Raw genomic sequence first — 56100 nt, forward strand, 5'->3', positions numbered from 1 at the left:
TCCTGCTGGCGCAGAACCGCTTCCACGAGTTCCTGCTCGCGAAGAACGACGACCGGCAGCGTCTCCTGCGCACGCTCTTCGCGACCGAGCGCTTCGATCTGCTCCGCCGCCGCCTGCTCGAGCAGCGCGACGCGAGCGCCGTCGGGCTCGAGGAGGAGCGCGCGGCCGTGACGGCGCTCGCGGACGAGGCCGTCCGGCTCCTCGATGACGGAGCCGAGCCGCCTCTGCCGGACGCCGCCTGGTTCGCCGGGCTGCCGGCGCGGCTCGCCGCTCCGCTCGAGGCGGCTCGGGCCGGCTCCGCCGCGGCCGACGCGGCGCACGAGGCCGCGGGCACCGCTCTCGACGAGGCCCGGCGCATCGCCCGGGGCCAGGAGCGGCGCCGGCGCGCCCTCATCGAGGCGGAGGAGCTCGTGGTCGCCGAGGCGCACGTCGAGCAGCAGCGGGCCGCGATCGAGCGCGCGCGCCGGGCCGACGGCGTGCTGCCGCTGCTCCGCTCCGCCCGGGCAGCCGCCGAGAAGGAGCGGGCCGCCCGGCAGCAGCGCGACCTCGCCGCCGACGCCTACGGGGACGCGTCCGGGGGCCCGGCCGCCGAGACGGCCGAACGGCTCGCCGCTGTCCTCGGCGCCCTCGCCGAGGCGCTGGCCGAGGAGCGCCGGCTCCCCGACGCGGAGCGCGTCGCCGAGCGGTCCGCACGCGCCGAGCAGGCGGCGGCGACCGAGCTCGCCGGGATCGAGGCGGAGCTGCGCGAGCTGCCCGCCCGCGTCGACGCGCTCGCCGCCGAGGAGGAGTCCCTGGCCGGGGAGGCCGCCGCCGTCCCCGCGCGCGTCGACGAGCTCGCCGCGCTCGAGCGGAGGATCGCCGCGGCCCTCGAGCGCGATCTCACTGCGGCGGGTCTGCAGCGGCTCCGCACGGCCTACGCCGACGCGGCGCGCGTCCACGGCGAGCGCGCCGCCGAGCAGGCCGCCCTGATCGCGCGCCGGTTCGCCGGGTTCGCCGGGGAGCTCGCCGAGCGGCTGGAGCCGGGCGAGCCCTGCCCCGTCTGCGGCTCGTGCGAGCACCCCCGCCCGGCCGAGCACGACGGCCCGACGACGGTCGGCACCGACGACCTCGACCGGGCCCGCATCGCGGTGGAGCGCGCTGCCGCCGCCCTCGACGGCGCCCGCGAGCGCGAGGGAGCCGCGGCTCGGGCTCTCGCGGCGCTAGAGGAGCGCGTGGGCGAGGACGCGGATCCGGAGTCGCTCCGCCCGGCGCACGAGGAGCGGCTCGCCTCGGCGCGCCGCGCCGCCGCCCGCATGGAGGAGCTGCGGCGCGAGCGCATCCGGCTGCGCACCCGGATCGACGCTCTCACGACCGGGCGGGACGCCGCTCGTGAGGAGCACCGCGCCCGCGCCGACGAGTCCGCCCTCGCCGCTGAAGCGCTGCGGCTGCTGCGGGAGCGCGTCGAGGCCTTCCGCGACGGCGCGACGAGCGTCGCCTCGCGCGTCGAGCAGCTGAACGCCCAGCGCCGTCGTGCCGTCGCCCTGGTCGAGGCCGAGGAGGCGGCCGTCTCGCGGTCCGAGGCCGCCGCCGCCGCCCGGGAGGAGCTCGCCGAGGTCCTCGCCGAGCGCGGCTTCACGACCGCCGAGGAGGCCGAGTCGGCCGCGCTGGCCAGCGGGGACCGGGCGCGGGCCGAGGCCGTCGTCGCCGAGCACGAGCGACGGCGGAGCGCGACGGAGGCGGTGCTCGCCGACCCGGAGCTCCGCGGACTGCCGGGCACGGCCGTCGACCTCGCCGCCGCCGAGGGGCGCTCGCGCGAGGCCTCCGCCCGTCGCGACGAGGCGCGAGCCGGCCTCTCCGTGCTCGAGCACCGCTCGGAGCGCCTGGCCGAGCTCACCGCGACGGCCGCGGGCCGCCTCGCGGTGCTGGGTGAGCGCCTCCACCGCCACGAGGAGCTGCGCGCGCTGGCCGAGACCGTCTCCGGCCGGGGGCAGAACACGCGCCGGATGGACCTCGAGGCCTTCGCCCTCGCCGGACGCCTGGAGGAGATCGTGACCGCGGCGAACCTCCGCCTCGACGCGATGACCAGCGGCCGCTACGCACTCGCCCACGACGACTCGCTCGCCTACCGCGGTGCCGCCTCCGGCCTCGGGATCGACGTGCTCGACGCCTTCACCGGCGTCCGCCGGCAGCCCGCCTCGCTCTCCGGCGGCGAGACGTTCCTCGCCTCGCTCGCCCTCGCCCTCGGCCTCGCCGACGTGGTGACGGCGCAGTCCGGCGGCATCTCGCTCGAGACCATGTTCATCGACGAGGGCTTCGGCTCGCTCGACGCCGAGACGCTCGAGACGGCGCTCAGCACGCTCGACGAGCTGCGGTCGGGCGGTCGGACGATCGGCCTGATCAGCCACGTCGACGCGATGCGCGAGCGGCTGCCGATCGGCCTCCGCGTCGCGGTGGGGCCGCGCGGCGACTCGACGATCCTCACCGGCTGAGCGGCCGCTCCCGGGCGAAGGGGCGACGACGGCCCGCTCCCTCCTCTCGCACTGCAGCAGCGAGCGCGCCCGCGCCCGCTGCTAGGGTCGTGCGCAGTGACACGGGGTGCCCGCCAGGGCTGAGAGAAGACCCGTTGAACCTGATCTAGTTCGTACTAGCGAAGGGATGTCGCGAATGAGCATTCGCACGCCTGTCCACCCGACCCTCCCCGCCGACACGGCGCCCGACCCGGCGTCCGTGGGTCGCGATCTCGCCGAGCTCCGCGCCGCCGGGCCCCTGGTGCAGTGCATCACGAACGCGGTCGTCACCGGCTTCACCGCCAACAGCCTTCTGGCCCTCGGCGCCAGCCCGGCGATGTGCGACCTGCCCGGCGAGGCGGGCGTCTTCGCGGGCCTCGCCTCCGCGGTGCTCGTCAACCTCGGCACGCCCGGAGCGGAGCAGCGCGAGGGTGCTCGCGAGGCGGTCGCCGCGGCCGGACGCGCCGGCACCCCGTGGGTCCTCGATCCGGTCGCCGTCGGCCCGCTGCCCGTCCGCACCGCTCTGGCGGTGGACCTGCTCGAGGCGCGGCCGGCGATCATCCGCGGCAACGCCTCCGAGATCCTCGCCCTCGCGGGAGCCGGTGCGGGCGGCCGCGGTGTGGACGCCGTCGACACCGCCGAGCAGGCGCTCGACTCCGCCCGCGTCCTCGCCCGCCGTACCGGCGGCGTGGTCGCCGTCTCGGGAGCGGTCGACCTCGTCACCGACGGCGAGCGGATCGTCCGGGTCACGGGGGGCCACCCGCTGCTGACCCGCGTGACCGGCGGCGGCTGCGCGCTCGGCGCCGTGATGGCGGCGTTCCTCGGCGCGGGCGCCCGCCCGCTCGACGCGGCCGTCAGCGCTTCCGCGGTCTGGGGCCTCGCCGCCGAGCGGGCCGCCGCTGCGAGCAGCGGTCCCGGGTCCTTCGCCGTCGGCCTCCTCGACGCCCTCGCTGCCCTCCAGCCGGCCGACGCCGAGGCCGGGGCGCGGATCGCATGAGCCTCGACCTCTCGCTCTACCTCGTCACGGACACCGCCCAGTGCGGCCCGCGCGGCGTGCCCGCGGTGGTCGCCGCCGCCGTCCGGGGCGGAGTCACGACCGTGCAGATCCGCGATCACGACGCCCCCGCCGCCGAGCTCGTCGCCCTGACCCGGGCCGTCGCCGCCGTCCTCGACGAGCGCACGACCCTGCTGGTCGACGACCGCGTCGACGTCGCCCTCGCCGCCCGCCTCGCGGGCGCCCGCGTCCACGGCGTCCACCTCGGGCAGTCCGACCTCCCCGTCACCGCCGCCCGCTCGCTGCTCGGACCCGACGCGGTGATCGGGCTCACCGCGAACACCCCCGAGCACCTCGCCGCCGTCCGCGCCCTGCCCGCGGGGACGGTCGACTACCTCGGCGTCGGCGTCATCCGGCCCACCGCGACCAAGCCCGACCACCCCGCTCCCCTCGGTGTCGACGGGTTCGCCGCCCTCGCCGCGGCCGCGGCGCTGCCCTGCGTCGCCATCGGCGGAGTCGGAGCCGCGGACGCGGGGCCACTCCGCCTCGCCGGTGCGGCCGGGCTCGCGGTCGTGTCGGCGCTCTGCACGGCCGCCGACCCCGCGGCGGCCGCCCGCCTGATCCGAGCGGAGTGGGACCGATGACCGCCGGCGCCCGCGTCCCCCGTGTCCTCAGCATCGCCGGCACCGATCCGACCGGCGGTGCCGGCGTCCAGGCCGACCTCAAGTCGATCGGCGCGCTCGGCGGCTACGGCATGGCGGTCGTCACCGCGCTCGTCGCGCAGAACACGCACGGGGTCCGCTCCGTGCACCTGCCGCCCGCCGCGTTCCTCCGCGAGCAGCTCGACGCGGTGAGCGACGACGTCACGATCGACGCGGTGAAGATCGGGATGCTCGCCACGGCCGAGTACGCCGGAGTCGTCGCCGAGTGGCTCGATGAGGTCCGCCCGCCCGTCGTGGTCGTGGATCCGGTGATGGTCGCGACCAGCGGTCACCGGCTGCTCGCTCCCGAGGCGGAGGACGCCGTGCGCGACCTGCTCCGCCGCGCCGACCTGGTGACGCCGAACCTCCCCGAGCTGGGCGTGCTGGCCGGAGAGCCGACCGCCTCCGACTGGCCGGCCGCGCTCGCGCAGGGGGCGATGCTCGCCCGCGCCCTCGACGCCGCCGTGCTGGTGAAGGGCGGCCACCTCGACGGCCCCGCCACCCCGGACGCGATCGTCACCCCCGACGGCCTCGTGCGCGAGGTCCCCGGCGAGCGCGTCGCCACCTCGAACACGCACGGCACCGGGTGCTCGCTCTCGTCCGCGATGGCGACGCTCCTGGCCGGGCGCGACACCTCCTCCGACGCCCTGGTCGAGGCGCTGACGGAGGCCAAGGAGTGGCTGACCGGCGCCCTGCGCGCCGCCGACGCTCTCGAGGTCGGCACCGGCAACGGCCCGATCGACCACTTCCACCGGCAACGTCCTCCGGCGTTCTGCGCGGACGTCTGGGAGAGGACCCGGACCCTCCGCGACGAGATCGACGCGCTCCCGTTCGTGCGGGCCCTCGGCGACGGCTCCCTCGGGCGGGAGGACTTCGAGTGGTACCTCGAGCAGGACGCTCTCTACCTCACCGAGTACGCCCGCGTCCTGGCCGTGGCGGCGCAACGCGCGCCGACCACCGCCGAGCAGGTCTTCTGGGCCGAGGGCTCGGCGTCCGCCCTCGCGGCGGAGGCGCAGCTGCACCGCGACCGGCTCGGGACCAGGGACGCGACTCCCGCGCCCGTGACCCGCTGCTACACCGACCACCTGCTCGCGGTCGCCTCGCACGGCGGCTACGGCGAGATCGTCGCCGCCCTGCTGCCCTGCTTCTGGCTCTACGCCGACGTCGGGTCGCGCCTCGCCGCCTCCGGGCACCCCGAGCACCCCTACGCGGACTGGCTGCTCACGTACGGCGACCCGGTCTTCGCGACGGCCACCGAGCGGGCGATCGAGTTCACGGAGCAGGCCGCCCGCGACGCCTCACCGAGGGAGCGCGCCGCGATGAGGGACGCTTTCCTGCGGTCGAGTTCGTTCGAGAAGGACTTCTTCGCCGCACCGCTCGCCCGGACCGGCTGAGCGCTCAGCCGGCCCGGCCGGGTGCGCTCAGCCGATCGCCTGGCGCAGGACGTGCATGAGGGCGTCCAGCTGCACCGTGTCGGCCGAGGCCGTCTCGGCGTCCGCGCCGTCGAGCGCCCGGGCGGCGAGACCGGCCTTGGCGTCGATGAGCTCCGCGATCTTCGCGTCGATCGTGTGCGCCGCGATGATCCTCCACGCCGTCACCGGCTCCTCCTGGCCGATGCGGTGCACGCGGTCGATCGCCTGCGTCTGCTCGGCCGAGGTCCACGACAGCTCGGCGAGCACCACGTTGGACGACGCCTGCAGGTTCACGCCGACTCCCGCCGCGGTGAGCGAGCAGACGGCGACAGAGACGTCCGGGTCCTCGTTGAAGGCGTCGATCTGCGTCTGGCGGAACGCCGCGGTCTGGTCGCCGCGGATGGAGACGGACGTCAGCTCGCGCTTCTCGAAGGTGTCCTCCGCCTGGTCCATCACGTCGATGTGCTTCGCGAAGAAGACGACCTTGCCCACCGAGCGGGCCAGCTGCGAGGCGTAGTCGGCGGCCAGCGCCGCCTTGGCCTGGCCGATCCGGCGCACCATGGTGAAGACGTTCTCGCCGGTCTTGGCCGACTTCGACTCCTCGAGCTCGCTCTGCGCCACGATGCGGATGAACCGCTCGCGCTCGTCGTCGTCGAGCTCGTGCGTGATCGAGGAGGTGACCGCCCTGAAGCGCTGCAGCATGCGGGCGCCGAGCTCGCGCTCGGCCTTCTGGATGGAGCGGCCGAGGTCGTCGTCCAGCTCGACGGGCAGATCGACGATCCGCTTCGACGGCAGGTCGGCGGCGACGTCGATCTTCTTGCGCCGGACGATGCCGAGGTCGATCACGGCCTCGCGCGCCTCCGGGTAGAAGCCCGTGTCGGCGGGGGTGAGGCCCGTCTCCTCGAGGCGCCCCATCAGCTCCGGTCCCGGCTTGGTCTCGTCGATCCAGCCGAGGAAGCGCCAGATGGCACGGAAGTCGTCGACGTCGTTGATCAGCGGGGTGCCGGTCAGCGCGATCATCAGCGGATCGTGCCCCGGGGTGGTCTCGCGGATCCTCGACGCCAGCGCGAGCACGCTCTGCGAGCGCTGCGAGCGGAGGTTCTTGATGAAGTGCGCCTCGTCGACGACCATGCCGCGGAAGCCCAGGCTCCCGAGCCAGCCGATGTGCCGGTCGAGGATGTCGTAGTTGACGATGACCACGTCGGCGAACGCGTCGAGCGTGCCGCCGTCTCCGTGGATGACCGTGGCGCGCCGCTGCGGCGTCCAGTGCTCCACCTCGCGCGCCCAGTTCATCTTGACCACGTTCGGCACCACCGCGAGCAGCGGGTACGCCCCGACCACCGAGGCGGCGAGGAGGCTCTGCGCGGTCTTGCCCAGACCCGGCTCGTCGGCGAGCAGGAAGCTGCGGTGCCCCTCGCGGGCGCTCTCGATGAAGCGCGCCTGGTGCGGCATCAGCTCGCGGCCGCGCGGCGAGACCCGGTCGAGCTTCGGCGGCTCCGGGAGCTCCATGCTCGCGGCCCGTCCGCCCGCTCCGTACTCGAACGCCTTGAAGAGCGGCCCGAGCAGCTCCCAGTCGTCGAGCCGGCGGCGCGGCGCCGGGGCCGAGGCCTCGGCGATCGAGAAGTCCGGCGGGAGGAAGGGGTTCGCCAGCTGCCGGGCGCGCACCGACTGCGGCACGACCTGGTTGACCGGCACCTCGGGCTTGGGCTCCGGCTCGGTCACGATGAGCAGCTCGTCGGGGCTGAGCTCCGCGCCCGCCTCGAGCAGCCAGTCGCGGCGGAGCTTCTGCGCGGCCGCCGTGACGCCGGCCTCCGATTCGAGCAGCGCGATCAGGCTGGTGTCGCGGGCGGCCGTCTTGGCCAGGATCGTGGCGATGCCGTCGAGGCGCTTCATCTCCTCGGCGCGCTGCGCGTCGCTGAGCGAGGGATCGACCTTGACCCGCTTGCGCTCCTCGCGCATCAGGAGGGCGATCACCAGGAACTTCGTCCGGTTGGTCGGTCCGACCTTGCCGGTCTGGGCCTTCGCCTCCACCTCGCGGACGCGGCGGGCGAGGATCGGGATGATCCCCGCGTTGTCCACGCCGCGCGAGCGCGATCGGGGTCGGCTCCCGGCGGCGTTCGACGCTCGTCGCGTCTGACCGGACTGACGCTGGCCGCTGCGAGCCATGCTCCTCCTCGATGTGTGACGGGGGGCGGAGGAGGGGTTCCCGCGCGCTGCCGTCGCCGTGCATCCGCCGGATCGCCTCCGGGGAGGCGTCGGGCGTCGGTGCATCCGGTGGCCGTCGGGAGCTCCGAGCAACGGGTCTGGGACCCGGTCGCAGCATCCCCGGCGTGCGGGTGCGCCGCCAGTCTACTCCTCGGGGCGGTCCGGTCGGCGCTCCGCCGCGCGGACGGTCGCGCTCGTCGTCATTCCGGAGTCGGGACGCGGATGACGAGGCCCGCTGCCACGAAGACGCCGACCGCGGCGAGGCTCAGCGAGGACCAGATCGCGTCCGGGAAGGCGAACGGCAGCACCGGGTTCCACAGCACGAGCACCGGGACGAGCCCGATCAGCCAGAGGAGTGCGCGCGCCTGGATCGCGAACCAGCCGATGACCGCCGCGAGGATCGCGACCGGGTAGCGGATGAAGTCGTAGGCGTCGGAGCCGACGAGGGCGAGCCCGGCCAGCAGCACGATCGCGCCGAGGATCCCGGGCGCGAGCGCCATGCGGGCGCGGTCGCGCGAGGGGTAGCGGGCGGCGGTCGCGCGGGACGGCTTGCGGGTGCTCACCCCTCGATCGTAGGCGCGCATACCCCGCCCGGGTACCGCCTGCGGCGCGTAGGCTGGAGGAGTGATCGAGGACCTCAAGAAGCGCTCGCTGCACCGTGCCCGGATCCTGGGCGGCCAGATGCGCGGCCTCGAGCGGATGATCGAGAACGAGGACTACTGCGTCGACATCGTCACGCAGTCCCTCGCGATCCAGAAGTCGCTCGGCTCGCTCAACAAGCTCATCGTCGAGAACCACCTCCGCACGCACATCACCGCGATGTTCGAGGAGGGCGGAGACGCCCGCGAGGCGGCGATCGCCGAGCTCGTGAAGATCTTCGAGCTCTCCAACAACCGCTCGTGACCGCCGGCCTCGTCGCCACGGCGCGGGTGCGCCCGCTGCTGCTCGACGGGGGCCTGGGCACGGAGCTGGAGGCGCAGGGCGCCGCGGTGGACTCCTCGCTCTGGAGCGCCCGGGTCCTGCTGGAGGAGCCCGGCCGGGTCGTCGCCGCGCACCGCGCCTTCGCCGAGGCGGGCGCCCGGGTCGCGGTGACCGCGAGCTACCAGGTGTCCGCGAGCGGATTCGCAGCCGCGGGGCTGGCCCCGGGCCTCGTCGAGCGCGCCCTCCGGGAGAGCGTCGACCTGGCCCGGCGCGCGCAGAGCGGCTGGGTCGCCGCCTCCGTCGGCCCTTTCGGTGCGAGCCTCGGCGACGGCTCCGAGTACCGCGGCGACGACGGCCTCACCGTCGGCGAGCTCGCCGCCTGGCACCGCCCGCGCCTGGAGACCCTGGCCGCGGCCGGGCCCGACCTGCTCGCCGTCGAGACCATCCCGTCGGTGCGGGAGGTGCGGGCCGTCGTGAAGGCCCTCGCGGGCTCCTCGGTCCCCGCCTGGATCTGCGTGAGCGGCCGTTCGGGCCGCACCGCGTCCGGCGAGCCCCTGGCCGAGGCGCTCGCCGTCGCCGCCGCCTCCGAGGAGGTGGTCGGCGTGGGAGTGAACTGCTGCCCGCCCGGCGACGTCGCCGAGGCGGTCCGCATCGCCCGCTCCGTCACCGGCAAGCTGGTCGTCGTGTACCCGAACAGCGGCGAGGAGTGGGACGCCGTCGAGCGTCGCTGGGCAGGCGACTCGGCCTTCGACCCCGCGCTGGTCGCCTCCTGGCGCGCGGCGGGAGCGGATCTGATCGGCGGCTGCTGCCGCGTGGGACCTGCGGCGATCGCTGCCCTCGGACGAAGCCTGGAGGAGGAGTCGTGACCACCCTGAGAGCCGTGCGCGGCGACCTCACCCGCGAGCACGTCGACGCGATCGTGAACGCGGCGAACTCGTCGCTCCTCGGCGGCGGCGGCGTCGACGGCGCGATCCACCGCGCGGGCGGACCGGAGATCCTCGCCGAGTGCCGCCGGCTCCGCGGGACCGAGCTGCCGGACGGCCTGCCCGCCGGCTCCGCGGTCGCCACGACCGCCGGCCGCCTCCCCGCCCGCTGGGTCGTGCACACCGTCGGTCCCGTCCACTCGCGGTCGGAGGACCGCAGCGCCGTCCTCGCCTCGGCCTACCGCGAGTCGGTGCGCACCGCCGTCGGTCTCGGTGCGCGGACGCTCGCCTTCCCGGCCGTCTCGGCGGGCGTCTACGGCTGGCCGATGGACGACGCGGCGCGCATCGCGGTGGAGACGGTCCGCGAGGCGACCGCGGACGGCGCACTCGACGAGGTCCGGTTCGTCCTCTTCTCCGCGGACGCCCTCGCGGCCTTCGAGGCCGCCCTGGCCGCGGAATGACGGAAGGGGAGCCGACCCTGCGGTCGACTCCCCCTCCACGGTGCTGCGCTAGGCCGTCTTCGGCCGCGCGAACTCGTCGTAGGGCAGCGTGATCGGGCGGGTCCGCGGAGGCATCCGCACGACCGCCTCGAGCGCCGGGCCCAGTGCCTCGCGCCACGCGCGGTAGCCGTCCTCGTTGAGGTGCAGGCCGTCCGGCGAGTACTGCTCGAGCAGCCCGCCGTCCTCGCCCGCGAGCACCGGCCACAGGTCGAGGTAGCCCGCGTGCGCCGTGGGCGCGAACTGCCACAGGTGGCGGTTGATCTCGCGGATCTGCGGCGCGAACTCGTGTCCGCGCGGCACGACCGAGGTCACCAGGATGCGCACGTCCGGGAGGTCGCGCCGGAACGTCGCGACGATCGTCTCGATGTTGCGCACGACGTGCTCCGTCGTGCGGTGCCAGGCGAGGTCGTTGGTGCCGATCAGCAGCACCACCGTGTCCGGCTCCTGCGCGACCAGCTCGGCGAGCCGCGCGACGACGTCCGCCGTGGTGGCCCCTCCGACTCCCTCGTCGACGACCGTCGACTCCGTCAGCCACTCGCCCCAGGCTCCCGCCTGGATGATGCTGTCCCCGATGAAGAGGACCTTCCCCAGCTGGAGTCCGCGCCCCGCGTCCGTACTCGACCGTTCGCTCATCGTGCTCCTCTCGTCGGCGTCCCGGGCGGCCTCGCCGCCGCCGGACCCCTCCATTGTCACCGCTGCACCCGGCGCCCGCCAGGGGAGCGCTCGTCGCCGGAGTCCGGCAGGTCGGCCGCGGTGGCCGTGATGCGGTTGGCCATGCCGTTGAAGATGATGCCGTGGAAGGGCAGGATCGCGAACCAGTAGAGCCTGCCCGCGAGGCCCTGCGGGAAGAACACCGCGCGCTGCGTGTAGACCGAGCCGCCGTCTCCGGAGGGCTCGGCGCGCATCTCGAGCCAGGCCCCGCCGGGCACCTTCATCTCGGCGCGCAGGCGCAGGAGCTTCGGCCGCTCGATCTCCTCGACGCGCCAGAAGTCGAGGGCGTCGCCGGCGTGCAGGCGCGCGGAGTCGCGGCGCCCGCGCTGCAGGCCCACTCCCCCGACGAGGCGGTCCATCCAGCCGCGGATCACCCACGCGAGCGGGAAGGAGTACCAGCCGTTGGTGCCGCCGATGCCCTCGATGACGCGCCAGAGCTTGGCCGGGTCGGCCTGGGTGCGGCGCTCCTTGAGGTCCACGTAGACCGTGTGGCCGGCCCACTCCGGGTCGCTCGGCAGCGGATCGCTGGGAGCGCCGACGACCTCCGCGTTCTGCCAGCTCGTCTCGATCTCGCCCGCCTGCATCTTTCCCAGCGCGAGCCGGACGGCGCGGCGGTAGGAGGTCAGCCCGCCCTCGGGGTCGGGGATGAGCGCGCGGATGTCCTGCTCGTGCACGACGCAGTCGTACTGCAGTGAGGCGATGATGGGCACCGCAAGCGAGCGCGGGATCGGCGTGACCAGGTTGACCCACTGAGAAGCCAGCCACGGGGTGAACACCGGCAGGGACGCGATCGGCCGCTGCGGGAGCCCGGCCTCGACCGCGTAGCCGTTCATCATCTGGCCGTAGCGGAGCACGTCGGGCCCGCCGATGTCGAAGGTGCGGTTGAGCGTGGCGTCCTCGAGCGACGCGGAGCCGATCAGGTAGTGCAGCACGTCGCGCACGGCGATCGGCTGGATGAAGTTGCGCACCCACTGCGGCGCGGGCATGTACGGCAGCACGTCGGTGAGGTGGCGCACCATCTCGAACGAGGTCGACCCGGAGCCGATGATCACGCCCGCCTGCAGGGCGATCGTCGGCACTCCCGACTCCATCAGGATCCGGCCCACCTCAGCGCGCGAGCGGAGGTGCTTCGAGAGCTCCTGGCCCTCGGGGTGCAGGCCGCCGAGGTAGACGATGCGGCCGACGCCGGCCGACCTCGCGGCCGTGGCGACGTTCTGCGCGGCGCGGCTCTCGACCTCCTCGAAGTGGGCGTGGTCGTTGCCCGAGCCCATCGAGTGGACGAGGTAGTAGAGGACGTCGACGCCCTCGACCGCGGCCTCCAGCGACTCCGGATCGCCGAGATCGCCCTGGGCGACCTCGACCTCCTCCGCCCACGGCACGTCGACCAGCTTGCGCGGGTCGCGCACCAGGACGCGCACCCGGAAGCCCGCCTCGAGGAGGCGCGGCGTCAGCCTGCCGCCGATGTAGCCGGTCGCGCCGGTGACGAGCGCGAGGGGACGCGCCGAGTCGGAGGGGGTTTCGCTCATGCGGCCACGGTACGCCGATGGCCTCGGGACCTCTCCCGCTGGTGCGGGCCCGCGGCCCCTGCTAGGCGGCGCCCGGCATCCCGCTCAGTCGATGCCGAGGACCTCGCGGACCTGCACCACGTCGTGGTTCATCTGGCGGATGAGGGGCTCGACGCCCTCGTAGGCGACCTGGCCGCGGATCCGGCCGACGAACGCCACGTCGACCACGCGGTCGTAGAGGTCGAGGGTGTCGAGCGTCTGATCGAGCACGTACGCCTCGACCTGCTTGGGCGGCACTCCGACGAAGGTCGGGTTGCTGCCGACCGAGATCGCGGCGGGATGCGTGACGCCGTCGGTGGTGAGCCGGCCCGCGTAGACGCCGTCGGCCGGGATCAGGCCCTGCGACTCCGGCGAGAGGTTCGCGGTCGGGAAGCCCAGCTCGCGGCCGCGCTTCGCTCCGTGCACGACCACGCCGCGGACCACGGGTTCGTGCCCGAGCAGGCGCGTAGCGTGCTCCACGTCGCCCTCGGCCAGCAGCTCGCGGATCCAGGTGGAGGAGACGCGGCGGCCGTCCTCGGGCCGCACGTCGTCGATCAGCTCCACCTCGAACCCGTGCTGCCCGCCGAGCACGCGCAGCAGGTCGACGTCGCCCGCTCCCCGGGCGCCGAAGCGGAAGTCGGAGCCGACGAGGACCACGCGGGCCTCGAGCGCCTCCACCAGCACCTGCTCGACGAACTGCTCTGGCGAGAGCGCCCGGAACGCCTCGTCGAAGGTGAGCAGCAGCGTCGCGTCCACGCCGGTCCCGGCGAGGAGCTCGAGCTTCTGCTCGTTGCCGACCAGGACGGGCGGGCACTTCTCCGGCGCGATCACGCTGAGCGGATTGCGGTCGAAGGTGACGACGACGGCGGCGAGCCCCTGCTCGCGGGCCCGCTCGTGCAGCCGGCCGATGACGGCCCGGTGCCCGGAGTGGACGCCGTCGAACTTGCCGATCGTGACGGCGGAGGGTCCGATCCCGGCCAGGTCGCCGGGGCGGGTCTCGACGCGCATCAGGCGGCCGCCCGGGCCGTGCGCCGCCCCTGCACGCGGAGCCACCAGAGGCCGAGCACGGGCAGGACGAGCGGGATCAGCAGGTAGCCGGCGCCGAAGGCCGCCCACACCGTCGACTGGCGCCCGAACGGGTCGGCGCTCGCGAGCCCGAGGAGCTGCGGAGCGAGGAGGCTGAGCGCGCCGACCACGAGCACGCCCACCAGCTCGAAGGTGATCGTCACCCACGCGACGCGCTGCCAGGCGCGGCCCGGGACGATCAGGGCGACCGTCGCGACGATGTACACGACGGCCGAGAGCGCCGAGAGCGAGAACGCCAGCGGCGCCTCGTCGAACCGGTCGATGATCTGGAAGACGGAGCGCCCCGTCGCGGCGAGCGCGAGGATCCCGTAGACCACGACCAGGAGGCTGCCGATCCCGCGCGAGCGGGCGGAACGGGTCGGCTCTCCGCTCCCGGGGGCCGAGGGGACTGAGGGGTCGTGAGCGGCCCGTCCGGACGCATCGCTGGCTGGTTTCGACATCGCACGTCCATGCTAGGCGCTCGCCGGGCCGGGCCCGGTGGCGGGCCCGATCAGGCGCTCTGGAAGAACCAGATCTGGTGCATCCGGTAGACCATGACCGCGATCGAGAGGCAGGCGACGCCCAGGATCACGGTGCTCCAGCGGCTCCGCTCGATGAGCGCCCAGAACCCGGCCGCGAGCGGCAGGAGCAGCGCCGAGATCAGGTAGATGTAGTACTCCGGCAGGCTCCCCGACGGGCGGTTGCCGACCAGCGGCGACACGATCGCGACCGCCAGCTGGACGATCAGCAGCAGCTCGACGATCGCCGTCGCGCCGACCGAGACGTCCGAGGGACGGCGGGCGAGCAGCCCGAGCACGAGGCAGAGCAGGCCGGCCGCGACGGCGATCCCCACCTGGAGGATCGTGAACCACTCGATCACGAGGCGGCCGTCCGCAGGTCCTCGGTCGGGAAGTTGACGACGCTCTTGAGCTGGGTGCCGCGCCGCTCGGCGAGGCCGATCAGCCGCTCCCCCGGGCCGACCGCGGCGAGGAGGCCCTTCGCGCCCGCCACCGCCTCCGGGGCCGGGATGCGCTTGCCGTTCGCGAGATCGCCCGCCTCCTGGGCGTCGAGGTGCAGCAGGGGGAACAGCTCGCCCGCCACCAGCGTCGGCGGCAGGAGCGCGGCGGGGACGTCGAGCTCGTCGATCTCGCCCGCCTGCGCCACGGAGAAGGGGCCGACCGCGGTGCGCCGCAGCGCGGTCAGGTGGCCGCCGACTCCGAGGGACGCGCCCAGGTCGCGGGCGAGCGCGCGGATGTAGGTGCCGGAGGAGCAGGTGACGCGCACGTCCAGGTCGAGGAACCCCTCGCCCGGGCGGCTCGCCAGGACGGCGAACTCCGAGACCGTCACGGGGCGGGAGGCGAGCACGACCTCCTCGCCGTCGCGGGCGCGGGCGTAGGCGCGGCGGCCGTCCACCTTGATCGCGCTGACCGTGCTCGGGACCTGCTCGATCGCTCCGGTGAGGGCCGCGATCGCGTCGGACACCGACTCCGGGGCTAGGGCCGCGACGAGGGCGGGCTCCGCCGAGGCGAGCACCTCGCCCTCCTGGTCGTCGGTGGTGGTGGAGGAGCCCAGCCGGATCGTCGCCTCGTACTGCTTGTCGAGGCCGACGAGGTAGGTGAGCAGGCGCGTCGAGGGGCCGAGACCGAGGATCATCAGCCCGGTCGCCATCGGATCGAGCGTCCCCGCGTGGCCGACCTTGCGGGTCCCCGCGCGGCGGCGGGTCCGCGAGACGAGGTCGTGGCTGGTGATGCCGCCGGGCTTGTCCAGCAGGAGGATCCCGTTCGGAGCCGGGGCGGGGGTCTCGAGCACGGGTGCGAGGATACACGGACGGATCGGGAGTACCCCCGGGGTGGAGCCGGAGCCCTCGCCCGCCCGTCCTAGGCTGTCCGGATGAGGATCGCAGTACTCGGAGCAGGCGCCGTCGGCGGCACCATCGCCGCCCTTCTCGACCGCGCCGGGCACGACGTCGAGGTCACCGCCCGAGGCGACCACCTCACCGCGATCCGCCGGTCGGGGATCCGGCTCGACGGGGCGTGGGGCGAGCACACCGCCTGGGTCCGCTGCGGCGAGGCCCTCGACCTGGTACCCGATCTCGCCTTCGTCTGCACGAAGGCGCAGGACGCCGAGGACGCGCTGCGCACCAACCGCCGCACGGTCGACGGCACTCTCGTCGTCGTCGTTCAGAACGGACTGGACGGACTCACCGCGGCGGCCCGGCAGGTGCGCGACGCCCGGCTCGTAGGTGCTCTCGCCCTCTTCGCCGCGAGCCACCTCGAACCCGGCCGGGTCACCGTCACGGCTCCTGCCACGACCACGCTCGGCGTCCCCGGCCGCCCGGCCGACGACGACGTGCGCCGGGCCGCCGCCGTGCTCGGCGAGGCGGTCCCCACCGCCGTCACCGACGACTTCACCGGAGCGCAGTGGACGAAGCTGCTGATCAACGAGGTCAATGCCCTGCCCGCGATCACCGGGCTCTCGGTCCAGGAGACGATCGACGATCCGGGGCTGCGTCGCGTCCTCGCCCGGTCGATGCGCGAGGCCGCCCGGACGGGCCTCGCGTCGGGCGTCCGCTTCGGCTCGCTGCAGGGACTCTCGAACGCCTCCGTCCGCGCCCTCGCCGCCGCTCCCCTGCCCCTGGTCGAGCTGCTCCCCCGCCGGATGGCCGTGCGGATGGGCGAGGTGCCGAACCCCGGGTCGACGCTGCAGAGCGTCCGCCGCGGAGTGCCGAGCGAGATCGACCACCTGGCCGGGGCCGTGGTCCGCACCGCTCACCGCGGCGGGCGCGAGGCACCGGTCAACCAGCTGCTGGTCGACCTGGTGCACGAGGTCGAGCGGGCGGGCGCCTTCGTGCCGCCGCCTGAGGTCGTGCGCCGCGCCGCCCTGGTCTGAGCCCGCGGCCCTGTCGGACGGACACCCGCCCGGCGGTGACGGCCTCCGTGCCGCGGCTCAGCAGGAGTCGGCGAAGAGGCGCCGGGGCTGCTCCGGATCGCGGATGTCGACGAGGATCCCCGCCAGCCGGCGCGGGTCCGTCGTCGCCCGGTACGCCGCGTCCACCGGCGGCTCCTGCGTGTCGAGGCGGATGCTGGTGCTCCACGCGCCGCGCAGCTCCGGCCGGAGGGCGAACTCGCCGTCGACGAGCAGCACCGCGTCGCGGCCGGCGGTCCGCCAGCGCGCCTGCCGCGCCTCGTCGCGCACCGCGTCGAAGCCCGCGAGCACGAACCCGGTGCTGCCGCCGAGGGTGAACGGATCGAGCAGCACGCGGCGCAGGAGCTCGTAGTCGTACCCGGCCGCGTAGGAGCGCTGCTCCTCGGGCACGGCGGGGTCGTCACGATCGGCGCGGGGACGTCGGAAGTCGGCGAGGTGCGCGACGATCGCGTCCTTGCCGGCCCGGCGGAGCGCCTCCGCGAGGTCGAGCGCGAACGCCGCGCTCACCGCGGGGTCGTCGCCGTCGATCCCGACCTTGACCCGTCCGCGCCCGTAGTTGTGCAGCACCTCCGCCGCGAGAGAGTCGAGCACATCGGCCTTCTGCGGAGCCCACCTGGTCATCCGCCCACGATACGCGCCGCCGCCTAGTGTGGGCTGATGCCCTCCGACCCTCTCGCCGACGCGATCACCGCCTGGTTCCGCACGAGCGCCCGCGACCTGCCGTGGCGCCGCGAGAACTTCCCCGCCTGGGGCACGCTCGTCAGCGAGTTCATGCTGCAGCAGACCCCGGTGGTCCGCGTTGTCCCGCGTCTGGCGGAGTGGCTGGAGCGCTGGCCGACACCCTCCGCGCTCGCCGCCGTCCCGCCCGGCGAGGCGGTGCGCGCCTGGCAGTCCCTGGGCTACCCGCGGCGGGCCCTGCGCCTGCACGCCTGCGCCGTGGCGATCGCCGAGGAGCACGGCGACGTGGTCCCCGACGACGTCGAGACCCTCCTCGCGCTGCCCGGCATCGGCGACTACACCGCCCGCGCCATCGCCGTGTTCGCCTACGGGAGGCGGCACCCCGTGGTCGACACCAACGTCCGCCGGGTCCTCGCGCGCGCGGTCGACGGAGCGGCGGAGCCCGGCCCGCCCCGCGCGAGGGCCGACCTCGCCGCGATGTCGGCGCTGCTGCCCGAGTCGCTCTCCGAGGCGGCGGCCTTCAACGCGGGCGCGATGGAGCTGGGGGCGATCGTCTGCACCGCCCGCGCTCCGCGCTGCGACGAGTGCCCGATCCGCGACCTCTGCCGCTGGCGGGCGGAGGGGTACCCCGAGCACACCGGGCCCGTGAAGGCGAAGCAGAAGCGGTTCGAGGGCTCGGACCGCCAGGTCCGCGGCCTCATCCTCGCCGAGCTGCGCGCCGCGCACGGCCCGGTCACCGCGGCCGAGGTGGAGTCTCTCTGGCCGGACGCCGACCAGCGCGGTCGCGCCCTGGCCGGGCTCCTCGCCGACGGCCTGGCGACGGGCGGCCCGGAGGACGGCTACCTCCTCCCCGGCTCCTGAGGGCCCGTCGACCGCCGTCCGCGTCGGAGGAGGCGGGTAGGGTCGGCGCCGTGACCGGTCGCCGCCTCCGCCTCCCCCGCCCCGACGCCGCCGTCGAGCGCGCCCTCGACGTCGACCTCGCTCAGGACGTCCAGCGCGCCCTCGCCGCGGTCCGCGTCGAGAACGACCTGCCCGGCCCGTTCCCGCCGGCCGCGCTGGCCGAGGCCGAGCACGCGGAGGCCGGAGCGGACGACGAGGACCGCGTCGACCGGACGGACCTCCCCTTCGTGACGATCGACCCGCCCGGCTCGCTCGACCTGGACCAGGCCCTCCACCTGGAGCGCACGTCGGAGGGCGTCGTCCTCCGCTACGCCATCGCGGACGTGCCCGCGGTCGTCCGCACCGGCGGAGCGCTCGACGCCGAGACGCGCCGCCGCGGCCAGACCTACTACCTCCCGGACGGCCGCGTCCCACTGCACCCCGCGGTCCTCTCCGAGGGGACCGCGTCGCTCCTGCCGGACGAGACGCGCCGAGCGCTGGTCTGGACGCTGACCCTCGACGAGCGGGCGGAGCCGCGCTCGGTGCACCTCGAGCGGGCGCTCGTGCGCAGCGTGGCCCGGCTCGACTACGAGGGCGTGCAGCGCAGCGTCGACGCGGGCGATCCGCACCCCTCCCTCGCCCTCCTCCCCTGGTTCGGACGCGAGCGCCTGGCGCGCGAGGCCGAGCGTGGAGGAGCGAGCCTGACGCTGCCCGAGGAGGAGATCGTCGCCGCCGACGGCGGCTACCGGGTCGAGCGCCGCGCTCCCCTGGCCGTCGAGGGCTGGAACGCCCAGGTCTCGCTGCTGACCGGTATGGCGGCGGCGACGATGATGCTCGACGCGGGGGTGGGCATCCTCCGGACCATGCCCGAGGCCGACCCCGCCACCGTCGCGGCCTTCCGCTCCCGAGCCGCGGCGCTCGGCGTTCCGTGGCCCGAGGAGGAGGCCTACGGCGCCTACCTGCGCCGCCTCGACACCGCCGACCCCGCCCAGCTCGCCATCATGTACGCCGCGGCGAGCCTGTTCCGCGGCGCCGGCTACACCGCCTTCGACGGCGCCCCGCCGGAGCATCCCGAGCAGGCGGCCCTCGCCGCGCCGTACGCGCACGTCACCGCGCCGCTGCGGCGCCTGGTCGACCGGTTCGGCCTAACCGTCTGCCTCGCGGTGTCCCGCGGCGGAACGATCCCGTCGCAGCTGCGCGAGGCGCTGCCCCTGCTCCCGCCGCTCCTCGCCGCGAGCGACCGCCGGGCCGGAGCCGCCTCCCGTGCGGCGACCGCGATCGTCGAGGCCGCCGTCCTCCGCGGCCGCGAAGGAGCCTCCTTCAGCGGGATCGTCGTCTCCTCGGCGCGCTCCCGCTCCTCGGTCCAGCTGCTCGACCCGGAGATCACCGTCGACGTCCCGGCCCCGCTCACGCCGGGAGCCCGTGTCGTCGTCGTCCTGGAATCGGTCGACGTCGCCACGGGCTCCGCGGTGTTCGGGCTCGGCGCCTAGTCCTCGTCGTCCTCGCGGGGCTTCACATAGGGGTCGGCCTCGCCGGCGTAGTCCGCCTGAGCGGCGAGCGACTGCACCTGCGAGTCCTGGCTGCGCGCGGCGGCGAGCAGATCCTCGATGTGCTTCGCGTTCTCGGGCACCGCGTCGAGGATGAACTCGAGCGACGGCGTGAGCCGGGACGTGATGTTCCTGCCCACCTCGGTGCGGAGCATTCCGGTGGCGGCCTTAAGGGCCGCGGCCGAATCGGCGCGCTCCTCATCGGTGCCGTAGACCGTGTAGAACACCGAGGCGTGCTGCAGGTCGCCGGTCACCTGGACATCGGTGATGGTGACGAAGCCGAGGCGCGGGTCGCGGAGACCGCGCTCGAGCCGCTTCGCGACGATCACCTGGATACGTTCGGCGAGCTTCCTCGCCCGGGCCGGATCTGCCATGGCTGGTCCTCACATCTCTCTCGGCGAACCGTTCAGCTCGCCATTCAACCACTCTCCGCCCGGACGACCGGTCGCGTCCGAGGGGGCCTTGCTTCTGGGGCGTGATGACCCTCGACCGCGCGTCTGCGACCGCGCGGGTGGAGTGCCTCCTCGCGGCTCCCTGATCCTCGGGGACCGGGATGGGAAGGCTCAGGTGCTGGGACGGGAGCCGGACGTCGCCCGCAGGCGCGCTGCTCGCGATCTGCTCGTTCAGCGGGCGCACCCACCGAGACGGGAGCGCCTGATCTTCGACGGCCTCCCACGCCCGGAGGTGCGGAAGCGCCCTCTGGAGGGTTCGCACCTCCGGGACACGGGCGGCCCCCGATTCCTCCCGCAGGGCGCGAGAGGACGAGAGTCCCCTCCCGATCACGCACGAACAGCGCCGTGAGACGCCGGAAGGCCCGGGCGGACCCGGGCCTTCCAGTGGAGCGGATCAGCCTCGCGGCTTCTCCTTCATCTCGATCGTCTCGATCTCGTCGCCGATCTGGATGTCGTTGTACTTTCCGAGTCCGATACCGGCCTCGTAGTCCGTACGGACCTCCGTGACGTCGTCCTTGAAGCGACGCAGCGACTCGATGGCCAGGTTGTCCCCGACCACGACGCCGTCACGGATGACGCGCGCCTTCGAGTTGCGGGTGATCGTGCCGGAGCGGACGATGACACCCGCGATGTTGCCGAACTTGGAGGAGCGGAACACCTCGCGGATCTCGGCGACACCGGACTGGACCTCCTCGAACTCGGGCTTGAGCATGCCCGTGAGCGAGTTCTCGACCTCTTCGATCGCGTTGTAGATGACCGAGTAGAAGCGGATGTCCACTCCTTCTCGAGCAGCGCGCTCGCGGGCCTTCGGGTCGGGGCGGACGTTGAAGCCCACGATGATCGCGTTGTCGATCGTCGCGAGGTTGACGTCCGACTCCGTGATCGCACCGACGCCGCGGTGGATGATGCGCAGCTGCACCGAGTCGTCGACCTCGATCTTGACGAGCGACTCCTCCAGCGCCTCGACGGCACCGGACACGTCGCCCTTGATGATGAGGTTGAGCGACTCGACCTTGCCCTCCTCGAGAGCACGGGTGAAGTCCTCGAGCGAGATGCGCTTGCGGGCCTTGGCCAGCAGGGCGTTGCGCTGAGCGGCTTCGCGCTTCTCGGCGATCTGACGGGCCGTGCGGTCCTCCTCGGTGACGAGGAAGGTGTCGCCGGCGCGGGGCACGGACGAGAGTCCCTGCACCTGCACCGGACGCGACGGCACGGCTTCGAGGACGGCGTTGCCGTTCTCGTCCGCCATCGCACGGACGCGGCCGTAGGCCGTTCCGGCGACGATCGCGTCTCCGACGCGCAGCGTTCCCGACTGGATGAGCACGGTCGCGACCGCACCGCGTCCCTTGTCGAGCTTCGCCTCGATCGCGACTCCGCGCGCCTCCTTGTTGGGGTTGGCGCGCAGGTCGAGACCGGCGTCCGCGGTGAGCAGCACGGCGTCCAGGAGGTCCTGGATGCCGGTGCCCGCGCGAGCCGACACGTCGACGAACATGACGTCTCCGCCGTACTCCTCGGCGACGAGCCCGAACTCGGTGAGCTGCTGGCGCACCTTGGCCGGGTTGGCGTCGGGCTTGTCCACCTTGTTCACCGCGACCACGATCGGCACGTTGGCCGCCTGGGCGTGGTTCAGCGCCTCGATGGTCTGCGGCATGATGCCGTCGTCCGCCGCGACCACGAGGATCGCGATGTCCGTGACCTGGGCACCGCGGGCTCGCATGGCGGTGAACGCCTCGTGACCCGGGGTGTCGATGAACGTGATCGGGCGCTCGATGCCCTCGTGCTCCGCGACGACCTGGTACGCACCGATGTGCTGCGTGATGCCGCCCGCCTCGCCGGCGACGACGTTGGCGTTGCGGATCGCGTCGAGCAGGCGCGTCTTTCCGTGGTCGACGTGACCCATGACGGTGACGACGGGGGGACGGATCTCGAGGTCCTCGTCCGTCTCGTCGTCGAGCTCCTGCTCGAGGTCGAGACCGAAGCCCTCGAGGAGCTCCTTGTCCTCGTCCTCGGGCGAGACGACCTGGATCTTGAAGCCGAGCTCGGAGCCGAGCACCTCGAAGGTGGCCTCGTCGAGCGACTCGGTCGCCGTCGCCATCTCGCCGAGGGCGAAGAGGACGGTGACCAGGTTGCCGGGGGGCACCGGCACGCCGGTCATGGCCTCGATTTTGTCGGCGAAGTCCGAGATCGACGCGCCGCGGCGCAGACGGATGACCGTCCTGCCGTCGCCGCGGGGGACGCTGACGCCGCCGAGCGACGGGGCCTCCCTGAGCTCGAACTCCTGACGCTTCGTGCGCTTGGACTTCCGGGCCTTGCTCTTGCCGCCGCCGCGACCGAAGGCTCCAGCGGTTCCACCGCCGGGGCCGCGACCGCGACCGCCGCCGCCACCGGGACGCGGGGCGAAGCCGCCACCGGCACCGGGAGCGCCGCCGGGGCGCTGGAAGCCGCCGCCGGCCGGACGACCGGCACCGCCGGGACGTCCTGCTCCGCCGCCGGGTCCGCCGGGACGCTGGCCGAAGCCGGCGGGGCGCTGGCCCATGCCGGGTCCGCCGGGTCGGGGCGCGCCGGGGCGGGGAGCAGCGGGGCGGGGGATGTTGCCCGGGGTCGGACGCGATCCCATGCCCTGCGAGCTGGCGAAGGGGTTGTTGCCGGGGCGCGGGGCGGCGGGACGCTGTCCCATGCCCTGGTTGCTGGCGAACGGGTTGTTGCCCGGGCGCGGGGTGCCGCCGGGGCGGTTGGAGCCGCCCGAGGCGCCGCCGGGGCGTGGGGTGTTCGCGGCGGGAGCCGGACGCGGGGTGACGGGCTTGGGTCCGCCGGGGTCGCGCCGGACGCCGGCTTCTCGGCGGCGGCCGGAGCCGCGGGGGCCTCGGTCGGAGCCGGAGCGGCGGCCTCGGCGGGCGCGTCCTTGGCTGCCTGAGCGCGCTGAGCGGCCGCGGCCTCCTGGGCGGCCTGAGCCTGGGCCTGGCGCTCAGCGACCGACATCGGCGGTGCCGGCGCCGGAGCGGGCGGCTTGGCCGGTCCGGGCGTGGGCGCGGACGGACGCGCGCCGGAGGGGCGCGGGGCCCCGGGACGGGCGCCGGCGGCGGGGGCGGCCGGGGTCGCCGACGCTCCCGCGGAGGAACCGCCCTGGCCCTGGAGGGCCTGGCGGAGCTTGCGCGCCACCGGGGGTTCGATGCTCGAGGACGGGCCCTTGACGAACTCGCCGAGCTCCTTCAACTTCGCAAGTGCGACCTTGCTATCGACACCCAGTTCGGATGCGATCTCGTGTACGCGTGGTTTTGCCACTTCTCTCCTGTCTTGGGCCTGCACCCAAGACGGGGGCAGGCGTCACGAACGGACGGGTCTCATTTCGAGCCGCTCATCAGTCTTCGCTCATGATCAGTTCACGGGCCGTTCTGCCTGTTCTCTATGGTGTGATCGTGCGCTGCTCCGGCCCCTCCGGTCGAGGGGCCGAGCCGGTCGGATCGTGCGATGTACTGCTCCAGCTCGCTCGCGTCCACGCTCTCGCGTGTCCGGAACGCTCTTCCGAACGCGCGGCGCTTGACCGCGAGCTCGTAGCAGTCGGCTGTGTCGTGGAGCCACGCTCCCCGACCAGGACGGACGGCACGCGGGTCTACCGCGAGGACGTTCGAGTGGAGGACCAGCCTCAGAAGAGAGGCCCGGGGGGCGCGCAGACGGCAGCCGACGCACGTTCTGACGGCTTCCACTCTACTCCCTCCCCTCCGGGACCGCTCCCCCGCACGGCCGATGCTCGGGGATCACTCCCCGTCCATCACCGAATCGGGCTGGATGTCGATCTTCGCGCCGGTCAGCTTGGCGGCGAGGCGGGCGTTCTGGCCCTCCTTGCCGATGGCGAGCGAGAGCTGGTAGTCGGGGACGAGCGCCCGGACGGCCTTGAGGCTCTGGTCGATCACGAACGCGCTGGTCACCTTGGCGGGCGAGAGCGCGCTGGCGACGAAGGTCGGCAGGTCGGAGGAGTAGTCGACGATGTCGATCTTCTCGTTGTTGAGCTCGGCGGTCACCGCGCGCACGCGCTGGCCGAGCTCGCCGATGCAGGCGCCCTTGGCGTTCACGCCGGGCTCGGTCGCGCGCACCGCGATCTTGGTGCGGTGGCCGGCCTCGCGGGCGAGGGAGACGATCTCCACCACGCCGGACGCGATCTCGGGGACCTCGAGGGCGAACAGCTTGCGCACCAGCGACGGGTGGGTGCGGGACACCTGGACCGACGGGCCCTTGGGTCCGCGGCCGACGCTCGTGACGTAGACGCGGATGCGGCGTCCGTGGCTGTAGTCCTCGCCGGGCACCTGCTCCTCGGGCGAGAGGATCGCCTCGATGGAGCCGAGGTCGACGTGGATCATCCGCGGGTTGGGGCCCTGCTGGATGACGCCGGCGACGATGTCGCCCTCGCGGCCCTTGAACTCGCCGAGCACGTGCTCGTCGGCGATGTCGCGCAGGCGCTGGTTGATGACCTGCTTCGCGGCGAAGGCGGCGATGCGGCCGAAGTCGCGCGGGGAGTCCTCGGCCTCGCCCACGACGGCGCCCTCCTCGTCGAGCTCGGGCACGAAGACCGAGACGTGACCGGTCTTGCGGTCGAGGTGCACTCGCGCGTCGACGGCGGTGGCCTTGTCGGCGTCGTCGGCCTGGCCGATGTGCTTGAGGTAGGCGGTCAGGATCGCCTGCTCGATGATCTGCACGAGTTCCTCGAAGGGGATCTCGCGCTCGCGCTCCATGAGTCGCAGAACGCTCAGGTCGATGTCCACGGGCGGGCCTTTCTCTCTATTCACTTGGATGCCGCGGTGGTGACCGCGGTCGTTCGCCTGCCGGGCTCTCACCCGGATCAGCCCTCAAGGGTACCCGACGCGGCCCGGGGTTCCACCCGCGGATCCTGCCGACGCACGGAGGGCCCCGCCTGCCACGGGAAGCGGTGGCGGGGCCCTCGGCGTGTCGGGTCTAGGCGCCCAGCCGGGCGAGCGCCTCGGCGACCGGGAGCTGCTCGCGCTCGCCGGACCGGCGGTCCCACAGCTCGACGATCCCGTCGGCCGCTCCTCGGCCCGCGATGACGATCACGGGCACCCCGATCAGCTCGGCGTCGCCGAACTTGACGCCGGGCGAGACCTTCGGGCGGTCGTCGATCAGCACGTCGCGGCCGGCGGCCTCGAGGGAGGCGCCGACCGACTCGGCGAGCTCGAGAGCCGCCGCGTCCTTGCCGGTCGCGATCACGTGCACGTCGAACGGCGCGACGTTCGCGGGCCAGAGCAGTCCTCGGTCGTCGTGGGTGGCCTCGGCGATGATGGCGAGGATGCGGGTCACGCCGATGCCGTAGGAGCCCATCGTGACGGTGACGAGCTTCCCGTTCTCGTCGAGCACCTTCAGCCCGAGGACGTCGGCGTACTTGCGGCCGAGCTGGAAGACGTGGCCGATCTCCATGCCGCGGGCGGTCTCGATCGGGCCCGAGCCGTCGGGCGCCTCGTCGCCGGTGCGGACGTCCGCGACCTCGACGGTGGCGTCGCCGTGGAAGTCGCGGCCGGCGACCAGGTCGAGGACGTGCTGCCCGGAGACGTTGGCCCCGGTGATCCAGGCGGTGCCGTCGACCACGCGCGGGTCGAGCAGGTAGCGGACGCCGGTCGCCGACTCCTCGCCCAGGACGGCTCCCTCGGCCGACCAGGGTCCGATGTAGCCCTTGACCAGTCCGGGGTGCTTCGCGAAGTCCTCCGCGGTGGCGGCCTCGACCTCGGCCGGGACGAACGCCACTTCGGCGCGCTTGAGGTCGACGTCGCGGTCGCCGGGCAGGCCGATGATCACGAGCTCGCGGGTGCCGTCGAGCGCGGTGAGCGCGAGGACGACGTTCTTCAGGGTGTCGGCGGCGGTCCAGGCGCGGCCGTCGGGGCGCGGCTGCGTCGCGTTCGCCAGGTCGACCAGGGTCTGGATGGTCGGGGTGTCGGGCGAGTCGAAGACGCGCGCCTCGGGCAGGCCCTCGACGGGCAGCGCCGCGGGGACGGGCGTGCGGTACGCCTCGACGTTCGCCGCGTACCCTCCCGCCGACCGGACGAAGGTGTCCTCGCCGACGGGGGTGGGGTGCAGGAACTCCTCGCTCCGGGAGCCGCCCATCGCTCCGGCGTCGGCCTGCACGATCACGTACTCCAGGCCCAGGCGGGCGAAGATCCGCTCGTAGGCGTCGCGCTGGCGCTGGTAGCTCGCGTCGAGGCCGGCGTCGGTGTAGTCGAAGGAGTACGCGTCCTTCATCGTGAACTCGCGGCCGCGCAGGAGACCCGCGCGGGGCCGCGCCTCGTCCCGGTACTTGTCCTGGATCTGGTAGATCGACAGGGGCAGGTCCTTGTAGGAGGAGTAGAGGTCCTTCACGAGCAGCGTGAAGAACTCCTCGTGCGTGGGAGCCAGCATGTAGTCGGCGTCCTTGCGGTCCTTCAGGCGGAACACGCCGTCGCCGTACTCGGTCCAGCGGCCCGAGAGCTCGTAGGGCTCGCGGGGCAGGAGCGCGGGGAAGTGCACCTCCTGGGCGCCGGCGGCCTCCATCTCCTCGTGGATGATCCGCTCGATGCGGCGCTTGACGCGCAGTCCCAGCGGCAGCCAGGCGAAGACGCCGGGCGCCTGACGGCGGATGTAGCCCGCGCGGACGAGGAGGCGGTGGCCCGCGACCTCGGCGTCGGCGGGATCCTCCCGGAGCGTGCGGACGAACAGATGCGAGAGACGGGTGACCACGAGGGACGATCCTATCCGCTGCGCTCCCCCGGCTCGCGAGGGCGCCGGGAGCCTCAGTCGGGGATCCGCGAGAAGACGACCGCTCCGCCCGTGCCGTCCAGCAGCACGTCGTCGGGGGTGCCGCCGATCGTCATCGGGCCGGAGAGGAGCGCCCGGAGCCGGATGGCCTCGGGGCTCGGCGTGTCGGAGCAGGTGTCGGAGCCGGTCACCTCGTCGCCGGGGATCAGCACGCCGTCGTCGATCCGGTAGGCGGCGCTGACCACGAGGCAGCCGGTGCCGACGACCAGGGTCGGCGCACCCCCGACGCTCTCGGAGCGGAGGCGGACGCGGGCGTCCTCGACCCAGGCCGTGTACGGGGTCTCCCCTTCGGCTGCGGTCAGCACCCAGCGGTCACAGCCGAAGGGGTCCTGCGGGCTGCGGCTGTCGATGCACTCGCCGGCCTCGGAGGACGGGCCGCTGCGGAGCGCGGCGACACCGGAGGCGAGGAGCGCGGCGGCGACGACCACGAGCGCGAGGCGCAGTGCGGGGCGGACCACGTCGATCCGCCCCGCGCCGTCAGTTCGCGCCGACGGTGACGACCGGGGCTCCGGTCGAGGTGTCGTCGGCCGGCATCTCGGCGGCCAGGCGGTTGGCCTCCTCGATGAGGGTCTGGACGATCTCGGCCTCGGGGACGGTCTTGATGACCTCGCCCTTGACGAAGATCTGGCCCTTGCCGTTGCCGGAGGCGACGCCCAGGTCGGCCTCGCGGGCCTCGCCGGGTCCGTTGACGACGCAGCCCATGACGGCGACGCGCAGCGGGACGCTCATGCCCTCGAGGCCGGCGGTGACGTCGTTGGCGAGCGTGTAGACGTCGACCTGCGCGCGGCCGCAGCTGGGGCAGGAGACGATCTCGAGCTTGCGCTCGCGGAGGTTCAGCGACTGGAGGATCTGCAGGCCGACCTTGACCTCCTGCGCGGGCGGGGCCGAGAGGGACACGCGGATGGTGTCGCCGATGCCCTCGCCGAGGAGGATGCCGAAGGCGGTGGCGGACTTGATCGTCCCCTGGAACTCGGGGCCGGCCTCGGTGACGCCGAGGTGGAGGGGCCAGTCGCCGCGCTCGGCGAGCTGGCGGTAGGCCTTCACCATGACGACGGGGTCGTTGTGCTTGACCGAGATCTTGAAGTCGTGGAAGTCGTGCTCCTCGAAGAGGCTGGCCTCCCAGACGGCGCTCTCGACGAGGGCCTCGGGGGTGGGCTTGCCGTACTTCTGCAGGATGCTCGGCTCGAGGGAGCCGGCGTTGACGCCGATGCGGATCGAGACGCCGGCGGCCTTCGCGGCGGCGGCGATCTTGCCGACCTGGTCGTCGAACTTGCGGATGTTGCCCGGGTTCACGCGGACCGCGGCGCAGCCGGCGTCGATCGCGGCGTAGACGTAGTTGGGCTGGAAATGGATGTCGGCGATGACCGGGATCTGGCTCTTCTTGGCGATGATCGGCAGCGCCTCCGCGTCGTCGCGGCTCGGCACCGCGACGCGGACGATGTCGCAGCCGGACGCGGTGAGCTCGGCGATCTGCTGGAGGGTCGCGTTGATGTTCGTCGTCGGTGTGGTGCACATCGACTGGACGCTGACCTGCGCGTCACCGCCCACGAGCACCTTGCCCACCTTGATCTGGCGGGACTTGCGGCGGGGGGCGAGGGTCATGGGGACCTTGGGAAGACCCAGATTCACTGCTGGCACGCGCCCCATCGTACGCGCGCCGCGGGACCCCTCGTCCGCTCGCCGCACCTTCCCAGCCGCCGCGCCTCCTGCGCGCCTCGGAACCCGTCCACCGCACCTGCTCTCAGCCCGAGACCTCACGACGATCCGCGGTCGCCGCGCCCCCGAGCCGAACCGCCGATCCCGTCCGAGCGATTCACCGCAGACGCTGCCAGCCCGCTCCCTTCACAGAGCGGACCGCGCCACGCCGGTCAGCGACCGCCCTGCCACCCCCGAGGCGAACGGGTGAATCGCGTCCCAGCGATTCGCCCCAGCCGTCCGCACCCCGCTCCACCCACGCCCCCACCCCGAGAAGCCGACCGCGCCACGCCGGGCGAGGCCCGGCGTGGAATCCAACTCAGAACAGCGTGATCGGCTTGACGATGTCGGCGTAGATGAGGAGGGCGCTCATGCCGCCGAGGACGAGGACGACGACGTAGGTGAGCGGGAGCAGCCGGGCGATGTCGACGGGGCCGGGGTCGCGGCGTCCGAAGAGCCTGGCGATCCGGCGGCGCAGGCCCTCCCAGAGGGCGCCGGCGATGTGGCCGCCGTCCATGGGGAGCAGCGGCACCAGGTTGAAGACGAGGAGGGCGACGTTGAGCGAGGCGAGGACGCCGACCATCGTCTGCACCTTCGACACGACGGGGAGCTGGTCGGAGGCGGCGATCTCGCCCGCGATCCGGCCGACTCCGACGACGCTGATCGGGCCGTTGGCATCGCGCGCCTCCGAGCCGAACGCCGCCCGGGCGACGTCGATGAGGCGCTGCGGCAGGTTGAGGATCACATGGGCGACGCTGGTGATGTTCGACCAGACCGTCTCGGGCACCGCGGTGACCGGCTGCTGCGCGAGGGCCGATGTGGGCGAGATGCCGATGAAGCCGACCGTCTGCGTCTCGATCGCACCGGACGCGTCGGTGACGGGGGCGCCGTTCGCGTCGGTCACCGCGACCTCGTTCTCGGCGGGGGTGATCGTGAGGGTCAGCGGCGCGCCGTCGCGCTGGACGGACACGCTGAGCGGGACGCCCGCGGAGCGCTGGATGATCGGGGTCAGGTCGTTCCAGGTGCTCACCGGAGTGCCGTCGATCGCCGTGATCGTGTCGCCCGGCAGCAGGCCGGCCGCGGCTCCGGGTGCCAGCGGGTCGTCGGCGGTGCAGGTCGCGGTCGCGCGCTGCGACTCCGGGACCACGCACTGCGAGACCGCGGCGAGGGTGCTGGTGCTCTGCGGGATCCCGATGCCGCAGAGGAGGACGGTGAAGAGGACCGTGGCGATCACGAGGTTCATGAAGGGGCCGCCGGCCATGACGATCACGCGCTTCCACACGGGGAGCCGGTAGAACGCGCGATGGTCCTCGCCGTCGCCGATCGTCTCGGCGCTGGCGGCACGGGCCTCGTCGATCATCGTGGCGTAGGCGCCGCGCCGGGGCTCCTCGAGCTGGGCCTCGGAGGACGCCAGGCCGTTGAAGAAGCCTGTGCTCGACTCCGTGGGCCGGTCCCCCGGGTGCTTCGGCGGGTACATGCCGATCATGGCGATGTAGCCGCCGAGCGGGATCGCCTTGACGCCGTACTCCGTCTCGCCGCGTCGCCGGGAGAAGAGGGTCGGCCCGAACCCGATCATGTACTGCGTGACCTTGACCCCGAACAGCTTGGCGGGGAGGAGGTGCCCGACCTCGTGCAGGGCGATGGAGAGGGCGACGCCGACGGCGATGATGACGACGCCGAGGACGAAGAGCAGCACGGATTCCACCGACACACTGTAGGCCGGGCCCGCCCGTCCACGCTGGGGTGCGCCTGCACGGATCCGATGAACTCCGCGAGCGAGCGGATCAGCGGCGCGACGTCCGCCGACACGGATCCGCGGAGACGGAGCCCGTCCGGATGACCCCTGGTCAGACTCCGGCGATCCGCTCGTCCGCCGTGCGGCGCGCCCACTCCTCCGCCGCGGCCAGCGACTCGCGGGTGAGCGCGCCGTCGACGCTGTGCGCGTCGACCACCGCCTCCACCGTCTCGAGGATGTCGAGGTAGCCGATCCGCCCGGCGTGGAACGCCTGCACGGCCTGCTCGTTCGCCGCGTTGAACACGGCCGGGTAGGAGGCGCCCGCCTCCCCGACGCGCTTCGCGAGCCGGACCGAGGGGAACGCCTCCTCGTCCAGCGGCTCGAACGTCCAGGAGTGGGAGCGGGTCCAGTCGAGCGGGACGCCGACCCCGGCGACGCGGTGCGGCCAGTCGAGGCCGAGCGAGATGGGGAGCCGCATGTCCGGCGGCGAGGCCTGGGCGATCGTCGAGCCGTCGACGTACTCGACCATCGAGTGGATCACCGACTGCGGGTGCACGGTGACGTCGATCCGGTCGTAGGGGACGTCGAAGAGCAGGTGCGCCTCGATCACCTCGAGCCCCTTGTTGACCAGGGTGGAGGAGTTGGTCGTGACGACCAGGCCCATGTCCCAGGTCGGGTGTGCGAGCGCCTGCGCCGGGGTGACGTCGCGGAGGGAGGCGCGGTCGCGTCCCCGGAACGGCCCGCCGGACGCGGTCAGCACGAGGCGGCGGACCTCGCGGTGCTCGCCCGCGAGGAGGGCCTGGGCGATCGCGGAGTGCTCGGAGTCGACCGGCACGATCTGGCCGGGACCGGCGAGCGAGGTGACGAGCTCGCCGCCGACGATCAGCGACTCCTTGTTGGCGAGGGCGAGCGTCCTGCCCTCCTCGAGCGCCGCGAGCGTCGGGCCGAGCCCCACCGAGCCGGTGATCCCGTTCAGCACGACGTCCGCGTCGACCGAGCGGATCAGCTGCTCGGCCTCCTCCGCGCCGAACGCCGTGTGCTCGACGCCGAACGCGGACGCCTGCTCGGCGACCGCCGCCCGGTTCGAGCCGGCGGCGAGGCCGACGACCTCGAACCGCTCGCGGTTCGCGCCGATGACGTCGAGAGCCTGCGTGCCGATGGACCCGGTCGAGCCGAGGATGATGACCCTGCGCATCCGCCCATCCTGGCACGGAGCACCCAGCGCCTCCCGGTCAGCTGATGGCGAGGATGTCGACCACGAAGACGAGGGTGTCGGTCCCGCTGATCCCCGCGTTCTGGTTGCCCTGGTCGCCGTAGCCCTTCGACGGCGGGATGGTGACGAGCACCTGCGAGCCGACGGTCTGGCCGACGACGGCCTCCTTGAAGCCCTCGATCACGTCGCCGGTGCCGAAGGCGGCGGGAGCGGGCTTCCCCCAGCTCTGGTCGAACACCTCGCCGGTGCCCCAGACCACGCCCTGGTACTGCACGATCAGCTGGTCGCCGTCGGCCACGGTCGCGCCGCTCCCCTTCTCGAGGACGGCGAGCTGCAGGTCGGCGGGCGGGTCGGTCGAGGGGATGGTGACGGTGGGCGCCCCGTCCTCGGCGAGCGCCACCGTCGGCAGGCCGTCGACCGGGGGCTGCGGCTCGCCGTCGGCGGCGGTCGGCACGATCTGCTCGACGTCGATCACCATGACGATCGAGTCGGTCGCGGCGATGCCGAACTGGCTCTGCCCGGCGTCGCCGAACGCGTCGGCCGGGGGAACGACGGCGACGACGCGCGAGCCGACGGTCGCGCAGTTGACGGCCTTCACGAGGCCGGCGAGGTACTGGTCGGTGTCGACCTCGAAGGCCGCGCGGCCACCGGACGCGTAGCTGCTCGCCGAGAACTCGGCACCGCTCGTCCCGTTGTAGAGCGTGTAGTCGACCAGCACGGTGTCGCCCTCGGCGACCTCCTCGCCGGTGCCCTCGATCGCGACGGAGCGCTCGGTGGCGTCCACGCTGACCGGGCTGGGGAACACGGTGACCGGCTTGGTGGCGAAGTCGCCGCTGGTCTGCACCGCGGCGGTCGCCTCGCCCTCGGTCGCGCAGCCGAGCGGGGTGGCGGAGGCGGACGGCGCTGCATCCGGCTCCCCGGGGGTGCAGGCCGCCAGGCTCAGGGAGGCGCCGAGGACGGCGAGGATCGCGAGGGTTCTGCGCACAGGGGCACCTTTCGTGACCGGCGGCGGCCGGTGGACGTTCGGGGATCGCCTCCATCCTGCACGGCGCGCCTCGCAACGCGCTGGGTGCGGGTCCTCGAACGGTCCCAGGCCTACCATCGGGGCATGCGTGAATTCTCGGTCCCCCAGTCCCGAGAGCTCGTCACCGAGCTCCCCGGCCCGCGCTCCGTCGCCCTCCAGGAGCGCCGCGTCGCCAGCGTCTCCCGCGGCGCCGGGACGCTCGCGAACATCTACATGGACCACGCGTCGGGCGCGGTCCTGGTCGACGTCGACGGCAACCGCCTGATCGACCTCGGCTGCGGCATCGGAGTGACCACCATCGGCCACGCGCACCCCGCGGTCGCCGCGGCGGCCGCCGCGCAGGCCGAGAAGCTGACGCACACCCTCTTCACCGTCACTCCGTACGAGAACTACGTCCGGGTCGCCGAGAAGCTCGCCGAGATCACCCCCGGGGACTTCGAGAAGCACTCGATCCTGGTCAACTCCGGCGCGGAGGCGGTCGAGAACGCCGTCAAGATCGCGCGGAAGTTCACCGGCCGCCGCGCCATCGCGACGCTCGACCACGCCTTCCACGGCCGCACCAACCTCACGATGGCGATGACCTACCGCCCCTGGCCGGAGCGCGCGGGCATGGGCCCCTTCCCGGGAGAGATCTACAGCCTCCCGATCAGCTACCCGTTCCGCGACCCCGAGGGCATGACGGGCGAGGAGGCGGCCGAGCGCACCATCGACTACATCACCACCCACATCGGCGCGCAGGAGCTGGCCGCGCTCTTCGTCGAGCCGATCCAGGGCGACGGCGGCATCATCATCCCGGCGCCGGGCTACTTCCGCCGCCTGTCCGAGTTCTGCACCGAGAACGGCATCGTCTTCGTCGCGGACGAGATCCAGGCCGGCATCGCCCGCACCGGCACCTGGTACTCCATCGAGCACCACGGCGTGGTCCCGGACCTCATCACGACGGCCAAGGGCATCGCCGGCGGCTTCCCGCTCGCCGCCGTCACCGGCCGCGCCGAGATCATGGACGCCGTGCAGCCCGGCGGCATCGGCGGCACGTTCGGCGGCAACCCCGTCTCCACCGCCGCGGCGCTCGCGACGTTCGAGGCGATCGAGTCCGAGGGCCTGCTGGAGGAGGCGCAGCGGGTCGAGCGCCTGCTGCAGGCGCGGATCGGCGACTGGGCCGAGCGCTTCGCGGTCGTGGGCGAGGTCCGCGGCAAGGGCGCGATGTGGGGCGTCGAGCTCGTCCACCCGGGCACGAAGAAGCAGTACCCGGAGGCGCTCACGGCGATCCTGAAGCACGCCACCACGAACGGCGTGATCGTCCTCGACGCGGGCAGCTGGGACAGCGTGCTGCGGATCATGCCGAGCGTGGTCATCAGCGAGGAGCTCATCGACGACGCCGCGACGGTCATCGAGGAGGCGCTCGCCCAGTTCGGCTGATCCGCCGCATGACCGGAGCGGCATGGACGCCCCGGTAGCTTCGTCGGAATGCGGATCGACGACGACCACGAGAGGCCGACTCCCCCGGGGATCGGCCTCTCCGCGCGTCTGGCGCGCCTGTCCATCGGCGGCGTCGGCCGGCTGGTCTACCGGCCGATCGTGGAGGGGCGCGACAACGTCCCGGCCGAGGGACGCGTGATCCTGGCGGCCAACCACCTCTCGTTCATCGACTCCCCGGTGCTGACGCTGCTCGCCCCGCGGCCGGTGCAGTTCCTGGCCAAGTCGGACTACTTCACGGGGACCGGCGTGCGGGGCGCCCTCTCGCGCGCGTTCTTCACGAGCGTCGGAGCCGTCGCGGTCGAGCGCGGCGCCGGCCAGGCCGCTCAGGAGGCGCTGGACCTCGGCCGGGCGATCCTCGAGCGGGACGAGGCGTTCGCCGTCTACCCCGAGGGCACCCGCTCCCGCGACGGGCGCCTCTACAAGGGCCGCACCGGAGTGGCATGGCTCGCCCTCACCACGGGCGCGCCGGTGGTCCCCGTCGGCATGATCGGCACGCAGGAGCTCCAGCCGGTGGGCACGAGGGTGCCGCGCCTGCACCGGATCACGGTCCGCTTCGGGGCTCCGCTGGACCTCTCGCGGCACGGCTCCGCCGACTCCGGCCGCGCCCGACGCCACGCCACCGACGAGGTGATGGCGGCCGTCCACGCGCTCTCCGGGCAGGAGCTCGCCGGTGCGTACAACGAGTCGCCGCCGACGACCACGGTCGAGCGCATCCGCCGGGCGCTCCCGCACGAGCGCCGCTGAGCCTCAGCGCGCGGACGCCTCCGGCTCGTGGGCGACGGGGAAGTTCACGGAGTTGGCGATGAAGCAGAGCCGGGAGGCCTCGGCGTGCAGCGTCTGGGCGATCGCCACCATCGACTCCTCGGCGACAGTGACGCGGGGCCGGAGGGTCACCGAGGTGAAGCGGCCGCTCTCCCCCTCCTGCAGCATCGAGCCCACCGCGTCGTCCGTGTAGCCGGTGACGACGACTCCGTTCTTGACCGCCACGTGCAGGTAGGAGAGGAGGTGGCACTGCGCGAGCGCCGCGAGGAGCAGCTGCTCCGGGTTCCAGCGGTCGGCGTCGCCCCGGAAGGGCGTGTCGGCCGAGGCGAGGATGGGCGCCGGGCCCTCCGCCGTGACGGTCAGCTGGCGCCCGTACTCGCGGTAGCCGCTCGTGCCGGTGCCCCGGTCGCCCTCCCAGACGACGGACACCGCGTACTCGTGCTCGGACTTCATCGGGCTCCTCCTCGACGGCGGTGGATCAGGCCGGTCGCGCCGGTCTGGACCTCTGGACGCGGAACCCCCGCGGGTAGACTCCGAGGACCATGACAGACACGCTCGCCCCCCAGGTTCCCACGTCCGCAGTCCCCCAGGAGCGGCGCGTCGCGACCGAGATCCCCGGGCCGCGATCCCGGGCCCTGCACGAGCGCCGCCTCGCCGTCGTGCCCACCGGCGTCGGCACCGCGCTCCCCGTCTACATCGACCGCGCGCACGGCGCGATCCTGGTCGACGTCGACGGCAACAGCTTCATCGACCTCGGCGCCGGCATCGGCGTGACGACGATCGGGCACACCGACGACTCCGTCGTCGCGGCCGCCGCGGAGCAGCTCGCGCGCCTCACGCACACCCTCTTCACCGTCACTCCGTACGAGCCCTACATCCGCGTCGCGGAGCTGCTGGCCCAGCACACCCCCGGCGACTTCGCCAAGAAGACCGTCCTGGTCAACTCCGGTGCCGAGGCGGTCGAGAACGCCGTCAAGATCGCGCGCAAGCACACCGGCCGCCCCGGCGTCGCGGTGCTCGACCACGCGTACCACGGACGCACGAACCTCACGATGGCCATGAACTTCAAGGCGCTGCCCTACGGCCTGGGCTTCGGACCCTTCGCCAGCGACGTCCACCGTGCGCCGAGCTCGTACCCGTACCACGACGGCCTGTCGGGAGCCGAGGCCGCCCAGCGCGCGATCTCGTACCTCGAGAAGACCGTCGGCGCGTCCGCCCTGGCCTGCCTCGTCGCCGAGCCCATCCAGGGCGAGGGCGGCTTCATGGTCCCCGCCGACGGCTTCCTCCCGGCACTGCAGGAGTGGTGCACGGCCAACGGCATCGTCTTCGTCGCCGACGAGATCCAGTCGGGCATGGCCCGTACCGGCGCCTGGTTCGCCAGCGAGCACCTCGGCCTCGTCCCCGACCTCGTCCTCTCGGCCAAGGGCATCGCCGGCGGACTGCCGCTCGCGGGCGTGACGGGCCGCGCCGAGATCATGGACTCGGCGCAGGCCGGCGGACTGGGCGGCACCTTCGGCGGGAACCCCGTCGCCGCCGCCGCCGCCGTCGCGGTCTTCGAGCGCATCGAGCGCGAGGGCCTCCTCGCCGAGGCCGACCGGATCGGCGCACGCCTGGGCGCGGCGCTGCGAGGCCTGCAGGAGCGCTACGACATCATCGGCGACGTCCGCGGCATCGGCGCGATGATGGCGATGGAGCTCGTGCAGCCCGGCACCGCCGGCACCACGAAGGAGCCGAACGCCGTCGCGGTCCAGGCGATCATCGACTACGCCGCCCAGCACGGGGTCCTCGTGCTGAGCGCCGGCACCTACGGCAACGTGGTCCGCTTCCTGCCGAGCCTCGCCCTCACCGACGAGCTGCTCGACGACGCCGTGTCGGTCATCGCCGACGCGTTCGCCACCCTCTAGGCGCGATCCTCCGAAGGCCACCGCGGGCGCCGATGCGCTCCCCGGTGGCCTTCGGCGTCTCCGGGAGCGCGGGACCGGTCGGCGCATCGGGCAGGATGGGGGGATGCCAGCAGGAACCTTCACCGTCGCCGAGTCCGTCGAGCTGGCCGTCGTCGAGCGATCCGGGTTCGTCGAGTCGCGCCACGCCGGCTCCGCCGTCCTCCTCGACTCCGAGGGCCGCGTCGCCCGCAGCCTCGGCACCCCGACGGCTCCCGTCTTCCCCCGCTCCTGCCTCAAGCCGTTCCAGGCCCTCGCGGTGATGACCGCCGGAGTCGAGCTGAACGGCGCGGAGGCGGTCATCGCCACCGCGAGCCACGCCGGCATCCCCCAGCACGTGGCGCTGGTGCAGAACCTGCTCTTCCGCGCCGGCCTGGACCACACCGCCCTGCAGTGCCCGGCCGACTGGCCCGGCGACTCCGGGACCCGCGCTCAGCTGCTGCGGGCGGGCGCGACTCCGGACCCGCTCTACATGAACTGCTCGGGCAAGCACGCGGCGATGCTGCTGGCCTGCGTGCAGAACGGCTGGAGCACCGAGGACTACCTCGAGCGGACGCACCCGCTGCAGCAGCACATCGTCGACACGATCGAGCGCCTCACCGGCGAGCGCGTCGTGGCCTCGGGGATCGACGGCTGCGGAGCTCCCGTGCACGCCCTTCCTCTGACCGCGCTGGCGAAGGGCGTCTCGCGGATCGTGTCCTCCTCCCCCGCCTCGCCGTTCGGCCTCTACCGCCAGGCCGGCGTCCTCACGGCCGCGATCCTCGAGAACGCGTGGGCGATCGACGGCCCGGGCCGGGACAACACCGTCGTGATCGAGCGCCTGGGCCTGGTCGCCAAGCTCGGCGCCGAGGGCGTGCTCGTGATGGCCTCGCCCGACGGCACCACCGTCGCCCTGAAGATCCTCGACGGGAGCCTCCGCGCCGCGACCGTGGTCGCGCTGAAGCTCCTGGTCGAGGCGGACGCGGTGGACCGGACCGCGGCGAACGACGTGCTGGTGCGGCTGAACCCGGTCGTGTCGGGCGGCGGGCGCCCGGTCGGCGCGATCCGCGCCTCCTACGTCTGACCGCACGTCCCGGCACGCCCTGAGCTACTGCTCGCGCGCGAGGCGCTTCGCCCGGGCGGCCGCGGAGACCTGCGTGATCACCACCACGAGGATCGCGAGGACGAACACCGCCGATGCGATGACGTTCGCCTCCGCCGGGATGCCGCGCGCCGCCGCGATGTAGATGTACTTCGGGAACGTGGTGACCGATCCGGAGTTGAAGTTCGTGATGATGAAGTCGTCGAAGCTCAGCGCGAACGAGAGCAGCGCCGCGGCGAGGATGCCGGGCAGCAGCAGCGGGAAGGTGATCCGCCAGAAGACCTGGTTCGGCGACGCGTAGAGGTCGCGTCCCGCCTCCTCCAGCTTCGGGTCCAGGCTCGCCACCCGCGCCTTCACGGTGACCACGACGAAGCTGATGCAGAACATCGTGTGCGCCAGCACGATCGTGACCAGCCCCTTCTCGGCGCCCACGCTGAGGAACTGCGCGGCGAGGCCGGCTCCGAGCACCACCTCCGGAGTCGCCATGGGGAGGAACAGCAGCAGGCTGATCGCCGACCGGAACCGGAAGCGGAACCGCACGAGCGCGATGGCGATCATGGTGCCGAGCGCAGTGGCCAGCACGGTGGCGATCACACCGACCAGCAGGCTGTTCCCGAAGGCGGTCATCACCTCTTCACTGGTCCAGGCCGACACCCACTTGTCGAGGGTGAAACCGCGCCAGGCGAGGTTGCTCTTCCCCGAGTCGTTGAAGGAGAAGACGAAGGTGTACCCGATAGGGATGAGCAGGAAGAGCAGCGCCAGCGCCGTGTAGACGCCGAGCCCGAGGCCCCGGAAGCGGCGGCGGCCCCGGATCGGGGCGGGGGGCGGCGCGCCGAGCGCCTCCTGGGCGCTCGCGAGCGGACGGTCGGCCGTCGCGGTCACAGGAGGTCCTCCGTTCCACTGCGCTTCACGTAGAAGCCGACGATGACCAGGATCACGGCCATCAGCACGATCGAGAGCGCGGCGGCCGCCGGGTAGTTCTCGAGCGTGAGGAAGTTCGCCTCGATCGCGTTGCCCACCATCGAGGTCTGCGACGAGCCGAGGAAGTCCCGGCTCGCGTTGATGTAGTCGCCAGCCGCGGGGATGAACGTCAGCAGCGTGCCCGAGACGATGCCCGGCATCGACAGGGGGACGGTCACGCTCCAGAACACGGAGGCGGGGTGCGCGTAGAGATCCGACCCTGCCTCCAGGAAGCGCACGTCGAGGCGCTCGAGCGTCGTGTACAGCGGCAGCGTCATGAACGGGATGAAGTTGTAGGTGATGCCGAAGATCACGGCGATCGGCGTCCCCGTGAGGTGGCCGTCGCTCGGCAGGACCGCCACGGCCTTGAGCGCCTGCACGAGCGGGCTCTCGTCCGCGAGGATCTGCTTCCACGCCAGCGTCCGGAGCAGGAAGCTGATGAAGAAGGGCGCGATCACCAGCGTGAGGAGCAGGTTCTGCAGCAGCGGCCAGGGCCGCGCCTTCACTCCGATGAAGTAGGCCAGCGGGTAGCTGATCACCAGCGCGAGCACCGTCGCGATCAGCGCGTAGCCGAAGGAGCGGAGCACGTGCGGCCAGTAGTCGCCCATCACCACGAGGTAGTTCTGCCAGGCGAACCCGGGGGCGTACTCGCCGATGTCCCCGTCCGGCACCTCGGCCTGGAAGGACGTGAGCACGAGCGAGATCAGCGGCGCCAGGAAGAACAGCAGCATGTAGGCGATGCCCGGCAGCAGCAGGACGAGCGCGATCGTCGACCGCCGGCGGACCGGAGCGTCCTGAGGATCCGCCTGCCCCGTGGCGAAGGCGGCGAAGGCCATGCCTACGCTCCCCCGCTGCGACCGGCCAGGAGCCCCCGGCGCTGCACGGCGATGGCGCTGGTGGAGTCGTCCGCCTCGAAGCGCGGGACCGAGCCCGGTTCGTCCGCGAGTCCGAAGCCGTGCTCGGTGCTGAAGCCGACCCACACCTCCGCTCCCTCGCCGACGACCGGCCCGAAGACCATGTTCTGCGCGAAGACGACCACCGGGCCCAGGCCCGGCATCCGGATCGTGTACTGGGTGCTGACCCCGCTGAAGGAGACGTCGACCACGCGGCCGGGCCCGAGCACGTTCCGGCCGGAGTCCGCCGGCGGCTCCTGCGTCAGCAGCAGGAGCTTCTCGGGGCGGACGCCGACGGTGATCTCCCCGCTCGTGCGGGCGCAGCGGGCGACGGGCACGACGATCCGGTGCCCGCCCGCGTCGACGGTGAGTGCGCGGTCGGTGCTGCCGACCACCTCACCCGTGAAGAGGTTGGACTGGCCGAGGAAGTTCGCGACGAACGCGGTGCGCGGGAGCTCGTAGAGCTCCTCCGGCGCGCCCATCTGCTCGATCCTGCCCTTGTTCATCACCGCGACGGTGTCGGCCATCGTCATGGCCTCCTCCTGGTCGTGCGTGACGTGGAGGAAGGTGAGGCCAACCTCCTCCTGGATCGACTTGAGCTCCAGCTGCATCTGCCGGCGGAGCTTGAGGTCGAGGGCGCCGAGCGGCTCGTCGAGCAGGAGCAGGGCGGGCCGGTTGACGAGGGCGCGTGCGAGGGCGACCCGCTGCTGCTGACCACCGGAGAGCTGCGCGGGGCGGCGCTGGGCGAGGTGGTCGAGCTCGACCAGGCGGAGCGCCTCGTGCGCCTTGCCGACGGGGTCGGCGATCCTCCGCCGCTTCAGGCCGAAGGCGACGTTCTCGAGGATCGACATGTGCGGGAACAGCGCGTACGACTGGAACACGGTGTTGACGGGCCGCTGGTACGTCTTCGTCTCGGTGACGTCCCGCCCGCCGATGAGGATCCGGCCGGCGGAGGGCTCCTCGAGCCCGGCGACCAGGCGCAGCGTCGTCGTCTTGCCGCAGCCCGAGGGGCCCAGCAGGGCGAAGAAGGAGCCCGCCGGGATGGTGAGGTCCAGGGAGTCGATGGCCGTGAAGCCCGGGTACTGCTTGCTGATCCCGACCAGCTGGAGGTCGGCGCCGCTCTCGGCGAAGGTCCCGATCGCCATCAGATGCCCAGGAGCACCTTCTGGAACTCGGCCTGGTACTCCTTCTCCTCTGCGGCGGTCAGGGTCCGGAACACGTGCGCCTGCGCGAGCGTGTCCTCGTCGGGGAAGATCAGCTGGTTCTCGGCCAGCTCCGGATCGATGCTCTCCATGACGTCCTTCGCTCCATCCACGGGGGTGATGTAGTTGACCCAGGCGGCCACCTCGGCGGCGACCTCGGGCTCGTAGTAGTAGTTCATCAGGGCCTCGGCGTTGGCCTTGCGCTCGGAGCCCATCGGGACCACGAAGGTGTCGTTCCAGAGCGCGCCGCCCGAGTCGGGGAAGGCGAACTCCCACTTGTCGCCGGCCTCGGCGTTGATCAGGGTGATGTCGCCGGACCAGCAGATCGCCGCGAGGGTGTCCTCGTTCTGCAGGTCGTTGAGGTAAGCGTTCCCCTTGATGTTGCGGATCTGTCCGGCGTCGACCTGCTCGCGGAAGACGTCGATCGCGTTCATGTACTCGTCGTCGCCCCAGGAGCCGGCGATGTCCGTCCCCTGAGCGAGCATGATGAGCCCGATCGTGTCGCGCATCTCGCTCAGCACGCCGACGCGGCCGCGGAGCGACGGATCCCACAGCTCCTCGATGCTCGAGAGGCCCTTCGGCAGCTTCTCCCTGTTCCAGCAGATGCCCGAGAACCCCGCCTGGTACGGGAGGGAGAGCCGGCGGCCCGGATCGAAGTCGGGGTTCGCCAGCGAGGGGGTGAGGTTGGCGATGTTCGGGATGTTCGCGTGGTCGAGCTCCTGCACGTAGCCGCGGCGGACCAGGCGCGAGACCATCCACTCCGTCAGGCAGACCGTGTCGGCGCCGATGTACTGCCCGAGCGCGAGCTGGTCCTTCACCTTGCCGTAGTAGGAGTTGTTGTCGTCGACGGCGACGTTGTAGGTCACCGCGATGCCCGTCTGCTCCTCGAAGCCCTGGAGCGTGGGGTAGTTCCCGTCGTCGTCCTCGTCCATGTAGGCGGGCCAGTTGTCCCACACCAGGCGCGGGTCGCCGGCCGATCCGTCGGCGGCGGCGGTCGGAGCGGCACGGGTCTGCGGGGCGCAGGCGGCCAGGGCGAGGGCACCCGCTCCGAGGCCGATCCCGCCGAGGACCGCCCGACGCGAGAGGACTGCCCGGCGCTCGCGCTCGTGCGAGCGTGCCGCGGCGACGGCCCGGCGGAGGACGGGATCCCTCGGGAGGGGACGGGTCATGGCGGGGGCTCCTGACTGCGTCGGGGCTCGTGCCTCGGGGGCCGAACGTGGGGAAATACTGGCACAGCGCTCATCCGCCTGTCACGGCGAACGGAGGAGAACGCTCATCCGGAAACATGATCGTCACGAATTCCGCACCCGGAGGCCGTGTCGACCGCCGATTCGGTCCCCGGAGGCCGTGTCGACCGCCGATTCGGTCCCCGGAGGCCGTGCCGTCAGCGGGTGAGGGGCGGACGTCCCGAGCCGCCGGCGGACCCGTCGACGCGCTCGACCGCCATCTCGACGGAGGAGAGCAGGATCCGGCTGCCGAGCTTCGCGCGGTAGCGGCGGCCGGCCTCGAGCGGGAGTGGTGCCTGGGTCGGCGCGACCAGCACGGACCCGTTGGCCGACCAGCGGTCCCTGACCCAGAGCCCGCCCTCGTCGAAGCCGAACTCGAGGTGGGTCTTGGAGAGGGATCGCGACGGATCCGGGATCGCGAGGATGTGCCGGAACGTCTCGTTGGGGTCCGGGAGCGGCTGGCGTCCGATCAGGCCGTTGCCGGTCACGATCGCGTGCTGCCCGGTCGCGAAGCTGAGGCGCACGAGCCCCTGCGAGGGCGGCGCCATCGGAGCGCCGGGGGCGGGACGCCGGTGCCGGCCGGGGGCCAGGCCCGGCAGCCAGGCACGGCGGGACGGGTCGAGGACCGTCGTGTCGCCGGAGGACGAGGGGCGGGGCGCACCCGTCGTGGCATGCGCCGCCACCGACGAACCGCACTCGCCGCAGAGGATCGCCCCGGGAGCGAGGTTGGAGCCACACGTGCTGCAGATCACCGAGAACGCCCTTCCGCTCACCATCGTACCCAGCGCCGGCGCGGGGAGCCCCGAGCCGGCCGAACCCGACGCGAACCGGCAGGCGCAGGACCGTCGTACGGCCGTTCGGCGCGTGCGGGCGGTCGGGCGGCACCGCGACCGCGGCCGTCCCGTGCCGGAGCGCTGCTCGTCAGACCGGTGCGCCGGCCTCCTCGTCGCCGGTGACCGCGAGGACGTCGACGACGATCACGGTGACGTTGTCGCGCCCGCCGTTGTCCAGCGCGGCGTCGACCAGGGCGTCGGCCGCCTCCTGAGCGGAGCCGGTGCCGCTGAGCAGGTGGCCGACGCCGGCATCGGTCAGCTCCTTCGTGAGTCCGTCCGAGCAGATCAGCAGACGCGATCCGGCGAGGACGGGCACGAGCCGGTAGTCGGGGACGGGCGCCTCGTGGAAGCCGACCGCGCGGGTGATCACGTTGCTGTGCGGATGCACGTCGGCCTCGTCGCGGGAGATCAGGCCCGCGTCGACCAGCTCCTGGACGATGGAGTGGTCCACGGTGAGCTGCACGAGGGTCCCGGCGACGCTCAGGTACACGCGCGAGTCGCCGATGTTGAAGACGGACCAGTAGGGCTCTCCCCCGACCACCGTGAGCGCGATCCCGGTGACCGTGGTCCCGGTGCCGACGTCGGCCGTGTGCGACTGCCGCGCGATGTCCCCGACCGCCTCCCGAAGCGCCCGGTCGATCTCCTCCGCTCCGACGGTCGCGCCGAGCGCCGCGGTGGACAGGCGCGACACGACCGCGTCGCTGGCGACCTCTCCTGCCGCGTGCCCGCCCATCCCGTCGGCGACAGCGAAGAGCGGGCTCTTGGCGAGGTAGCTGTCCTCGTTCGCGCTGCGCACGTGGCCGGTCTCGGTGCGCGCGGCCCAGCCGAGGGTGACTTCGGCCGAGGGTGCGTCGGAGCTCCAGGCGGAGACGGGGACGGTGACGGACGCGCGGCTGCGGCCGATCTGCGTCATCGCTGCTCCTCGCATCCCCGTGGCCCGCGGCCGTCCGGTCCGACGGCCCGTGACCGCCGGCGCCAGGGGTGCCCGGCCGCCTCCCGATGGTAGTCGCTGACGGCCCTCCGCCGAGCCGGCCGCCATCGCTGTCGCCCGATGTCCGTCGCGCAGACGGGTCGACGCTCCGACCACCGGATCCGATGCCGGATCGAGCTCCGACGTGCGGATCCACTTGCCCGGGCACCCGTGGACTGCCAGAATCGCCGCATGGCCCCGTCTCGCCCGCCCTCTCAGCGTCCTGTCCAGCTCGACGAGGTGTCGAAGGCGATCATCGAGCAGCTGCAGGCCGACGGTCGGCGCTCGTACGCCGAGATCGGCAAGGCCGTGGGCCTGAGCGAGGCGGCCGTCCGGCAGCGGGTGCAGAAGCTCACCGAGTCGGGCGTCATGCAGATCGTCGCGGTGACGGATCCGATGCAGCTCGGCTTCTACCGCCAGGCGATGATCGGTGTGCGCGTCACCGGCGACACCCGCGACGTCGCGGACCGGCTCGCCTCCATCCCCGCCGTCGACTACGTCGTGCTGACGGCCGGCTCCTTCGACATCCTCGCCGAGGTCGTGTGCGAGAACGATGACGATCTGATCGCCCTGCTCAACCAGGAGATCCGGTCGCTTCCCGGCGTGCTCTCGACCGAGACCTTCGTCTATCTGAAGCTCCACAAGCAGTTCTACAACTGGGGAACGCGGTAAAAGATGACCACCGAGACAGCCTTCTCGACCTCCGGCCTCGAGTTGGGCGATCCCGTCCGCGGGACCGACGCGCCAGGGGGGATCGACGACGCCTCCCTGCAGAAGAAGGCGAAGGACCACCTCTGGATGCACTTCACCCGTCAGTCGACGATGGACTCGGGCGCGGGCGTGCCGATCATCACGCGCGGCGAGGGACACCACATCTGGGACAGCACCGGGCGCAAGTACTTCGACGGCCTGTCCGGCCTCTTCGTCGTCAATGCGGGACACGGGCGGCGCCGACTGGCGGAGGCCGCGGCGAAGCAGGCGTCCGAGCTCTCCTTCTTCCCGCTCTGGTCCTACGCGACCCCCTCGGCGATCGAGCTGGCCGACCGGCTCGCCGACCACGCGCCGGGCGACCTGAACCGGGTCTTCTTCTCGACCGGCGGCGGCGAGGCGGTGGAGACGGCGTTCAAGCTCGCCAAGCACTACTGGAAGCTGCAGGGCAAGCCGGGCAAGCACAAGGTCGTCTCGCGCTCGGTCGCGTATCACGGCACTCCCCAGGGAGCGCTCGCGATCACGGGCATCCCCGGGATGAAGTCGATGTTCGAACCGCTGGTGCCGGGCGGCTTCCGTGTCCCCAACACCAACTTCTACCGGGCTCCCGAGCACGGCGACGACCTGGAGGCGTTCGGCCTGTGGGCGGCGAACCGCATCGAGGAGATGATCGAGTTCGAGGGGCCGGACACGGTTGCCGCCGTGTTCCTGGAACCCGTGCAGAACTCGGGCGGCTGCTTCCCGCCCCCTCCCGGGTACTTCCAGAGGGTCCGCGAGATCTGCGACAAGCACGACGTGCTGCTGGTGTCCGATGAGGTGATCTGCGCGTTCGGCCGTATCGGGCACATGTTCGCCTGCGACGAGTACGGCTACGTGCCGGACATGATCACCTGCGCGAAGGGGATGACCAGCGGCTACTCCCCCATCGGCGCGACGATCGTCAGCGATCGGATCTACGAGCCCTTCCGCCACGGTCAGGTCGTCTTCCCGCACGGCTACACCTTCGGCGGCCACCCCGTCTCGGCCGCGGTCGCGCTCGAGAACCTCGACATCTTCGAGGAGGAGGGCCTGAACGAGCGCGTGCGAGAGAACTCGCCCGTCTTCCGGTCCACGCTCGAGAAGCTGCTCGACCTGCCGATCGTCGGCGACGTCCGGGGCGACGGCTACTTCTTCGGCATCGAGCTGGTGAAGGACAAGGCGACGAAGGAGACGTTCGACGAGGACGAGTCGGAGCGGCTGCTGCGCGGATTCCTCTCGAAGGGGCTCTTCGACGCGGGGCTGTACTGCCGGGCGGACGACCGAGGCGATCCCGTCGTGCAGCTCGCACCGCCGCTCACCATCGGCCCGCGCGAGTTCGACGAGATCGAGCAGATCCTCCGGAGCGTTCTCACCGAGGCCTGGTCGCGGCTCTAGCGACCTCACGCGGCGCGCTCCCGCCGATCGGCGGCGAGTGCGGCCGCGACCCGGCGCGCACCTGCGTGGTGCGGATCGAGAGCGACGGCCTCGTCGGCGAGCCGTCCGGCCTCGTCGGCACGGCCCTCACCGGCCAGGATCCGCGCGAGGAGGACGAGCACTCCGGCTCGCTCGCTCGCGGGTGCGACGACGGCGGCACGGCGGAGCAGTGGGGCGAGCGCTCCCGCCGCGCCGGGGTCACCGCTCTGCGCCGACCGCAGCACGCGGTCCGCACCGCGGCTGCGCTGCACGGCCACGACGAGCGCAGCCAGGCCCGCAGGCCGGACCTCGGGATCGGGACCGGTGAGAGCTCGCCGGACGAGGTCGTCGACGCCGTGCAACAGCACGTCGGGCAGTTCGGCCCGCGGGTGGCGGTCGAGGAGACGGTCGACCGCGGCGGCCACCGCTCGCGGGTCGTCCCGGTCGCCGGCCTCGAGCCCGTCGTCGCGGCCGGACGACGGGAGCACGGCGACGCGGAGGGCGAGGCCGGGGAGCCGGCGCGCACGCTCCTCGAGGGCGGCGACGAGTCCCTCGCACGACTCCGGACCCGCCTCGCCGGGATGCACCAGCGCGAGTGCTCGCTGCACCCGCCCGAACCGGCCGAGCGCACCGAGGCTGGCCCGCGCGATCAGGGACGGATCCGCCCCCGACAGCTCGAAGCGGAGCGAGCCGCTCGGCGCGCCGGCCCGGAACGGGACGAGCACGAGGCTCGCCTCGGCCGCACCCCGCCGGTACCCGTGAGCGGCGTGGAACAGGGCGGCGTCGTCGGGTGAGGCCGGGACACGCGAGGCGGGAGCGGGGTGGAGGAAGATCGCTGAGGAGGTCATGCTGCGATCCTGCCGACCCTCGCACCCGCCGGGAGCGACGGCCCTCGGGATCATCGGAAGGATCTCGAGATCGCCGCCTGTGGAGGGAGAGGTCCCATCGACACCGAATCGCCGGCGCACGGATGGCGCCCTCCGGCCGCCGGGAATCCCTCCACAGGGACCGATCGGCCGAGTTCTGCACCGGTGTCCGATTCCCGCCGGTCGGTGGGGAGTCCCGCGGATACTCTCGACGCATGAGAACGACTCCCCTTCACGTCCGACGGACGACGAGCCCCCTCGGCCGCATCGAGGTGGGCAGCGACGGTGATGCGATCGTCTCGCTCGCCATCGAGCAGGCCGGTCTGCTCCCGCACGAGCACCTCCCGGAGTCGGACCTCCCGGTGCTCCTGCGGGCCGTCGAGCAGCTGGACGAGTACTTCGACGGGACCCGCCGCTCTTTCGATCTGCCGGTCGCTCTGCGCGGCACGCCCTTCCAGCTCGAGATCTGGCAGCGGCTCCAGGCTCTGGGCTTCGGGGAGATCACCTCCTACGGCGCACTGGGCACGGCCGCCGGTCGCCCCCGAGCGGGCCGGCCGATCGGCGGAGCGGTCGGTGCGAACCCGGTGCCGATCATCGTGGGCTGCCACCGCGTCCTCGCGAGCGACGGACGGATCACCGGCTTCAGCGCAGGCGAGGGCGTCGCCACGAAAGCCTGGCTTCTCGATCACGAGGGGATCCCCCACCGATGAGCACGGCCGACGGACTCGTCGAGGGCGAGGACGGCCTGGTCCGCTGCGCCTGGAGCGGCGCGGATCCGGAGTACCGCCGCTACCACGACGAGGAATGGGGCACCCCGCTGCACGGAGATCGCCCGCTGTTCGAGAAGATCTCCCTCGAGGCGTTCCAGTCCGGCCTCTCCTGGATCACGATCCTCCGCAAGCGGCCGAGGTTCCGCGAGGCCTTCGACGGCTTCGATCCGGCCCGGGTCGCCCGGTACGACGACACCGATGTCGAGCGGCTGATGGAGGACAGCGGCATCATCCGGAACCGCGCGAAGATCATAGCCACCCGGGACAACGCCCGGGCCGTGCTCGCGCTCCTCGAGCAGAGAGGCGAGGGCGCGTTCGACGAGCTCGTGTGGTCCTTCCACGATCCGGACGTCGAGGACCGGGTGGTCCGAGCCGCCGACGTCCCTGCGACGACGCCCGGGTCGACGGCGCTCGCGCGAGCGCTGAAGGCCGCGGGGCTCCGCTTCGTCGGACCGACCACCGCGTACGCGCTGATGCAGTCGGCCGGAGTCGTCGACGATCACCTCACCGGCTGCTGGCGCCGACGCTGACGCCCTACGGTTCCGGCACGACGAGGTCGAGCTCTCCCGTGTGCCGGTTCTCGGCGAGCAGGAACCCGCGCCCGGCCGCCCACGCCGAGAGCTCGCCGAGCGACTCCGTCGCCACCCGGTCCTCCGCCAGCGCCCTGACGAAGCGCCCCTTGCCCTGCTTGTTGAAGTGGTTCAGCGACCGGAGTGCGCCGTCGGCCCCGCGCGAGCGGACGCGGACGAAGAACCGCCCCTCGCCCGCGGGAACCGGTCCGAGCGCCGCGTACGCCTCGCTCCGCAGATCGAGGACGAGCCCGTCGAGCGCGCTCAGCACCCGCCCGGCCTCCGCTGCCCACCAGCGCTTGAGCGACCTCCCCGGGACGCGGGAGTCGTGGGACAGACGGTATGCAGGGATCAGGTCGAGGGCGCGGATCGGCCCCCAGAGCGCGGACTGCACGATCGCCGTCCGACCGAGCACCTCCCGTGCACCGGAATCGAGGCTGCGCGCGTCGAGCGCATCGAAGAGCACCCCGTCGAAGCGGTCGACCGCGGGGAGGCCTGCCGCGGTCGCGAGCGCCGCGTTGCGATCGATCTCGCCGAGCTGACGCGGACCGAGCTTCAGCGCCCGGGCCGAGAGCTCGCGGTCCCCGGCCAGCGCGATCAGCGCCTCCGCCAGCTCGCGCCGCTTCGCGTGGAGCTCGGGGAAGGCGAGCGACTCGAGCACGAACGGCTCGTCGCCGCCGTCGCGCTTCGTCTCGGACGGTGGCAGCAGGACGTGCACAGGACTCCTTCGGAGAAGAGGGACGGGCGGCACGACGAAGGGGCCGGACGATCGCGATGATCGTCCGGCCCCTCCGTGCCGCGGTGAGCGGCGGTGTACTAGACCAGCGATGCCTGACGGGCGACCACGGTCACCACGTCGTTCTCGACGGACAGGAAGCCGTCGTCGGCCTGCGCGGTGAGACGCGTGCCGTCCAGGGCCGTGACGCGCACCTCGCCGGTGGCGAGGATCGCGAGCATCGGCTCGTGGCCGGCGAGGATGCCGATCTCGCCCTCGACGGTGCGAGCCGTGAGCTGCTTCGCCTCTCCGGACCACACCTCGGCGTTCGCGGACACGACGCTGACCTTCAGGGTCCCGGCCATGATCAGCCGTTCTCCTTCTGGATCTGGGTCCACTTCTCCTCGACGTCCGAGATCGAGCCGACGTTGAAGAACGCCTGCTCGGCCACGTGGTCGAACTCGCCCTTGGTGATCGCGTCGAACGACTCGATCGTGTCCTTCAGCGGGACGGTCGAGCCCTCGACACCCGTGAACTTCTTCGCCATGTAGGTGTTCTGCGAGAGGAACTGCTGGATCCGGCGCGCACGCGACACCGTGATCTTGTCCTCCTCCGACAGCTCGTCGACACCGAGGATCGCGATGATCTCCTGCAGCTCCTTGTTCTTCTGCAGGATCTGCTTCACGTTCGTCGCCACGCGGTAGTGGTCGGCGCCCAGGTAGCGGGGGTCGAGGATGCGCGAGGTGGACGTGAGCGGGTCGACGGCCGGGTAGAGGCCCTTCGACGCGATCTCGCGGGAGAGCTCGGTGGTCGCGTCGAGGTGGGCGAAGGTGGTCGCCGGCGCCGGGTCCGTGTAGTCGTCGGCGGGGACGTAGATCGCCTGCAGCGAGGTGATCGAGTGTCCGCGCGTCGAGGTGATGCGCTCCTGGAGCACACCCATCTCGTCGGCGAGGTTCGGCTGGTAGCCCACCGCGGAGGGCATGCGGCCCAGGAGGGTCGACACCTCCGAGCCGGCCTGCGTGAAGCGGAAGATGTTGTCGATGAAGAGCAGCACGTCCTGCTTCTGCACATCGCGGAAGTACTCCGCCATGGTCAGGGCCGACAGGGCGACGCGCAGACGCGTTCCCGGCGGCTCGTCCATCTGGCCGAAGACGAGCGCGGTCTTGTCGAAGACGCCCGCCTCCTCCATCTCGGCGATGAGGTCGTTGCCCTCACGGGTGCGCTCGCCGACGCCGGCGAACACCGACACTCCACCGTGGTCCTGCGCGACGCGCTGGATCATCTCCTGGATGAGGACGGTCTTGCCGACGCCCGCGCCGCCGAACAGGCCGATCTTGCCGCCCTGCACGTACGGAGTGAGCAGGTCGATGACCTTGATGCCGGTCTCGAACAGCTCGGTCTTGGACTCGAGCTGGTCGAACTGCGGGGGCTTGCGGTGGATGGGCCAGCGCTCGGTGATCTCGAACGACTCGCCGTTGATCTTCCCGTCGGCGTCGGCGTTGAGCACCTCGCCGATCACGTTGAAGACCTTGCCCTTGGTCACGTCGCCGACCGGGACCGAGATCGGCAGGCCGGTGTCGTGGACCTCCTGGCCGCGGACGAGTCCGTCGGTGGGGTTCAGGGAGATGGCCCGGACGAGGTCGTCGCCCAGGTGCTGCGCGACCTCGAAGGTCAGCTTGCTCGAGACGCCCTCGACCTCGACGTGCGTGTAGAGCGCGTTGTAGACCTCGGGGATCGCGTCGTGGGGGAACTCGATGTCAACGACGGGGCCGGTGACGCGGGCGATGCGGCCGATGGCCCCGCCCGACGTCCCGGTCGCCGCCTCAGGTGCGGTCAGTGTCATTGCTACTTCCTTCTGTGGTCTCACCGCTCCCGGAGGGCGGAGTCGAAACTGTGTGGAGCGGAGCCCTCTTACTTGGAGGAGGACAGGGCGTCGGCGCCGCCGACGATCTCGGCGATCTGCTGCGTGATCTCGGTCTGGCGAGCGTTGTTGGCGAGACGCGTGTAGGTCTTGATCAGCGTGTCCGCGTTGTCGCTCGCCGACTTCATGGCCTTCTGGCGTGCCGCGTGCTCCGAGGCCGCCGACTGCAGCATCGCGTTGAAGATGCGGCTCTCGACGTACACGGGCAGGAGGCGGTCGAGGACCGTCTCGGGGTCGGGCTCGAACTCGTAGAGCGGGTACAGCTCGCTGTTCTGCTCCTCGGCGCCCTCGACGACCTCGAGCGGCAGCAGCCGGACGACGGTCGGCTGCTGGGTGACCATGCTGACGAAGCGGTTGTAGACGAGGTGGATCTCGTCCACGCCGCCCTCCTCGTCATCGAGGTTGTACGACTCGACGACCGCGTCCGCGATCTCCTTCGCCGTCTCGAACACGGGCTGGTCGGTGCCGCCCGTCCAGACGCGGACGCTGGCCCGCTTCCGGAACGAGAAGTACGCGTTCGCCTTGCGGCCGACCAGGTAGAAGACGACCTCCTTGCCCTCGCTGCGCAGCAGCGCGGCCAGCTCCTCGGCCTCCTTGAGCACGCTCGAGGAGAACGCGCCGGCGAGGCCGCGGTCGGAGGTGAAGATCACGATCGCGGCCGTGTCCAGCTTCTCGCGCTCGGTCGTGAGCGGGTGCTCCACGTTCGAGTAGGTCGCGACAGCGGACACGGCGCGCGTGATCGCGTTCGAGTACGGCGCCGCGGCAGCGACGCGGTTCTGCGCCTTCTGGATGCGCGAGGCCGAGATCAGCTCCATGGCCCGAGTGATCTTCTTGGTCGTCTGGGCCGAGCGGATCTTCGACCGGTAGACCCGGAGTTGCGCTCCCATGTGTCTCCTGTTGTCCTAAAAGTGGCGAATCGTCGGGGTGCCGCTGGTCAGCGACGGCCCTTGACGATCTTCTCCTGGCCGACCTCGTCGGCCGCGATGGCCTGGTGCTCCTCGCGCCCGACCGAGGCGAGCGGCTTGCCCTCACCGGTCTGGAACTCCAGCTTGAAGCCGTCGACGGCACGGTTGAGCTCGGCGACGGTGTCGTCGGAGAGCACGTTGGTGTCGCGGAGGGTGTTCAGCACCTGGGTGTTGCGGCCCAGGTAGTCCAGGAGCTCGCGCTCGAAGCGCAGCACGTCGGGGACCGGGACCTCGTCGAGCTTGCCGTTCGTTCCGGCCCAGATCGAGACGACCTGCTCCTCGACGGGGTACGGCGAGTACTGCGGCTGCTTGAGCAGCTCGGTGAGGCGGGCGCCGCGGGCGAGCTGACGGCGCGAGGCGGCGTCGAGGTCGGAGGCGAACATCGCGAAGGCCTCGAGCGAGCGGTACTGCGCCAGCTCGAGCTTCAGCGTGCCGGAGACCTTCTTGATCGACTTGACCTGCGCGTCGCCGCCGACCCGCGAGACCGAGATGCCCACGTCGACCGCGGGACGCTGGTTGGCGTTGAAGAGGTCGGACTGGAGGAAGATCTGGCCGTCCGTGATCGAGATCACGTTGGTCGGGATGTAGGCCGAGACGTCGTTCGCCTTGGTCTCGATGATCGGGAGACCGGTCATCGAGCCGGCGCCGAGCTCGTCGGACAGCTTCGCGCAGCGCTCCAGCAGACGGGAGTGCAGGTAGAAGACGTCACCCGGGTACGCCTCGCGTCCCGGCGGGCGGCGCAGGAGGAGCGACACGGCGCGGTAGGCCTCGGCCTGCTTCGACAGGTCGTCGAAGATGATCAGGACGTGCTTGCCGCCGTACATCCAGTGCTGGCCGATGGCCGAGCCGGTGTAGGGGGCGAGGTACTTGAAGCCGGCGGGGTCGGAGGCGGGGGACGCGACGATGGTCGTGTACTCCATCGCTCCGGCGTCCTCGAGCGCGCCCTTCACCGAGGCGATGGTCGAGCCCTTCTGGCCGATGGCGACGTAGATGCAGCGGACCTGCTTGTTCGTGTCGCCCGACTCCCAGTTGGCCTTCTGGTTGATGATCGTGTCGATCGCGATGGCCGTCTTGCCGGTCTGGCGGTCCCCGATGATGAGCTGGCGCTGGCCGCGGCCGACCGGGATCATCGCGTCGATGGCCTTGATGCCGGTCTGCAGCGGCTCGTGGACCGACTTGCGCGACATGACGCCGGGAGCCTGGAGCTCGAGGGCGCGGCGGCCCTCGGAGGCGATCTCGCCGAGTCCGTCGATCGGGTTGCCGAGCGGGTCGACGACGCGGCCGAGGTAGCCGTCGCCGACGGGGACCGAGAGGACCTCGCCGGTGCGGGTGACCTCCATGCCCTCCTCGATGCCGGAGAACTCGCCGAGGACGACGACGCCGATCTCGTTCTCGTCGAGGTTCTGGGCCAGGCCCAGGACGCCGTTGGAGAAGCGGATGAGCTCGTTGGCCATGACGCCGGGGAGGCCCTCGACGTGGGCGATGCCGTCGGCGGCGTCGATGACGTAGCCGACCTCGGTGGTGGAGGCCTTGCCCGGCTCGTACGACGAGACGAAGTCCTTCAGCGCGTCGCGGATCTCATCCGGGCTGATGGTGATATCTGCCATGGGAATTCCTATTCGTTGGGTCCGTGCGAGCCGAAGAGGTCGTCGGGGCCTGACCTGGATGGTGCGGGGGTCGAGGGCAGTGCCCTCTGAGGATACGTGCGCCCGTCAGGACGCGAGCTGGAGCTTCAGGTCGGACAGCCGTGCGGAGACGGTTCCGTCGATGACCTCGTCGCCGACGTGCAGGCGCATCCCGCCCAGGAGGGAGGGATCGACCACGACGTTGACGGAGACCGGTCGGCTGTACTGGCGCGTGAGCGCCGAGCGGAGCCGGTCGAGCTGCTCGGGGGCGATCGGTGCGGCGACCGAGACCGTGGCGAGGATGAACCCGCCCTGGTCGGCGACCACGCCTGCTGCGAAGCGGACGAGCTCCGGGATGCGGCGACCGCGCGGGTGCGCGATCAGCTGCCGGAGGATCGCCAGCGTCTCGGCCGCGGCCTTGCCCTCGAGGAGGCGCTGCACGAGCGCGACCTTCGAGTCGGCGGCGGCGAGCTTGCTGCCGAGCGCGAGCTCGAGCTGGGCGTCGGAGGCGACGACCTCGCCGAAGGAGTGGAGCTCCTTCTCGAGGTTGACGCCCTCCGGAGCGGAGGACGCGATCGCGCGGACCCCGACCTCCTCGACCCCGGCGACCATGTCGCTCGGGCTCGACCAGCGGTGGCCGACGATCACGGTGAGCAGGCGCTTGGCCGGCTCGCCGAAGGGACCGAACACGCGGGCGACGAGAGCCTGCTTGCTGCTCGAGTCGGCGCTCGGGTCGGCGAGGGCCGCGCGCAGCTGCGCCTGGCCGTCGATGACCCGTGCGGCCTCGAAGAGCTGCTGGGCCGTGTCGAGGGACGCCTGACCGGCGAGGGCGGAGAGCTCCGCCTTCGCCGATGCGAGTGCCTGCCTGGACGCGCTGCCCATCAGTTGTTCGCCTTCTCCGAGGCCTCGAGGTCGGCGAGGAAGCGGTCCACGATCGCGGACGCCTTCGCGTCGTCGTTGAGGCTCTCGCCGATCACGCCGGAGGCGAGGTCGATGGCGAGGGTTCCGACTTCGGAGCGGAGCGAGACCACGGCGGCCTGACGGTCCGCCTCGATCTGGGCGTGCGCGTTGTGGAGGATGCGCTCGGCCTCGACCTGCGCCTGCTCCTTCTTCGCCGCCACGATCGCGTTGCCGTCGGCGTTCGCCTTCTCGCGGATCACTCCGGCCTCGGCGCGGGCCTCGGCCAGCTGGGCGGTGTACTTCTCGAGGGCGGCCTCGGCCTGTCGCTGGGCCTCGTCGGCCTTCGCGATGTTCCCCTCGATCGCGGCGGAGCGCGCGTCGAGCATCTTCTGCAGGCGCGGCAGGACCAGCCTCCAGAAGAAGAACAGCAGGATGAGGAAGATCACCCCCGACCAGAAGAAGTCGTAGAACTCCGGGATCAGAATGACCGCGGGGACGTCACCTTCTTCCGCAGCGATGTTCACAGCGGTGCTGAACACGACTACGCCGCGAAGATGAAGTAGGTGGCGAGGCCGATGAGCGCGAGCACCTCGGTGAACGCGATGCCGAGGAACATCGTGGTCTGGAGGCGGCCGGCCATCTCGGGCTGGCGCGCCATGGCCTCGACGGTCTTGCCCGCGACGATGCCGACACCGATGCCGGGGCCGATCGCTGCGAGGCCGTAACCGACCGTCGCGATGTTGCCGGTGAGTTCGGCGAGAACGGTGACTGAGTCCACGAGTGGGTCCTTTCAGTGGGGTGATCGTGAGAACGGGCGGGAGCCCGTGAGTAGTGGGGTCAGTGCTCCTCGGCGACGGCCAACTGGATGTAGACCGCAGCGAGGAGGGTGAAGATGTAGGCCTGCAGCACGGCGACGAGGAGCTCGAAGAGCGTGAACGCACCGCCGAAGGCGAAGGTCACGACGCCGAAGAGCTTGAAGCCCGGGTCGATCTGGGAGCTGAAGAGGAAGAACTGCGTGGCCGAGAAGCACAGCACCAGCAGGAGGTGGCCGACGATCATGTTCATCACGAGCCGCAGCGCGAGCGAGAGCGGACGGATGATGAACGTCTGCAGCAGCTCGATCGGCGTGAGGATGAAGTAGATCAGGAACGGCGCTCCGGGCGGGAACAGGGCGTTCTTGAAGAAGCCCATCCCCCGGTCCTTGATGCCCGCGTAGATGAACGTCACGTAGGCGACCAGGCCGAGGAAGAGCGGCATGCCCACCACGGAGGTCCCCGCGATGTTCAGGAACGGGACGATGCCGGTCAGGTTCATCGAGATGATCGCGAAGAAGATCGTCACGAGGATCGGGAGGAACCGGCGCGCGTCCTTCTCGCCGAGGATGTCCTTGGCGATGGTGACGCGGACGAAGTCGAACGCGAGCTCGACGACGTTCTGGAAGCGGCCGGGGACGAGGCGCAGCTTGCGCGTCCCGAGCCAGAAGAACAGCATCAGTGCGATGACCGCGATGAAGCGGACCAGCATGACGCGGTTGATCTCGAAAGGGGTTCCCTCGAAGAGGAAACCGGGCGGGAAGAACTCGGAGATCGACGGGGTGTGGAAGTCACTCTCACCGGTCGAGGACGAGACCAACAGGGTCACAGCGTTAGCAAACAGCGCTAGCTCCTGGAATTCGGGGCGTGGCACGTTGCAGCCGACCGAATCGAATCATTCGGACGCAACGCTCTCGCGACGACGAAAGGTGGGGTTTTCCGCTCGGACGGCGATCGTGCTCGACGACCGCCATCAACGATGAGACGATCTGAGGACACGTTCGCCTGCGGGATTCGTCCCTACTGTAGCAACAGAACGGCCTGAGAGCCGAATCGTGGTCCTCTCAGGAACC

53 protein-coding genes, 1 pseudogene and 1 riboswitch (1 of these 55 running past the window's edge) are annotated in these 56100 nt (G+C 72.3%); of the genes and pseudogenes, 18 read left to right on the top strand and 36 right to left on the bottom strand.

Annotated features, from left to right (window positions below; genetic code table 11):
• The 4 genes from GSU40_RS10045 to thiD all read left to right on the top strand — a co-directional run.
• A protein-coding gene (locus tag GSU40_RS10045) for an AAA family ATPase (RefSeq protein WP_160034828.1) crosses the window boundary here: on the top strand, nucleotides 1-2468 show its 3' portion. The gene continues 460 nt to the left of window position 1, outside the view; the window shows 2468 of its 2928 coding nt (coding positions 461-2928); the start codon falls outside the window, past its left edge; its stop codon occupies nucleotides 2466-2468.
• A 92-nt stretch (nucleotides 2469-2560) separates the two neighbouring features.
• A riboswitch (TPP riboswitch) is annotated at nucleotides 2561-2652 on the top strand.
• Nucleotides 2644-3483, top strand: a complete 840-nt coding sequence (thiM, locus tag GSU40_RS10050) for a hydroxyethylthiazole kinase (protein ID WP_160034830.1) — start codon at nucleotides 2644-2646, stop codon at nucleotides 3481-3483. It overlaps the preceding riboswitch by 9 nt.
• On the top strand, nucleotides 3480-4124 hold the full coding sequence (thiE, locus tag GSU40_RS10055; RefSeq protein ID WP_104262514.1) for a thiamine phosphate synthase: 645 nt from the start codon (nucleotides 3480-3482) through the stop codon (nucleotides 4122-4124). The genes thiM and thiE overlap by 4 nt, the downstream gene beginning before the upstream one ends.
• The gene (gene thiD, locus GSU40_RS10060) at nucleotides 4121-5575 is read left to right on the top strand and encodes a bifunctional hydroxymethylpyrimidine kinase/phosphomethylpyrimidine kinase (RefSeq protein ID WP_160034832.1); all 1455 of its coding nucleotides are present in this window, start codon (nucleotides 4121-4123) and stop codon (nucleotides 5573-5575) included. Before thiE ends, thiD begins: the two co-directional genes overlap by 4 nt.
• Nucleotides 5576-5602: 27 nt before the next feature.
• Here the strand turns inward: thiD and GSU40_RS10065 are convergent, their stop codons facing one another.
• Together GSU40_RS10065 and GSU40_RS10070 are read right to left on the bottom strand one after the other, a co-directional pair.
• Nucleotides 5603-7759 (bottom strand): DEAD/DEAH box helicase, encoded by a 2157-nt coding sequence (locus tag GSU40_RS10065; protein WP_160034834.1) that lies wholly within the window; start codon nucleotides 7757-7759, stop codon nucleotides 5603-5605.
• Nucleotides 7760-7998: 239 nt separating this feature from the next.
• The gene (locus tag GSU40_RS10070) at nucleotides 7999-8361 is read right to left on the bottom strand and encodes a DUF6804 family protein (RefSeq protein WP_244229446.1); all 363 of its coding nucleotides are present in this window, start codon (nucleotides 8359-8361) and stop codon (nucleotides 7999-8001) included.
• A 61-nt stretch (nucleotides 8362-8422) separates the two neighbouring features.
• Between GSU40_RS10070 and GSU40_RS10075 the strand changes: the two genes are divergently transcribed.
• Genes GSU40_RS10075 through GSU40_RS10085 form a run of 3 tightly spaced genes read left to right on the top strand, consistent with a single transcriptional unit; the run spans nucleotide 8423 to nucleotide 10103 of the window.
• The gene (locus GSU40_RS10075; protein ID WP_104223062.1) at nucleotides 8423-8701 is read left to right on the top strand and encodes a metal-sensitive transcriptional regulator; all 279 of its coding nucleotides are present in this window, start codon (nucleotides 8423-8425) and stop codon (nucleotides 8699-8701) included.
• Nucleotides 8698-9585 carry a homocysteine S-methyltransferase gene (gene mmuM / locus GSU40_RS10080; RefSeq protein WP_160034836.1) on the top strand — a complete coding sequence of 296 codons (888 nt, stop codon included), beginning with the start codon at nucleotides 8698-8700 and terminating at the stop codon, nucleotides 9583-9585. Before GSU40_RS10075 ends, mmuM begins: the two co-directional genes overlap by 4 nt.
• Nucleotides 9582-10103: an O-acetyl-ADP-ribose deacetylase gene (locus GSU40_RS10085; protein ID WP_104225600.1), complete on the top strand. Its 522-nt coding sequence runs from the start codon at nucleotides 9582-9584 to the stop codon at nucleotides 10101-10103. Before mmuM ends, GSU40_RS10085 begins: the two co-directional genes overlap by 4 nt.
• Nucleotides 10104-10151: 48 nt before the next feature.
• Here the strand turns inward: GSU40_RS10085 and GSU40_RS10090 are convergent, their stop codons facing one another.
• The 6 genes from GSU40_RS10090 to truB form a co-directional block, all read right to left on the bottom strand.
• Entirely contained in the window at nucleotides 10152-10775 is a 624-nt protein-coding gene (locus GSU40_RS10090; RefSeq protein WP_160034838.1) for a GDSL-type esterase/lipase family protein, read from the bottom strand.
• Between the two features lie 56 nt (nucleotides 10776-10831).
• Nucleotides 10832-12379 (bottom strand): SDR family oxidoreductase, encoded by a 1548-nt coding sequence (locus tag GSU40_RS10095; RefSeq protein WP_104233790.1) that lies wholly within the window; start codon nucleotides 12377-12379, stop codon nucleotides 10832-10834.
• A gap of 84 nt (nucleotides 12380-12463) precedes the next feature.
• The gene (locus tag GSU40_RS10100; RefSeq protein WP_104233805.1) at nucleotides 12464-13405 is read right to left on the bottom strand and encodes a bifunctional riboflavin kinase/FAD synthetase; all 942 of its coding nucleotides are present in this window, start codon (nucleotides 13403-13405) and stop codon (nucleotides 12464-12466) included.
• The gene (locus GSU40_RS10105; RefSeq protein WP_244229447.1) at nucleotides 13405-13923 is read right to left on the bottom strand and encodes a hypothetical protein; all 519 of its coding nucleotides are present in this window, start codon (nucleotides 13921-13923) and stop codon (nucleotides 13405-13407) included. The genes GSU40_RS10100 and GSU40_RS10105 overlap by 1 nt, the downstream gene beginning before the upstream one ends.
• A gap of 50 nt (nucleotides 13924-13973) precedes the next feature.
• Nucleotides 13974-14342 carry a hypothetical protein gene (locus tag GSU40_RS10110; RefSeq protein ID WP_104223058.1) on the bottom strand — a complete coding sequence of 123 codons (369 nt, stop codon included), beginning with the start codon at nucleotides 14340-14342 and terminating at the stop codon, nucleotides 13974-13976.
• The gene (truB, locus tag GSU40_RS10115; protein WP_160034840.1) at nucleotides 14339-15271 is read right to left on the bottom strand and encodes a tRNA pseudouridine(55) synthase TruB; all 933 of its coding nucleotides are present in this window, start codon (nucleotides 15269-15271) and stop codon (nucleotides 14339-14341) included. The genes GSU40_RS10110 and truB overlap by 4 nt, the downstream gene beginning before the upstream one ends.
• An 81-nt stretch (nucleotides 15272-15352) precedes the next feature.
• On the opposite strand from truB, the gene GSU40_RS10120 reads away from it, so the two are divergent.
• On the top strand, nucleotides 15353-16351 hold the full coding sequence (locus tag GSU40_RS10120) for a 2-dehydropantoate 2-reductase (protein WP_160034842.1): 999 nt from the start codon (nucleotides 15353-15355) through the stop codon (nucleotides 16349-16351).
• Between the two features lie 57 nt (nucleotides 16352-16408).
• Here GSU40_RS10120 and GSU40_RS10125 read toward each other — a convergent pair whose 3' ends face one another.
• Complete coding sequence (locus GSU40_RS10125; protein ID WP_146086917.1) at nucleotides 16409-17008, bottom strand: hypothetical protein; 600 nt, start codon at nucleotides 17006-17008, stop codon at nucleotides 16409-16411.
• Nucleotides 17009-17044: 36 nt separating this feature from the next.
• On the opposite strand from GSU40_RS10125, the gene GSU40_RS10130 reads away from it, so the two are divergent.
• Both GSU40_RS10130 and GSU40_RS10135 read left to right on the top strand, forming a co-directional pair.
• Complete coding sequence (locus tag GSU40_RS10130; protein WP_104223054.1) at nucleotides 17045-17926, top strand: A/G-specific adenine glycosylase; 882 nt, start codon at nucleotides 17045-17047, stop codon at nucleotides 17924-17926.
• 50 nt (nucleotides 17927-17976) lie between these two features.
• Nucleotides 17977-19434, top strand: a complete 1458-nt coding sequence (locus GSU40_RS10135) for an RNB domain-containing ribonuclease (RefSeq protein ID WP_160034844.1) — start codon at nucleotides 17977-17979, stop codon at nucleotides 19432-19434.
• Here the strand turns inward: GSU40_RS10135 and rbfA are convergent.
• The 10 genes and pseudogenes from rbfA to GSU40_RS10185 form a co-directional block, all read right to left on the bottom strand.
• The gene (gene rbfA, locus GSU40_RS10140) at nucleotides 19431-19865 is read right to left on the bottom strand and encodes a 30S ribosome-binding factor RbfA (protein ID WP_104223052.1); all 435 of its coding nucleotides are present in this window, start codon (nucleotides 19863-19865) and stop codon (nucleotides 19431-19433) included. The genes GSU40_RS10135 and rbfA overlap by 4 nt on opposite strands.
• 472 nt (nucleotides 19866-20337) lie before the next feature.
• A pseudogene (infB, locus tag GSU40_RS10145) lies at nucleotides 20338-23222 on the bottom strand (translation initiation factor IF-2).
• A gap of 98 nt (nucleotides 23223-23320) precedes the next feature.
• Nucleotides 23321-23644: a YlxR family protein gene (locus tag GSU40_RS10150; protein WP_104225593.1), complete on the bottom strand. Its 324-nt coding sequence runs from the start codon at nucleotides 23642-23644 to the stop codon at nucleotides 23321-23323.
• 51 nt (nucleotides 23645-23695) lie between these two features.
• A complete protein-coding gene (nusA, locus tag GSU40_RS10155) occupies nucleotides 23696-24697 on the bottom strand; it encodes a transcription termination factor NusA (protein WP_104225180.1) in 1002 nt (333 codons plus the stop codon).
• A gap of 190 nt (nucleotides 24698-24887) precedes the next feature.
• The gene (locus GSU40_RS10160; RefSeq protein WP_160034846.1) at nucleotides 24888-26654 is read right to left on the bottom strand and encodes a proline--tRNA ligase; all 1767 of its coding nucleotides are present in this window, start codon (nucleotides 26652-26654) and stop codon (nucleotides 24888-24890) included.
• A gap of 53 nt (nucleotides 26655-26707) precedes the next feature.
• Nucleotides 26708-27190: a hypothetical protein gene (locus tag GSU40_RS10165; protein ID WP_104225178.1), complete on the bottom strand. Its 483-nt coding sequence runs from the start codon at nucleotides 27188-27190 to the stop codon at nucleotides 26708-26710.
• Nucleotides 27191-27209: 19 nt separating this feature from the next.
• On the bottom strand, nucleotides 27210-28370 hold the full coding sequence (ispG, locus tag GSU40_RS10170) for a flavodoxin-dependent (E)-4-hydroxy-3-methylbut-2-enyl-diphosphate synthase (RefSeq protein WP_173244694.1): 1161 nt from the start codon (nucleotides 28368-28370) through the stop codon (nucleotides 27210-27212).
• Between the two features lie 376 nt (nucleotides 28371-28746).
• Entirely contained in the window at nucleotides 28747-30132 is a 1386-nt protein-coding gene (locus GSU40_RS10175; RefSeq protein WP_244229448.1) for a site-2 protease family protein, read from the bottom strand.
• Nucleotides 30133-30274: 142 nt separating this feature from the next.
• Nucleotides 30275-31357 carry a 1-deoxy-D-xylulose-5-phosphate reductoisomerase gene (dxr, locus tag GSU40_RS10180; RefSeq protein ID WP_104328354.1) on the bottom strand — a complete coding sequence of 361 codons (1083 nt, stop codon included), beginning with the start codon at nucleotides 31355-31357 and terminating at the stop codon, nucleotides 30275-30277.
• 37 nt (nucleotides 31358-31394) lie between these two features.
• A complete protein-coding gene (locus GSU40_RS10185) occupies nucleotides 31395-32360 on the bottom strand; it encodes an FKBP-type peptidyl-prolyl cis-trans isomerase (RefSeq protein ID WP_160034848.1) in 966 nt (321 codons plus the stop codon).
• A gap of 123 nt (nucleotides 32361-32483) precedes the next feature.
• On the opposite strand from GSU40_RS10185, the gene GSU40_RS10190 reads away from it, so the two are divergent.
• Entirely contained in the window at nucleotides 32484-33818 is a 1335-nt protein-coding gene (locus GSU40_RS10190; RefSeq protein WP_104223043.1) for an aminotransferase class III-fold pyridoxal phosphate-dependent enzyme, read from the top strand.
• A 48-nt stretch (nucleotides 33819-33866) separates the two neighbouring features.
• Nucleotides 33867-34622 carry a lysophospholipid acyltransferase family protein gene (locus GSU40_RS10195; RefSeq protein ID WP_104223042.1) on the top strand — a complete coding sequence of 252 codons (756 nt, stop codon included), beginning with the start codon at nucleotides 33867-33869 and terminating at the stop codon, nucleotides 34620-34622.
• Between the two features lie 3 nt (nucleotides 34623-34625).
• Here the strand turns inward: GSU40_RS10195 and GSU40_RS10200 are convergent, their stop codons facing one another.
• Nucleotides 34626-35093, bottom strand: a complete 468-nt coding sequence (locus GSU40_RS10200; RefSeq protein WP_104223041.1) for an OsmC family protein — start codon at nucleotides 35091-35093, stop codon at nucleotides 34626-34628.
• 89 nt (nucleotides 35094-35182) lie between these two features.
• Between GSU40_RS10200 and gabT the strand changes: the two genes are divergently transcribed.
• A complete protein-coding gene (gene gabT, locus GSU40_RS10205; protein WP_104223040.1) occupies nucleotides 35183-36544 on the top strand; it encodes a 4-aminobutyrate--2-oxoglutarate transaminase in 1362 nt (453 codons plus the stop codon).
• 103 nt (nucleotides 36545-36647) lie between these two features.
• Entirely contained in the window at nucleotides 36648-37643 is a 996-nt protein-coding gene (locus GSU40_RS10210; protein ID WP_104223039.1) for an asparaginase, read from the top strand.
• Nucleotides 37644-37667: 24 nt separating this feature from the next.
• On the opposite strand, the gene GSU40_RS10215 is transcribed toward GSU40_RS10210, so the two are convergent.
• The 6 genes from GSU40_RS10215 to GSU40_RS10240 all read right to left on the bottom strand — a co-directional run bounded on the left by GSU40_RS10215 (nucleotide 37668) and on the right by GSU40_RS10240 (nucleotide 43688).
• Complete coding sequence (locus tag GSU40_RS10215; protein ID WP_181027101.1) at nucleotides 37668-38474, bottom strand: ABC transporter permease; 807 nt, start codon at nucleotides 38472-38474, stop codon at nucleotides 37668-37670.
• A gap of 65 nt (nucleotides 38475-38539) precedes the next feature.
• Nucleotides 38540-39457: an ABC transporter permease gene (locus tag GSU40_RS10220; protein ID WP_104223037.1), complete on the bottom strand. Its 918-nt coding sequence runs from the start codon at nucleotides 39455-39457 to the stop codon at nucleotides 38540-38542.
• A 2-nt stretch (nucleotides 39458-39459) separates the two neighbouring features.
• Complete coding sequence (locus GSU40_RS10225; protein ID WP_104223036.1) at nucleotides 39460-40659, bottom strand: ABC transporter ATP-binding protein; 1200 nt, start codon at nucleotides 40657-40659, stop codon at nucleotides 39460-39462.
• Nucleotides 40659-41885 carry a spermidine/putrescine ABC transporter substrate-binding protein gene (locus GSU40_RS10230; protein ID WP_104313287.1) on the bottom strand — a complete coding sequence of 409 codons (1227 nt, stop codon included), beginning with the start codon at nucleotides 41883-41885 and terminating at the stop codon, nucleotides 40659-40661. Before GSU40_RS10230 ends, GSU40_RS10225 begins: the two co-directional genes overlap by 1 nt.
• 215 nt (nucleotides 41886-42100) lie before the next feature.
• A complete protein-coding gene (locus GSU40_RS10235) occupies nucleotides 42101-42625 on the bottom strand; it encodes a hypothetical protein (protein ID WP_104249588.1) in 525 nt (174 codons plus the stop codon).
• A gap of 238 nt (nucleotides 42626-42863) precedes the next feature.
• Nucleotides 42864-43688, bottom strand: coding sequence for a protein phosphatase 2C domain-containing protein (locus tag GSU40_RS10240; RefSeq protein ID WP_104225583.1), 825 nt, complete (start codon nucleotides 43686-43688; stop codon nucleotides 42864-42866).
• Between the two features lie 249 nt (nucleotides 43689-43937).
• Between GSU40_RS10240 and GSU40_RS10245 the strand changes: the two genes are divergently transcribed.
• Nucleotides 43938-44417: an Lrp/AsnC family transcriptional regulator gene (locus GSU40_RS10245; protein WP_104223032.1), complete on the top strand. Its 480-nt coding sequence runs from the start codon at nucleotides 43938-43940 to the stop codon at nucleotides 44415-44417.
• Between the two features lie 3 nt (nucleotides 44418-44420).
• Nucleotides 44421-45866: an aspartate aminotransferase family protein gene (locus GSU40_RS10250; protein WP_160034850.1), complete on the top strand. Its 1446-nt coding sequence runs from the start codon at nucleotides 44421-44423 to the stop codon at nucleotides 45864-45866.
• 5 nt (nucleotides 45867-45871) lie between these two features.
• On the opposite strand, the gene GSU40_RS10255 is transcribed toward GSU40_RS10250, so the two are convergent.
• The gene (locus GSU40_RS10255) at nucleotides 45872-46732 is read right to left on the bottom strand and encodes a hypothetical protein (RefSeq protein WP_160034852.1); all 861 of its coding nucleotides are present in this window, start codon (nucleotides 46730-46732) and stop codon (nucleotides 45872-45874) included.
• A gap of 233 nt (nucleotides 46733-46965) precedes the next feature.
• Between GSU40_RS10255 and GSU40_RS10260 the strand changes: the two genes are divergently transcribed.
• Together GSU40_RS10260 and GSU40_RS10265 are read left to right on the top strand one after the other, a co-directional pair.
• Nucleotides 46966-47460 carry a methylated-DNA--[protein]-cysteine S-methyltransferase gene (locus GSU40_RS10260; protein WP_104223029.1) on the top strand — a complete coding sequence of 165 codons (495 nt, stop codon included), beginning with the start codon at nucleotides 46966-46968 and terminating at the stop codon, nucleotides 47458-47460.
• The gene (locus GSU40_RS10265; protein WP_160034854.1) at nucleotides 47457-48050 is read left to right on the top strand and encodes a DNA-3-methyladenine glycosylase I; all 594 of its coding nucleotides are present in this window, start codon (nucleotides 47457-47459) and stop codon (nucleotides 48048-48050) included. Before GSU40_RS10260 ends, GSU40_RS10265 begins: the two co-directional genes overlap by 4 nt.
• Nucleotides 48051-48054: 4 nt before the next feature.
• Here the strand turns inward: GSU40_RS10265 and yaaA are convergent, their stop codons facing one another.
• The 9 genes from yaaA to atpB all read right to left on the bottom strand — a co-directional run bounded on the left by yaaA (nucleotide 48055) and on the right by atpB (nucleotide 55856).
• On the bottom strand, nucleotides 48055-48807 hold the full coding sequence (gene yaaA, locus GSU40_RS10270; protein ID WP_160034856.1) for a peroxide stress protein YaaA: 753 nt from the start codon (nucleotides 48805-48807) through the stop codon (nucleotides 48055-48057).
• Nucleotides 48808-48905: 98 nt separating this feature from the next.
• Complete coding sequence (locus tag GSU40_RS10275) at nucleotides 48906-49169, bottom strand: F0F1 ATP synthase subunit epsilon (protein WP_104223026.1); 264 nt, start codon at nucleotides 49167-49169, stop codon at nucleotides 48906-48908.
• 2 nt (nucleotides 49170-49171) lie between these two features.
• Complete coding sequence (gene atpD, locus GSU40_RS10280) at nucleotides 49172-50647, bottom strand: F0F1 ATP synthase subunit beta (RefSeq protein ID WP_104223025.1); 1476 nt, start codon at nucleotides 50645-50647, stop codon at nucleotides 49172-49174.
• Nucleotides 50648-50715: 68 nt separating this feature from the next.
• Nucleotides 50716-51612 (bottom strand): F0F1 ATP synthase subunit gamma, encoded by an 897-nt coding sequence (locus tag GSU40_RS10285; RefSeq protein WP_104223024.1) that lies wholly within the window; start codon nucleotides 51610-51612, stop codon nucleotides 50716-50718.
• A 47-nt stretch (nucleotides 51613-51659) separates the two neighbouring features.
• Nucleotides 51660-53297, bottom strand: a complete 1638-nt coding sequence (atpA, locus tag GSU40_RS10290; protein WP_104223023.1) for a F0F1 ATP synthase subunit alpha — start codon at nucleotides 53295-53297, stop codon at nucleotides 51660-51662.
• A gap of 105 nt (nucleotides 53298-53402) precedes the next feature.
• Complete coding sequence (locus GSU40_RS10295; protein ID WP_104232703.1) at nucleotides 53403-54197, bottom strand: F0F1 ATP synthase subunit delta; 795 nt, start codon at nucleotides 54195-54197, stop codon at nucleotides 53403-53405.
• Complete coding sequence (locus GSU40_RS10300) at nucleotides 54197-54754, bottom strand: F0F1 ATP synthase subunit B (protein WP_244229449.1); 558 nt, start codon at nucleotides 54752-54754, stop codon at nucleotides 54197-54199. The genes GSU40_RS10295 and GSU40_RS10300 overlap by 1 nt, the downstream gene beginning before the upstream one ends.
• Nucleotides 54755-54756: 2 nt before the next feature.
• Nucleotides 54757-54993: an ATP synthase F0 subunit C gene (locus GSU40_RS10305; RefSeq protein ID WP_055794702.1), complete on the bottom strand. Its 237-nt coding sequence runs from the start codon at nucleotides 54991-54993 to the stop codon at nucleotides 54757-54759.
• A 59-nt stretch (nucleotides 54994-55052) separates the two neighbouring features.
• Entirely contained in the window at nucleotides 55053-55856 is an 804-nt protein-coding gene (gene atpB, locus GSU40_RS10310) for a F0F1 ATP synthase subunit A (protein WP_068254016.1), read from the bottom strand.
• Nucleotides 55857-56100: the final 244 nt, after the last annotated feature.

Source organism: Rathayibacter sp. VKM Ac-2805 (genome assembly GCF_009834265.1).
GTDB lineage: Bacteria > Actinomycetota > Actinomycetes > Actinomycetales > Microbacteriaceae > Rathayibacter.

Bases quoted from the DNA above. Each gene is read 5' to 3' on its own strand.
- GSU40_RS10285 (WP_104223024.1), bottom strand. From the start codon at position 51,612: ATGGGAGCGCAACTCCGGGTCTACCGGTCGAAGATCCGCTCGGCCCAG.
- GSU40_RS10105 (WP_244229447.1), bottom strand. From the start codon at position 13,923: ATGTCGAAACCAGCCAGCGATGCGTCCGGACGGGCCGCTCACGACCCC.
- GSU40_RS10065 (WP_160034834.1), bottom strand. From the start codon at position 7,759: ATGGCTCGCAGCGGCCAGCGTCAGTCCGGTCAGACGCGACGAGCGTCG.
- GSU40_RS10100 (WP_104233805.1), bottom strand. From the start codon at position 13,405: ATGCGCGTCGAGACCCGCCCCGGCGACCTGGCCGGGATCGGACCCTCC.
- GSU40_RS10250 (WP_160034850.1), top strand. From the start codon at position 44,421: ATGACCACCGAGACAGCCTTCTCGACCTCCGGCCTCGAGTTGGGCGAT.
- GSU40_RS10120 (WP_160034842.1), top strand. From the start codon at position 15,353: ATGAGGATCGCAGTACTCGGAGCAGGCGCCGTCGGCGGCACCATCGCC.
- GSU40_RS10275 (WP_104223026.1), bottom strand. From the start codon at position 49,169: ATGGCCGGGACCCTGAAGGTCAGCGTCGTGTCCGCGAACGCCGAGGTG.
- GSU40_RS10255 (WP_160034852.1), bottom strand. From the start codon at position 46,732: ATGACCTCCTCAGCGATCTTCCTCCACCCCGCTCCCGCCTCGCGTGTC.
- thiM (WP_160034830.1), top strand. From the start codon at position 2,644: ATGAGCATTCGCACGCCTGTCCACCCGACCCTCCCCGCCGACACGGCG.
- GSU40_RS10195 (WP_104223042.1), top strand. From the start codon at position 33,867: ATGCGGATCGACGACGACCACGAGAGGCCGACTCCCCCGGGGATCGGC.
- GSU40_RS10240 (WP_104225583.1), bottom strand. From the start codon at position 43,688: ATGACGCAGATCGGCCGCAGCCGCGCGTCCGTCACCGTCCCCGTCTCC.
- thiE (WP_104262514.1), top strand. From the start codon at position 3,480: ATGAGCCTCGACCTCTCGCTCTACCTCGTCACGGACACCGCCCAGTGC.
- GSU40_RS10125 (WP_146086917.1), bottom strand. From the start codon at position 17,008: ATGACCAGGTGGGCTCCGCAGAAGGCCGATGTGCTCGACTCTCTCGCG.
- GSU40_RS10225 (WP_104223036.1), bottom strand. From the start codon at position 40,659: ATGGCGATCGGGACCTTCGCCGAGAGCGGCGCCGACCTCCAGCTGGTC.
- GSU40_RS10130 (WP_104223054.1), top strand. From the start codon at position 17,045: ATGCCCTCCGACCCTCTCGCCGACGCGATCACCGCCTGGTTCCGCACG.
- atpA (WP_104223023.1), bottom strand. From the start codon at position 53,297: ATGGCAGATATCACCATCAGCCCGGATGAGATCCGCGACGCGCTGAAG.
- GSU40_RS10260 (WP_104223029.1), top strand. From the start codon at position 46,966: ATGAGAACGACTCCCCTTCACGTCCGACGGACGACGAGCCCCCTCGGC.
- dxr (WP_104328354.1), bottom strand. From the start codon at position 31,357: ATGCGCAGGGTCATCATCCTCGGCTCGACCGGGTCCATCGGCACGCAG.
- rbfA (WP_104223052.1), bottom strand. From the start codon at position 19,865: ATGGCAGATCCGGCCCGGGCGAGGAAGCTCGCCGAACGTATCCAGGTG.
- GSU40_RS10095 (WP_104233790.1), bottom strand. From the start codon at position 12,379: ATGAGCGAAACCCCCTCCGACTCGGCGCGTCCCCTCGCGCTCGTCACC.
- thiD (WP_160034832.1), top strand. From the start codon at position 4,121: ATGACCGCCGGCGCCCGCGTCCCCCGTGTCCTCAGCATCGCCGGCACC.
- GSU40_RS10265 (WP_160034854.1), top strand. From the start codon at position 47,457: ATGAGCACGGCCGACGGACTCGTCGAGGGCGAGGACGGCCTGGTCCGC.
- GSU40_RS10220 (WP_104223037.1), bottom strand. From the start codon at position 39,457: ATGGCCTTCGCCGCCTTCGCCACGGGGCAGGCGGATCCTCAGGACGCT.
- GSU40_RS10230 (WP_104313287.1), bottom strand. From the start codon at position 41,885: ATGACCCGTCCCCTCCCGAGGGATCCCGTCCTCCGCCGGGCCGTCGCC.
- atpD (WP_104223025.1), bottom strand. From the start codon at position 50,647: ATGACACTGACCGCACCTGAGGCGGCGACCGGGACGTCGGGCGGGGCC.
- gabT (WP_104223040.1), top strand. From the start codon at position 35,183: ATGACAGACACGCTCGCCCCCCAGGTTCCCACGTCCGCAGTCCCCCAG.
- GSU40_RS10245 (WP_104223032.1), top strand. From the start codon at position 43,938: ATGGCCCCGTCTCGCCCGCCCTCTCAGCGTCCTGTCCAGCTCGACGAG.
- GSU40_RS10090 (WP_160034838.1), bottom strand. From the start codon at position 10,775: ATGAGCGAACGGTCGAGTACGGACGCGGGGCGCGGACTCCAGCTGGGG.
- GSU40_RS10210 (WP_104223039.1), top strand. From the start codon at position 36,648: ATGCCAGCAGGAACCTTCACCGTCGCCGAGTCCGTCGAGCTGGCCGTC.
- GSU40_RS10295 (WP_104232703.1), bottom strand. From the start codon at position 54,197: ATGGGCAGCGCGTCCAGGCAGGCACTCGCATCGGCGAAGGCGGAGCTC.
- GSU40_RS10200 (WP_104223041.1), bottom strand. From the start codon at position 35,093: ATGAAGTCCGAGCACGAGTACGCGGTGTCCGTCGTCTGGGAGGGCGAC.
- GSU40_RS10190 (WP_104223043.1), top strand. From the start codon at position 32,484: ATGCGTGAATTCTCGGTCCCCCAGTCCCGAGAGCTCGTCACCGAGCTC.